The 57671-nt window shown below is 38.2% G+C and carries 51 protein-coding genes (2 of these 51 cut by a window edge); 39 read left to right on the top strand and 12 right to left on the bottom strand.

Annotated features, from left to right (window positions below; translation table 11 throughout):
- From R0J88_RS07625 to R0J88_RS07595, 7 genes are all read left to right on the top strand, one after another.
- On the top strand, positions 1 to 2141 hold the 3' end of the coding sequence (locus R0J88_RS07625; RefSeq protein WP_410899585.1) for an NAD-glutamate dehydrogenase. The gene continues 2701 nt to the left of window position 1, outside the view; 2141 of the gene's 4842 nt are visible here — the last part of the coding sequence; its start codon lies beyond the left edge, outside the window; the stop codon is at positions 2139 to 2141.
- Between the two features lie 120 nt (positions 2142 to 2261).
- Positions 2262 to 3272: a quinone-dependent dihydroorotate dehydrogenase gene (pyrD, locus tag R0J88_RS07620; protein ID WP_410899584.1), complete on the top strand. Its 1011-nt coding sequence runs from the start codon at positions 2262 to 2264 to the stop codon at positions 3270 to 3272.
- A 122-nt stretch (positions 3273 to 3394) separates the two neighbouring features.
- Positions 3395 to 3925, top strand: a complete 531-nt coding sequence (locus tag R0J88_RS07615; RefSeq protein ID WP_271481224.1) for a cell division protein ZapC — start codon at positions 3395 to 3397, stop codon at positions 3923 to 3925.
- A gap of 90 nt (positions 3926 to 4015) precedes the next feature.
- On the top strand, positions 4016 to 6133 hold the full coding sequence (gene rlmKL, locus R0J88_RS07610) for a bifunctional 23S rRNA (guanine(2069)-N(7))-methyltransferase RlmK/23S rRNA (guanine(2445)-N(2))-methyltransferase RlmL (protein ID WP_410899583.1): 2118 nt from the start codon (positions 4016 to 4018) through the stop codon (positions 6131 to 6133).
- The gene (locus R0J88_RS07605; RefSeq protein WP_006792808.1) at positions 6126 to 6365 is read left to right on the top strand and encodes a glutaredoxin family protein; all 240 of its coding nucleotides are present in this window, start codon (positions 6126 to 6128) and stop codon (positions 6363 to 6365) included. The genes rlmKL and R0J88_RS07605 overlap by 8 nt, the downstream gene beginning before the upstream one ends.
- A gap of 15 nt (positions 6366 to 6380) precedes the next feature.
- Positions 6381 to 8294, top strand: a complete 1914-nt coding sequence (locus R0J88_RS07600; protein WP_039037086.1) for an ABC transporter ATP-binding protein — start codon at positions 6381 to 6383, stop codon at positions 8292 to 8294.
- Between the two features lie 11 nt (positions 8295 to 8305).
- Positions 8306 to 10051, top strand: coding sequence for a DUF3466 family protein (locus R0J88_RS07595; RefSeq protein WP_410899582.1), 1746 nt, complete (start codon positions 8306 to 8308; stop codon positions 10049 to 10051).
- Positions 10052 to 10121: 70 nt separating this feature from the next.
- Here R0J88_RS07595 and R0J88_RS07590 read toward each other — a convergent pair whose 3' ends face one another.
- The gene (locus tag R0J88_RS07590) at positions 10122 to 10625 is read right to left on the bottom strand and encodes a DUF2062 domain-containing protein (RefSeq protein ID WP_410899581.1); all 504 of its coding nucleotides are present in this window, start codon (positions 10623 to 10625) and stop codon (positions 10122 to 10124) included.
- Between R0J88_RS07590 and R0J88_RS07585 the strand changes: the two genes are divergently transcribed.
- The 7 genes from R0J88_RS07585 to tcdA are packed head-to-tail and all read left to right on the top strand — an operon-like array spanning position 10605 to position 18065.
- A complete protein-coding gene (locus R0J88_RS07585; protein ID WP_410899580.1) occupies positions 10605 to 12872 on the top strand; it encodes a DNA internalization-related competence protein ComEC/Rec2 in 2268 nt (755 codons plus the stop codon). The genes R0J88_RS07590 and R0J88_RS07585 overlap by 21 nt on opposite strands.
- Before the next feature lie 60 nt (positions 12873 to 12932).
- Positions 12933 to 14672, top strand: a complete 1740-nt coding sequence (gene msbA / locus R0J88_RS07580; RefSeq protein WP_243530607.1) for a lipid A export permease/ATP-binding protein MsbA — start codon at positions 12933 to 12935, stop codon at positions 14670 to 14672.
- A gap of 2 nt (positions 14673 to 14674) precedes the next feature.
- Positions 14675 to 15655, top strand: a complete 981-nt coding sequence (gene lpxK / locus R0J88_RS07575; protein WP_410899579.1) for a tetraacyldisaccharide 4'-kinase — start codon at positions 14675 to 14677, stop codon at positions 15653 to 15655.
- Positions 15645 to 15842, top strand: coding sequence for a Trm112 family protein (locus R0J88_RS07570; RefSeq protein ID WP_006794732.1), 198 nt, complete (start codon positions 15645 to 15647; stop codon positions 15840 to 15842). The genes lpxK and R0J88_RS07570 overlap by 11 nt, the downstream gene beginning before the upstream one ends.
- On the top strand, positions 15830 to 16591 hold the full coding sequence (gene kdsB / locus R0J88_RS07565) for a 3-deoxy-manno-octulosonate cytidylyltransferase (RefSeq protein WP_410899578.1): 762 nt from the start codon (positions 15830 to 15832) through the stop codon (positions 16589 to 16591). The genes R0J88_RS07570 and kdsB overlap by 13 nt, the downstream gene beginning before the upstream one ends.
- A 7-nt stretch (positions 16592 to 16598) precedes the next feature.
- Positions 16599 to 17267 carry a TIGR01621 family pseudouridine synthase gene (locus tag R0J88_RS07560; RefSeq protein ID WP_410899577.1) on the top strand — a complete coding sequence of 223 codons (669 nt, stop codon included), beginning with the start codon at positions 16599 to 16601 and terminating at the stop codon, positions 17265 to 17267.
- The gene (gene tcdA, locus R0J88_RS07555; RefSeq protein WP_410899576.1) at positions 17268 to 18065 is read left to right on the top strand and encodes a tRNA cyclic N6-threonylcarbamoyladenosine(37) synthase TcdA; all 798 of its coding nucleotides are present in this window, start codon (positions 17268 to 17270) and stop codon (positions 18063 to 18065) included.
- A 6-nt stretch (positions 18066 to 18071) separates the two neighbouring features.
- Here the strand turns inward: tcdA and R0J88_RS07550 are convergent, their stop codons facing one another.
- The 3 genes from R0J88_RS07550 to R0J88_RS07540 all read right to left on the bottom strand — a co-directional run bounded on the left by R0J88_RS07550 (position 18072) and on the right by R0J88_RS07540 (position 21145).
- Complete coding sequence (locus R0J88_RS07550; protein ID WP_006794728.1) at positions 18072 to 18488, bottom strand: SufE family protein; 417 nt, start codon at positions 18486 to 18488, stop codon at positions 18072 to 18074.
- A 33-nt stretch (positions 18489 to 18521) separates the two neighbouring features.
- On the bottom strand, positions 18522 to 19748 hold the full coding sequence (locus R0J88_RS07545) for a SufS family cysteine desulfurase (protein ID WP_410899575.1): 1227 nt from the start codon (positions 19746 to 19748) through the stop codon (positions 18522 to 18524).
- Positions 19749 to 19858: 110 nt separating this feature from the next.
- Positions 19859 to 21145: a citrate synthase gene (locus R0J88_RS07540; protein WP_008127363.1), complete on the bottom strand. Its 1287-nt coding sequence runs from the start codon at positions 21143 to 21145 to the stop codon at positions 19859 to 19861.
- A gap of 421 nt (positions 21146 to 21566) precedes the next feature.
- Here R0J88_RS07540 and sdhC point away from each other — a divergent pair, with 421 nt between their 5' ends.
- The 8 genes from sdhC (at position 21567) to sucD (ending at position 31422) form a co-directional block, all read left to right on the top strand.
- Complete coding sequence (gene sdhC, locus R0J88_RS07535) at positions 21567 to 21944, top strand: succinate dehydrogenase, cytochrome b556 subunit (RefSeq protein ID WP_074210168.1); 378 nt, start codon at positions 21567 to 21569, stop codon at positions 21942 to 21944.
- On the top strand, positions 21935 to 22282 hold the full coding sequence (gene sdhD, locus R0J88_RS07530; protein ID WP_006794724.1) for a succinate dehydrogenase, hydrophobic membrane anchor protein: 348 nt from the start codon (positions 21935 to 21937) through the stop codon (positions 22280 to 22282). Before sdhC ends, sdhD begins: the two co-directional genes overlap by 10 nt.
- Positions 22283 to 24055: a succinate dehydrogenase flavoprotein subunit gene (gene sdhA, locus R0J88_RS07525; RefSeq protein ID WP_006794723.1), complete on the top strand. Its 1773-nt coding sequence runs from the start codon at positions 22283 to 22285 to the stop codon at positions 24053 to 24055. It abuts the gene before it with no gap.
- 10 nt (positions 24056 to 24065) lie between these two features.
- Positions 24066 to 24782 carry a succinate dehydrogenase iron-sulfur subunit gene (locus R0J88_RS07520; protein WP_006794722.1) on the top strand — a complete coding sequence of 239 codons (717 nt, stop codon included), beginning with the start codon at positions 24066 to 24068 and terminating at the stop codon, positions 24780 to 24782.
- A 90-nt stretch (positions 24783 to 24872) separates the two neighbouring features.
- Positions 24873 to 27692: a 2-oxoglutarate dehydrogenase E1 component gene (gene sucA / locus R0J88_RS07515; protein WP_010556434.1), complete on the top strand. Its 2820-nt coding sequence runs from the start codon at positions 24873 to 24875 to the stop codon at positions 27690 to 27692.
- A 3-nt stretch (positions 27693 to 27695) separates the two neighbouring features.
- Positions 27696 to 29207 (top strand): 2-oxoglutarate dehydrogenase complex dihydrolipoyllysine-residue succinyltransferase, encoded by a 1512-nt coding sequence (gene odhB, locus R0J88_RS07510; RefSeq protein WP_058428840.1) that lies wholly within the window; start codon positions 27696 to 27698, stop codon positions 29205 to 29207.
- 176 nt (positions 29208 to 29383) lie between these two features.
- A complete protein-coding gene (gene sucC / locus R0J88_RS07505; RefSeq protein WP_006794719.1) occupies positions 29384 to 30550 on the top strand; it encodes an ADP-forming succinate--CoA ligase subunit beta in 1167 nt (388 codons plus the stop codon).
- Positions 30550 to 31422 (top strand): succinate--CoA ligase subunit alpha, encoded by an 873-nt coding sequence (gene sucD / locus R0J88_RS07500; protein WP_008127375.1) that lies wholly within the window; start codon positions 30550 to 30552, stop codon positions 31420 to 31422. Before sucC ends, sucD begins: the two co-directional genes overlap by 1 nt.
- A 62-nt stretch (positions 31423 to 31484) precedes the next feature.
- Here sucD and R0J88_RS07495 read toward each other — a convergent pair whose 3' ends face one another.
- Positions 31485 to 32555, bottom strand: a complete 1071-nt coding sequence (locus R0J88_RS07495; protein WP_410899574.1) for a DUF3083 family protein — start codon at positions 32553 to 32555, stop codon at positions 31485 to 31487.
- 218 nt (positions 32556 to 32773) lie between these two features.
- Between R0J88_RS07495 and glnS the strand changes: the two genes are divergently transcribed.
- On the top strand, positions 32774 to 34432 hold the full coding sequence (gene glnS, locus R0J88_RS07490; protein WP_410899573.1) for a glutamine--tRNA ligase: 1659 nt from the start codon (positions 32774 to 32776) through the stop codon (positions 34430 to 34432).
- Positions 34433 to 34534: 102 nt separating this feature from the next.
- Here glnS and fur read toward each other — a convergent pair whose 3' ends face one another.
- The 5 genes from fur to R0J88_RS07465 all read right to left on the bottom strand — a co-directional run bounded on the left by fur (position 34535) and on the right by R0J88_RS07465 (position 37072).
- Entirely contained in the window at positions 34535 to 34978 is a 444-nt protein-coding gene (gene fur, locus R0J88_RS07485; protein ID WP_006794887.1) for a ferric iron uptake transcriptional regulator, read from the bottom strand.
- A 186-nt stretch (positions 34979 to 35164) separates the two neighbouring features.
- Entirely contained in the window at positions 35165 to 35692 is a 528-nt protein-coding gene (gene fldA, locus R0J88_RS07480) for a flavodoxin FldA (RefSeq protein ID WP_039037073.1), read from the bottom strand.
- 14 nt (positions 35693 to 35706) lie between these two features.
- Positions 35707 to 35985 carry a LexA regulated protein gene (ybfE, locus tag R0J88_RS07475; RefSeq protein WP_002962928.1) on the bottom strand — a complete coding sequence of 93 codons (279 nt, stop codon included), beginning with the start codon at positions 35983 to 35985 and terminating at the stop codon, positions 35707 to 35709.
- A 2-nt stretch (positions 35986 to 35987) separates the two neighbouring features.
- A complete protein-coding gene (locus R0J88_RS07470; RefSeq protein WP_006793041.1) occupies positions 35988 to 36209 on the bottom strand; it encodes a DUF2788 domain-containing protein in 222 nt (73 codons plus the stop codon).
- A 95-nt stretch (positions 36210 to 36304) separates the two neighbouring features.
- Positions 36305 to 37072 (bottom strand): alpha/beta fold hydrolase, encoded by a 768-nt coding sequence (locus tag R0J88_RS07465; protein WP_410899572.1) that lies wholly within the window; start codon positions 37070 to 37072, stop codon positions 36305 to 36307.
- A gap of 244 nt (positions 37073 to 37316) precedes the next feature.
- On the opposite strand from R0J88_RS07465, the gene seqA reads away from it, so the two are divergent.
- The 7 genes from seqA (at position 37317) to R0J88_RS07430 (ending at position 45219) form a co-directional block, all read left to right on the top strand.
- Positions 37317 to 37907, top strand: a complete 591-nt coding sequence (gene seqA / locus R0J88_RS07460) for a replication initiation negative regulator SeqA (RefSeq protein ID WP_410899571.1) — start codon at positions 37317 to 37319, stop codon at positions 37905 to 37907.
- Positions 37908 to 37916: 9 nt separating this feature from the next.
- Positions 37917 to 39554, top strand: a complete 1638-nt coding sequence (gene pgm, locus R0J88_RS07455; protein ID WP_410899570.1) for a phosphoglucomutase (alpha-D-glucose-1,6-bisphosphate-dependent) — start codon at positions 37917 to 37919, stop codon at positions 39552 to 39554.
- Between the two features lie 78 nt (positions 39555 to 39632).
- Positions 39633 to 40685 (top strand): succinylglutamate desuccinylase, encoded by a 1053-nt coding sequence (gene astE / locus R0J88_RS07450; RefSeq protein WP_410899569.1) that lies wholly within the window; start codon positions 39633 to 39635, stop codon positions 40683 to 40685.
- Positions 40686 to 40951: 266 nt separating this feature from the next.
- Positions 40952 to 42166: a thiamine pyrophosphate-dependent dehydrogenase E1 component subunit alpha gene (locus R0J88_RS07445; protein WP_203983581.1), complete on the top strand. Its 1215-nt coding sequence runs from the start codon at positions 40952 to 40954 to the stop codon at positions 42164 to 42166.
- Entirely contained in the window at positions 42166 to 43143 is a 978-nt protein-coding gene (locus tag R0J88_RS07440; protein ID WP_008127400.1) for an alpha-ketoacid dehydrogenase subunit beta, read from the top strand. The genes R0J88_RS07445 and R0J88_RS07440 overlap by 1 nt, the downstream gene beginning before the upstream one ends.
- A gap of 8 nt (positions 43144 to 43151) precedes the next feature.
- Entirely contained in the window at positions 43152 to 44714 is a 1563-nt protein-coding gene (locus R0J88_RS07435) for a dihydrolipoyllysine-residue acetyltransferase (protein ID WP_410899568.1), read from the top strand.
- Positions 44715 to 44853: 139 nt separating this feature from the next.
- The gene (locus tag R0J88_RS07430) at positions 44854 to 45219 is read left to right on the top strand and encodes a DUF805 domain-containing protein (protein ID WP_410899567.1); all 366 of its coding nucleotides are present in this window, start codon (positions 44854 to 44856) and stop codon (positions 45217 to 45219) included.
- A 56-nt stretch (positions 45220 to 45275) separates the two neighbouring features.
- On the opposite strand, the gene R0J88_RS07425 is transcribed toward R0J88_RS07430, so the two are convergent.
- A complete protein-coding gene (locus R0J88_RS07425; protein WP_410899566.1) occupies positions 45276 to 46448 on the bottom strand; it encodes a putative manganese transporter in 1173 nt (390 codons plus the stop codon).
- Positions 46449 to 46569: 121 nt separating this feature from the next.
- Positions 46570 to 48195, bottom strand: a complete 1626-nt coding sequence (locus R0J88_RS07420) for a M28 family peptidase (RefSeq protein ID WP_410899565.1) — start codon at positions 48193 to 48195, stop codon at positions 46570 to 46572.
- A 118-nt stretch (positions 48196 to 48313) separates the two neighbouring features.
- Here R0J88_RS07420 and R0J88_RS07415 point away from each other — a divergent pair, with 118 nt between their 5' ends.
- From R0J88_RS07415 to R0J88_RS07375, 9 genes are all read left to right on the top strand, one after another.
- The gene (locus tag R0J88_RS07415) at positions 48314 to 49126 is read left to right on the top strand and encodes a DUF3025 domain-containing protein (protein ID WP_410899564.1); all 813 of its coding nucleotides are present in this window, start codon (positions 48314 to 48316) and stop codon (positions 49124 to 49126) included.
- On the top strand, positions 49123 to 49911 hold the full coding sequence (locus R0J88_RS07410; protein WP_006793029.1) for an ABC transporter ATP-binding protein: 789 nt from the start codon (positions 49123 to 49125) through the stop codon (positions 49909 to 49911). Before R0J88_RS07415 ends, R0J88_RS07410 begins: the two co-directional genes overlap by 4 nt.
- Positions 49904 to 51112: an ABC transporter permease gene (locus R0J88_RS07405; protein ID WP_410899563.1), complete on the top strand. Its 1209-nt coding sequence runs from the start codon at positions 49904 to 49906 to the stop codon at positions 51110 to 51112. Before R0J88_RS07410 ends, R0J88_RS07405 begins: the two co-directional genes overlap by 8 nt.
- A 142-nt stretch (positions 51113 to 51254) precedes the next feature.
- A complete protein-coding gene (locus tag R0J88_RS07400) occupies positions 51255 to 53264 on the top strand; it encodes an IPT/TIG domain-containing protein (protein ID WP_410899562.1) in 2010 nt (669 codons plus the stop codon).
- A 175-nt stretch (positions 53265 to 53439) separates the two neighbouring features.
- On the top strand, positions 53440 to 53751 hold the full coding sequence (locus tag R0J88_RS07395; RefSeq protein ID WP_410899561.1) for a hypothetical protein: 312 nt from the start codon (positions 53440 to 53442) through the stop codon (positions 53749 to 53751).
- Positions 53752 to 54061: 310 nt separating this feature from the next.
- Positions 54062 to 54685: a hypothetical protein gene (locus tag R0J88_RS07390; RefSeq protein WP_410899560.1), complete on the top strand. Its 624-nt coding sequence runs from the start codon at positions 54062 to 54064 to the stop codon at positions 54683 to 54685.
- Between the two features lie 40 nt (positions 54686 to 54725).
- On the top strand, positions 54726 to 55418 hold the full coding sequence (locus R0J88_RS07385) for a hypothetical protein (protein WP_410899559.1): 693 nt from the start codon (positions 54726 to 54728) through the stop codon (positions 55416 to 55418).
- A gap of 130 nt (positions 55419 to 55548) precedes the next feature.
- Positions 55549 to 56583 (top strand): hypothetical protein, encoded by a 1035-nt coding sequence (locus tag R0J88_RS07380; protein ID WP_410899558.1) that lies wholly within the window; start codon positions 55549 to 55551, stop codon positions 56581 to 56583.
- A gap of 126 nt (positions 56584 to 56709) precedes the next feature.
- On the top strand, positions 56710 to 57671 hold the 5' portion of the coding sequence (locus tag R0J88_RS07375; protein WP_410899557.1) for a hypothetical protein. 1042 nt of this gene lie beyond the right edge of the window; the window shows 962 of its 2004 coding nt (coding positions 1-962); its start codon is at positions 56710 to 56712; its stop codon lies beyond the right edge, outside the window.

Here is a 57671-nt window from a genome sequence, read left to right as displayed (position 1 = left end):
ATGATGCGTATTTAGTAGTGGCTGCTGATAAAGGAACAGCAACGTTTTCTGATATAGCTAACGGTATTGCAAATGAGTACAACTTTTGGCTTGGTGATGCCTTTGCATCGGGTGGTTCTGTAGGTTACGACCATAAAAAAATGGGCATAACCGCTAAAGGTGCATGGGAGTCTGTTAAGCGTCACTTCCGTGAGATGGATATTGACTGTCAAACTACTGATTTTACAGTAGTTGCAATTGGAGATATGGCTGGAGACGTATTTGGTAATGGCATGTTGCTGTCTAAGCACATTCGTTTACAAGTTGCATTTAACCATATGCATATATTTGTAGACCCTAATCCTGATGCCTCAAAATCGTATGTAGAGCGTGAACGTTTATTTAATATGCCTCGTTCTTCGTGGGAAGACTACAACAAAGACCTTATTTCAGCCGGCGGTGGTATTTTCTCTCGTGCTGCAAAATCGATTACCCTTAGCCCAGAAATGAAAAAAATGCTGGGTACAAAAAAAGCAAGCATGACACCTAACGAGTTAATGAAAGCATCATTAATGATGGAGTTTGATTTGCTCTGGAATGGTGGTATTGGTACATACATCAAGCACACAAAAGAGACCGATGCTGACGTTGGCGACCGTGCAAACGACGCGCTACGTATAAATGGTAAAGAACTGGGTGCTAAAGTGCTAGGTGAGGGTGGTAACTTAGGTGCTACGCAACTTGGACGCATAGAATTTGCTGAACAAGGCGGACGCGTAAATACTGACTTTATTGATAACGTTGGCGGCGTTGCTTGTTCAGATAATGAAGTAAACATTAAAATTTTACTTAATGGGTTAGTTGCTGAAGGTGACTTAACGCTTAAACAACGTGATGAACTGCTTTATTCTATGACTGATGAAGTGTCAGAGCTGGTATTGAAAGACTGTTATCGTCAAACACATACAATTTCAATCACGCAATCTCGTGGTACATCGACACTTAAGGAAAAAATTCGCTTTATTCATGCCCTTGAGAAAGATGGCAAATTAGACCGTGCTATAGAGTTTATTCCAAGTGATGAAGAGTTAGCAGAGCGAGCAGCATCAGGCAAAGATCTAACGCGTCCTGAGTTATCAGTATTGGTTTCATACGCTAAAATGGTGTTAAAAGATTCGCTTGTAACGGATGAAATTACAGAAAACCCGTATTATCGCCAATTACTTGTTAAATCATTCCCACGCCCACTTCGTGAGAAATTTAATGATGCCATGAATAATCACCCACTTCGTAAAGAAATTATAGCGACCAAACTTGCTAATAATATTGTTAATGACATGGGCTTAAATTTCATGGTTCGCATGCACGAAGAAACAGGTGCTAGCGAATCTGAAATTGCAATGTGTTACTCAATTGCCAGTGAAATTTTTGAAATGCGTGATACGTGGTCATCAATCAGCGCTTTAGATAATAAAATTCCAGCGGCTGTACAAACAGAAATGCTTTATCAGCTTCGTAGAACTGTTCGCAGAGCAACTCGTTGGTTCTTGCGTCATCGCAATAAATCACAAACGATTGAGCAAGGTATTGAGTACTTCTCACCAACATTTAGTGATTTGAGCGATAACTTGAACACTTATATTGTTGAAAAGGAAAGTGCTCGCATAGATGAAGCTGCAACTAAGTTAACAGATAGTGGAGTACCATTAGATATAGCTAAGCGCATCGTTTCATTATCTAGCTTGTTCTCGGTGATGGACTTAGCAGAAATTGCTAATAATTCGCGTAGAGGCATTGCTATGGTGTCTAATACTTACTTTAAGCTAGGTGCAAGAATGGGCTTACATTGGTTCTTAGATCAAATAACTAACCAACCTGTTGCTAACCATTGGCAAGCGTTGGCCCGTTCATCTTATCGTGAAGAGTTAGATTGGCAGCAACGAACATTGGCTCAGGTTGTTTTAAATAGCTTTGAAGCAGATGAAAAAGACGTTGATTACCAAATTGATGAGTGGATGGATAACCAGGAATTATTACTTACTCGTTGGAAGCAAATGCTGGCTGAATTTAAAACGTCGCAAAGTCATGATTTTGCCAAGTTCTCAGTGGCATTGCGTGAACTAATGCTATTGAGTCACAATTGTGATACACCAGCAAAATAAAATAATTTTGCGCATTATTATTTATTAACTAAGTAATAAGCTAATTATTAAAAATGTTATATAATACCTCAGCCTTGTCTGAGGTATTTTTTTGTCTGTAATTTAAAGAGGAATATATTCATGTTTTACGATTTAGCTCGCCGTTTTATGTTTACCCGTGATGCGGAGTGGGCACATGAATTTGCTCTTAATAATTTAAGCCGCTTTGCTAATACGCCTTTGAGTGCCGCATGGTCGCAATCTGTAGCAAATAAGCCCGTTAACTTTTTAGGTCTTGAATTTAAAAATCCGGTTGGCTTAGCTGCAGGTTTAGATAAAAATGCAGAGTGCATAGATGCATTTAGCCAAATGGGTTTTGGTTTTATAGAGGTGGGTACTGTTACACCTCGCCCGCAAGCAGGTAACGATAAACCCCGTATATTTAGATTGCCAGAATCAAACGCTATTATTAATCGTATGGGCTTTAATAATAAAGGTGTTGATAATTTAATTAGTAATGTAAAAGCAGCAAAGTACAACGGCATATTAGGTATTAATATAGGTAAAAATAAAGATACCCCTAATGAGCAAGGTAAAGACGATTACATACATTGTATGAGAAAAGTTTTTGAGCATGCCTCTTATATTACTGTGAATATTTCTTCACCAAACACACCCGGCCTGAGAGATTTACAATACGGTGCTGCACTTGATGATTTATTGCAAAGTCTTAAAAATGAGCAGCTAGATTTAATTTCAAAACATAATAAGCAAGTTCCGATGCTTGTTAAAATTGCCCCGGATCTTGATCCTATTCAAATCGAACAGGTAAGTGAATCACTGCTAAACAATAAAATTGACGGGGTAATTGCAACTAATACAACACTAGAACGAAGTGATGTGATCGGTCAGCAGTATGCTGAGGAAGCCGGTGGTTTATCAGGACACCCTGTAAGAGCACGTTCTACAGAAGTAGTTAGTGAATTAAAACGATTAACAAAAGGCCAGTTACCTATTATTGGTGTTGGCGGAATTGATGATGCTAATTCAGCTAAAGAGAAGCTTAATGCGGGTGCTAGTTTAGTCCAAGTTTATACAGGTTTTATTTATAAAGGCCCTGAATTGGTAAAATCGATCGTAAACGGCTTATAAGGATCAGTTATCTAAGCTTTTGATCGTTCGATAAATGTTCTAAGCATTTATGTATAAAATGGTCAAAAGCAGTTATACTTTGAACTGATACTGTTTTTAATAAAGCCCACAAGGAGGAGCAAATGTTACAAGCATCAAAGCAATGGCAGTGGATTGCTTGTCCTAATAAAAATCGTTTATTACTTGATTTGAACGATGAAATGCAGCTTTGCACACCTTATAAAATAAGGCAGCTAACAGATTTAGTTATCAAAAACCCTAACTTTAGCTTAGAAGATGCTGCATTTTACGAACAAGTTTATAATTATCTGGACGGGTTTGAAATCTGGTCTGGTGCACAAATATGTCAAATAGCGTTAAATGCTACAGCGGTTAAGTTTCATTTAAAACCTGTGCTAGCAAAAAGCTGGTTTTTTAATGAATATACCGGCAGCCAACCAAGTGTTGAAGCAGTCGTTAAATTAGTTTCTAAGGCGCAAACGGGCGACTTTTTGATTGTTGATCACTGTCATGATGCCTCGGTTTGCTTAAATTTAAGCGAGAATTTTCAATTAGACGAAAATTTATCTCTTGCTCAATTTGAAGCTATCAAAATTCTAAATAATCGCGTTCATCCTATCTTAACTCAGCAACTTAAATTTAAAACTGCCTAAGTAATTTACGCTATTAAGCATGTGTTATGGCGTGTTTGTCCCTCAACCTATGGTATAATCCTGCGCAATTAGCTATTAAGGGTTACTACTTTGCAATTTATCGCACTTACTTCTATTGGAATCGAAAATTTATTGGTTGATGAGTTAACAGAACTTGGTGTTGCTGTGTCTAAGCAAACTGTTGGTTCTGTTCGTTTTGAGGCTGACTCATTACTGGCGCAAAAGGTTTGTTTATCAAGCCGTTTTGCAACGCGTGTGCTTATGCTTATCGAAGAAAAAGAAGGCGTTAATGATAAAGATAGCTTGTATAAATTTGCTCGTTTTCAACCTTGGCAAGAATGGTTTGGCCCAACGCAAACATTTGCTGTAGATTTTAACGGTACTAATGATTCGTTAAAGAATACACAGTTTTCTGGTTTAGTAATTAAAGATGCAATTGTTGACTACTTTAATGATTTGTATGAGCAACGCCCTAATGTTGATAAACAGGATGCCAATGTTCGTGTTGTTGCACGTTTAAATCGCCACGGTGTTTCTCTATACATTGACTACTCAGGACCAAGACTATCTGAACGTGGCTACAGACAGGGACAAGGTAAAGCGCCAATAAAAGAGCATTTAGCGGCTGCAATTATTAAACGCAGCGGATGGCTAGATAACGTTAAACAACCTCTGTTTGACCCTTGTTGTGGTGCGGGTACTATTTTAATAGAAGCCGCAGGTATGGCACGTAATGAAGCGCCAGGTTTGTTTCGTGAAGGTTTTGCTTTTGAACGTTTACCTAGTTTTAGAGTGGCAAAATTTAAAGCTTTAAAAGAAGAACTACTTGCAAATATAACCGACCCGAAACTTTGGCTAATAGGCCACGACTACGATGCTCAGGTATTAAGTAAAGCCATTGATAATGCAAAGCGTGCCGAGCTTGATGACATAATTAAATTTAAGCAAAGCGACGCAACCAAGTTAACCGCAGTAGCTAAATTACCAGGTGTGGTTATTTCAAATTTGCCTTATGGTGAACGTATTGGCTCTATGGCTGAGTTAGTTGATTTACACCGTAATTTAGGTGTTGGCTTTAAAAAGCATTTTAACCATTGGAAACTGGCGTTATTGGGCATGGATGAGAGTTTATTTAAACTTTTAAAGCTTGTTAAATTAAAACGTTATAAATTTAAAAATGGTCCATTAGATGTAGAGCTTAACTTATATCAACTAGATGACAAGCAAGTTAGTTTGACGACTGATGACAAAAAAGCCCTTAATTATGAAGGTTCAATGTCTTTTGCTAACCGTCTTAAAAAAAATAAACAAGGCCTTAAAAATTGGTTAAAGCAAAACAAAGTCGACGCGTATCGCGTTTATGATGCTGATATTCCAGAATACAATGTAGCGGTTGATGTATATAACGACAGCGCTGTAATTTTTGAGTACGCTGCACCGAAAGAAATAGATGAAAAAGTATCTGATAAGCGCCTTCAGGACGTCATTAGCTTAACAGCGCAACAACTAAACATAGCACCTGAAAACATAGCCGTAAAAGTTCGCAAAAAGCAAAAAGGTGAAGAGCAATACACCCCTATGGCTAAGCAAAATAGAACGATGGTTGTTGAAGAGTTTGGTGCTAAATTTAAGGTTAATTTATTTGATTATCTAGACACGGGGTTATTTTTAGATCATCGTTTAGTCCGTCGCTTCATTCAAGAAAATGCCAAGGACAAACGTTTTTTAAATTTATTTGCCTACACAGGAAGTGCATCAGTTCATGCAGCCATTGGTGGGGCAAAGGCTATAACCACAGTTGATTTATCGAAAACCTATTTAAAATGGGGCCAAGATAATTTTGATTTAAATAATATTAGCAACACGCGTTACCGTTTTGAGCAAGCAGATTGCCTTAAATGGCTAGAGCATGCGACTGCGCAATATGATTTAATCTTTCTTGACCCTCCAACATTTTCAAATTCAAAGCGAATGAAAGATGCGTTTGATGTGCAGAGCGATCACATTAAGTTACTTACTTGGGTTAAAAAAATTCTTAGCCCGTCTGGAACATTGATTTTTTCTAACAACAAACGTGGCTTTGTTATGGATGAAGTTGGATTGATTGGTTTAGGTTTAAAAGCCGTTAATATTTCTGAGAAAACACTCTCACCAGACTTTAAGCGTAATAAAAAAATTCATAACAGCTGGTTAATTACCCATGGCTAAGTGGACTTTATACCATACGGAAGGGTGTCATTTATGTGAACAAGCCCACGCATTAATAACACCGTTATTAATGAGCGAGGGCAGTTTATTGTTAACAGACATAATGACTGACAAACAGCTTATTGCGCAATATCAGGTAAGTATTCCTGTTTTAAAAAATGAACATGGCCAACAATTGTTTTGGCCTTTTACTGCAGAACAAGTGCAAATATTTTTAGCACTGGCAGATTAAGAGCATTGTAGAATTATGGATTTAATAAGAATTTCGAAAGCACAGCTTGCCTTTGGTACACATGCGTTACTTAACAACGCAGATGCTGTTATTGAAAGTGGTGAGCGAGTTTGTATTGTGGGGCGTAACGGCGCAGGTAAATCAACGCTGTTAAAAGTATTAGACGGCCAAGTAATATTGGATGATGGTGAAATAAACCAGCTCGGTGGTTTAAAGATCTCTCGTCTTGAACAAGATCCACCTAAAGGGGCCAGCGGTACCGTATTTGATTATGTTGCACAAGGCATGCCAGAAATTGCCAATTTACTTATCGATTATCACCATGTGAGTAATGAACTGCAAACTGAATGTACCGATCAATTATTAAATAAACTTGAGCGCTTATCTAATAAGCTAGAGGCCGCTGATGGCTGGCGCTTCGATAGCCGTATTCAATTAGTATTAACTAAGCTTGAGCTTTCACCTGATGCGAAACTTGAATCGCTTTCAGGTGGATGGTTACGTAAGGTTGCACTGGCACGTGCATTAGTTAGTGAGCCAGACTTGTTGCTATTAGATGAACCAACAAACCACTTAGATATGACAAGTGTAATGTGGTTAGAGCAGTTCTTAAAAGACTTTAAAGGTGGGATTGTATTTATATCTCACGATCGTGCGTTTATTCGTGCAATTGCTACACGTATTTTGGATTTAGACCGCGGCAAACTTATTTCATATCCAGGTGACTACGCCACTTATCTAGAACAAAAAGCGCATGACTTAAAAGTAGAAGAAAGTCAAAATGCACTCTTTGATAAACGATTAGCTGAAGAAGAAGCGTGGATCCGTCAGGGCGTAAAAGCCCGGAGAACTCGTAATGAAGGCCGTGTTCGTGAATTAAAACAATTACGTAATGAGCGCAAGCAACGAGTTGATCAAGTTGGTAAAACAGATTTCAATATTGAAACCGCAGACCGCTCAGGTAAATTAGTTTTTGAAGCTAAGCATTTATCTCATGCTTTTAAAGAGAAAACGATTGTAAGCGATTTTTCTACTTTAGTTATGCGTGGCGACCGTATCGGTTTAGTCGGTCCTAATGGTGTGGGTAAAACAACACTATTAAAACTAATGTTTGGTGACTTAGCACCTGACAGCGGTGAAACTAAGCAGGGTGTTAACCTAGAATTTGCTTATTTTGATCAATACCGTGAAAAGTTAGACGAAGAAGCAACAGTACAAGACAATGTTGCAGAAGGTAAGCAAGAAGTCATGATGGGGGGGCGCTCTCGTCATGTATTAGGTTATTTACAAGACTTTTTGTTTCCACCTGCGCGCGCTAGAACACCCGTTAAGGCCTTATCTGGCGGCGAAAAAAACCGATTATTACTTGCTAAGCTATTTTTAAAACCATCGAATATCCTGGTATTGGATGAGCCAACCAATGATTTAGACATTGAAACACTTGAGCTGTTAGAAGACATTATTAATCAGTATCAAGGTACAGTGATTATTGTAAGCCATGACCGTGAATTTATCGATAATACATGCTCTAGTGTATGGGCATTTGAAGGTAACGGAAAAGTGACAGATATAGTCGGCGGTTATAGTGACTATGAAGCTTATGTAAGTTATTTAGCAGAACAAGAAAAACAAGCTGTTCAACCAGCTGCAAAAAAAGTAGAAAAGCAACCGACCCCTGCTGCAAAGCCAGCCGCTAAAACGAATAAGCTTTCTTACAAATTAAAACTTGAATTAGAGCAGTTGCCTAATAAAATGGAGCAACTTGAAGCTGACGTAGAAGCCCAGCAAAATGTGGTAGGCGATCCTGACTTTTTTAAACAAGACAGTGACATAACAACCAAAGCATTGAACCATTTAGCACAACTTGAGTCTGACCTTGAAGCCGCTTTTGAGCGATGGGAAGAACTTGAAGAATTACAGAATCAGTAGTAAGGACTAAAATGAAATATAAATTACTCGCTGCCAGTATCCTAGCGACATTGAGTACATCAGCTATTAGTGCAACATATCAATTAAGTGAATTAGGCACACTCGATAATGCAAAATTTTCTTACGTTACTGATGCAAGTGAAAGCGGGCACATAATTGGTTTAGCAAATGGATTATATAACTTACCCATAGATACCAGTTATATTGATTTTACTGATAGCTTAATTGAAAGCGCCTACGATAATGAAGTTAGATCTTTTGAATTAAGTGATAAGGTTATAACTTTTACTCTTGATGATATCGAGAATAATGATGCAGCTTTGACTAATCCTGATGCGCATAACTTTATGGTTAGATTTTTATCAGGTTTATCGACTAATTTTGAATATCAAAAACTAAATTCGTTTACCGGTATTAGATTTAACGAAAATGAAGTTGTTGAACAGTCTCTTTTTGATGTTTCTTCAGTAGACTATGATGGTTTAACTCGTTCTACTTTTAACGTTTACAACGCCGTGAGCGAAGACGGAGTCTCAGTTGGTTGGGGGAGTGCACCCTATGACAAAGTTTCTTTCACACCAGAGGATGAAGATGAGGCTGAAACTTGGTTTACTCATGACTTTATCGAACGAGGAATTGTAATAGGTGCTGATGGCACAGAAGTACCTCTTGTTCCTGAGTTCAATGAATACGGGGGTACAAGCCGTGCCAATGATATTGTTAAAACTAATAATGGTTATATTGTTGTAGGTAATGTGTCAACGGATATTAACTTTGAAAGATTAGAAGATATTGATGAAAATTGCGATGGCGAAGATGAACCCGTTTCTTCTTGTATTAATCTATTAAATAGCAATTTTCTTGGCGGAATTTTTAACAAGCGAGCTGTCAAGTGGCAGTTGGATGACTCCCTTAATATTACTTCTGTAGAAGAACTTGGGTTAGCTTTAACTCCAGATGAAGATGAAGTGGAAGAAGACACATTTACCAGTACTGCTTTTGCAGTAAATGCAAATGGTGTTGCAGTAGGCTCATCACATACACGTTATAAAAATAATGATAATACATTTGTTACAATGCCTGTGTACTTCAAAGATGGCGAAGTTGTTACTTATATTGACCAAGAAAATGACTCTAATCAGACAGGGATTTCTTCAGCAATAAATGATGAAAATATTATTGCTGGTTATGTAACTCGAATAGTTGAAAACACTCGGGTAAGAAAATTCTTTTATCATGATATCGCTACTGGTAACACTGTTTACCCTACAAACTTCTTTTTAGCAGCAAACTCGACTGCTAACGATATCAATAATCAAGGTTATATTGTTGGTGAGAGTGAATTAGGTGGATCGGACAGTTCACGAGATAAAGCCGCATTTATTTATAAAATTGGTGAAGATAAAATAACTAACATCAATGACTTTTTACCATGTTATGAATCAGATGGTGAAACTGATTACCCATACACAGTTGTTGAAGCTAATGTTATTAATGAGAATAACGAAGTGTTTGGTGTAGCCACCAAAACAGTAGAAAAGCGTGACACACTTGGTGGTGTAGTGACCGATATTAACGGTAATATTGAATTTGAAACCGTCGCTGTTGCAGTTAAATTAACTCCTCTGGATAATGGTGAAATTGAAGATTGCGCACCGCCAGAGGCCGAATTTTTTGAAAGAAGTTCAGCCAGTACCTCTTGGTTAGCGTTATTTTTACTACCATTAATTGGTATTCGACGCGTATTTCGTTTTTAATTATTTTTGAATAAAAAACCCAGCTTTCTAGCTGGGTTTTTTTTCGTCTATACTATTCAAAGAATCGTCATTATTTGCGTGCAGCTCTTGCCTTTATAACAGAGCGGCGCCATAAAATATCAATTCCAAAATAGCCTATAATTGATGCTATAGAGGCGCATACAAGTGAGCCTACTAAGAATGCAGGGCCAATGGTTTCGATACTCTGCTCAAACCAAGCCCAGTTAAGCTCAAAAGCAAAGTGTTGTTCTGGTTGATTTAAAACAAGAGTGCCAACGAGGTAAGACCCATAAAAAATAGGTGGCATGGTTAAAGGATTAGTAAGCCAAACAAGTGTTGCTGAGATAGGTAAGTTAACTCTAAATAAAATAGCAGTCGCTGCGGCTAAAACCATTTGAAAGGGAACAGGGATGAAAGCAAAAAATAAACCAACCGCAAAGGCCCCTCGAGCAGAACGTCTGTTTAAGTGCCAAAGATTTGCATCTTGCAAAAGCTTACCAAAAATTTTTAACGATTTGTGATGTCTTATTTTATTCGGATCGGGTAAAAATCTTTGGATAGTTTTCTTAGCCATTTAAAGCAACCATTTACATCAGTGTGGATCAGTCTTGGTTTTGTAATTGGCTGTATTTCAACCGTGTTTTATTACGAAACTCTCGAATTTATTATTATTACAGTGTCCATTGTAATAATAGGCGCTTATTTTAAGCCGTTTTTGTCTTTATTGTTAGGCTTTATTTGTGGAATTTGTATCGTTATAGCGCATTATCATATTTTTTATAACTTTGAGCACATAATTAATGATGAAAAGTACGCATATCCAGTCGAAGTTGTAATACAAGAAGTCATCTCAAACAAAGCTCCCCAATATGTCAAAGCAAAATTAGTGCGTATTAATGGAAAATACTATTCTAATTTGAGTGCACCTAGCGCGATGTTAAGCGTTAATTTAGATCAGCCATTACGTGCTAATGATCGTTTTGTGGCAAGTGTTAATTTAAAAAAATTTAGAAGTAATAAGAACTTTAATGTATTTGATAACGAACTGTATGCATTTAAGCAGCGAATTTTCTTTAAAGGCAAAGTTCTTAATAAAGAATTAAAAATCAAAAACACTTCAGAACAAAATAGTGTTCAAAGTTATAAAAGCTTCATTAAAAATACATACGAAAATACAACACTAAATTGGCTTTACTATGCTTTATTAACAGGAGATAAGACGTTAATGACACCGAGTGATAAGCAGCTGATGCAATCACTGGGTTTAAGCCATTTACTTGCTATTTCAGGCTTACACATTGGGTTGGTGTTCGGGTTTGGTTTCTTCATTACAAAGTGGGTATTTATTCACGTTAAATTGTTTAATAATCAAACGATGAATTTTTCAATTGCTTACAGTGTGATTGGCTTTGTATCAGCGTTTGTTTATGTCTATTTAAGTAATTTTTTGGTTTCAGCGACTCGTGCACTAATAATGCTTGGCTGTTATTTACTTCTATATTATTTTCAAAGGCAGCCAATGAGATGGCGCAGTATTTTGTTTGCGCTTGTTATTGTACTCGTTGTTAATCCGTTCAATACCCTTAATCCTGGATTATATTTTTCATTTTTTGCAGTCGTGGTTATTTTTTTAGTTATTAAAAATATACCTCCCTCTACCAATTCATTTCTAAAGGTACTTTTTGCATTAATTACTATTCAGGCTGCACTATTTATTGGTTTACTGCCTCTGTCTTTTTACTTTTTTAATGGCGTGAGTGTTGCTGGCTTAGTCATAAACTTAGTCGCAATTCCATTTCTTTCATTTATTTTAATGCCTTGTTTAATTTTATTAACGGCTATAAGTTCCGTATTTGATATTAGTATGGTGATTATTTTTATCGATAGCGGTCTAGCTTTTATTTTTACCTGTTTAAATAAATTACCAGCAGGTTTTGGTTGGCTAAACATAGGAATTATTGGTCTAAGTGTCATTATTTATGCTTATCTTACTCTTTTAATTTTTTATTTTTCGCCATATAGGCGGCTCGCTTTTTTACCTTTAGCCATGCTCTATATTGATTATTTACTTGCTGATAAGCCTACATGGAAATTACATGTATTCGATGTTGGGCACGGTCTTATGGCTCTTACTGAAAAAGATGATAAAGGGTTTATTTATGATTTTGGACCTAGTTACTTTAATCGTTTTAGCCGTGCTAAAAGTATTTTGTTACCTTTTATTGATATAAATAATATTGCAGTGACTCATTCTGTAGTTAGTCACCTTGATAATGACCATTCCGGTGGTTTATCTCATTTTATCAGCGCAGGTTTAAAGTTTTCATTTAATGAATTTCACCCTAATGGACCCTCAAAGGGGTGTATTCCAAACGAAGTAAACATGGCTGGGCTAATAATTAAAAGCTTCCCATCCCCCTTGCATGGTAATGAAAACGATGAGTCTTGTGTAATAAAGGTTTCAGATAAAGAGCACAGCGTTCTATTTACAGGCGATATTTCAAAAAATAGAGAGTCGCAACTGATAAACTCTAGCGATAGTTTAAAAAGTACAGTGTTACTTAGCCCTCATCACGGTAGTAGTACGTCATCAAGTAAGAAATTTATTACTGCAGTTATGCCACAGATTGTTATTCACTCAAGTGCTTACAAAGGGCAGTGGCAATTTCCTAAAACTGAGGTTGTTGAGCGTTATAGAAACATTAATGCCTTGCAGTATGTTACTGGGCAACACGGGCAAATTACGGTGCAGTTTTACGAAGAGACTGTGACTGTTATTACAGCACGAGACTATCAAAGCTACTGGTTTATAAAAGATTGACGTTTTGTTTTAGTTCTAGCAAGGATACAATAGGGTCTGTAATTGAATAAAGAGAGTATTATGGATCAAAGTACTACACAAATTTACAAGCGTTTAATTTCTTACGTAGGTGCTTACAAAAGCGTGGCAATAGTTGCAATTGTTGGCATGATTGGCTATTCCGGTATGGATGCTTTATTTATTCAATTAATGAAGCCTTTTATTGATGAAGGTTTAAATCAACGAAATAACGAAGTATTAAAATACGCCCCTTTTGTAGTAATAGCTTTGGTTATTGGTCGTGGTATTTTTAATTTTATGTCATCTTATTGCCTAAGCTATGTAGGCTCGCAAGTTGTTCGTTCACTCCGTCAGGAATTATTTGAACATATATTACATCTACCTGTTTCATTTCACGATAAAAACTCAACAGGTGACCTAATTTCTAAAATCACGTTTGATACAGAACAAGTTCAACAAGCAATAACCAAAGCATTACTGATTGTAGTACGAGAAGGGGCATTTGTTGTGTTTCTGCTTGGTGTAATGTTCTATACAAGCTGGCAATTATCTCTGATATTTTTAGTTATTATTCCTTTAGTTGCGCTGATCGTTGCAATAGTATCTAAGCGTTTTCGTCATATTTCTAAAAATATACAATCAGCTATGGGGCAAGTAACAAGAAGCTCAGAGCAAATGCTCAGTGGCCATAAAGTGATTCATGGTTTTGGCGGTCAAGAGAGAGAAATTAATCAATTTTCTAAAATTAACAATCATAACCGACAACAACGTATAAAAATGGATGCTACAAAGGCATTAAGTGTTTCAGTTATTCAAATACTTGCAGCGAGTGCTATGGCCGTTATTTTGTGGGTGGTATCAATGCCCTCAATGATAGACAGCATTAGCTCAGGCGACTTTGTTGTGCTTATTTCATCGATGATGATGTTACTACGTCCGCTAAAACAGTTAGCTAACGTTAATAGTGATATGCAGCGCGGTATTTCTGCAGCGCAAAGTATATTTTTAATACTTGACGAAAATATAGAAAAAGATACAGGCACAGTATCTGTAACAAAAGCCAAAGGTTTAATTGAGGTCAAAAATGTGACTTTCAAATATCCCACAAAAGATGAACCTGTATTAAATAACTTAACGCTTACAATTCAAGCCGGCGAAAGTATTGCGTTAGTTGGGCGTTCGGGTTCAGGTAAATCAACAATTTCTAATTTATTACCACGTTACTATGATTTAGACTTACCAAGTCAAATACTGTTAGATGGTATTCCTTTAAATGATTATAAGCTTACAGATCTTCGACGCCAATTTGCGCTAGTATCGCAACAGGTTGTGCTGTTTAACGACACTATAGCTAACAATATATGTTATGGAATTCAGCGAGATATTACAGATGCTGAGTTATTACAGGTAGCTAAGCAGGCCCACGTGTGGGAGTTTGTAAAAGACTTACCTGAAAAGCTAAATACGATGGTAGGTGAAAACGGAGTGATGCTCTCTGGTGGTCAACGTCAACGCATTGCTATAGCCAGAGCTATTTTAAAAGATGCCCCTATTTTAATATTAGATGAGGCAACATCCGCATTAGATACAGAGTCCGAAAAACTGATTCAACATGCGCTTGATGACTTAATGAAAGATAAAACATCAATTGTCATTGCACATCGATTATCTACAATTGAAAATAGCGATAAAATTTACGTTATCGATAATGGCCGTGTTATTGAAAGTGGCGATCACACCAGCTTACTTTCAAACGATGGAACTTATTCAGCGTTGTGTAAAATGCAGTTTGGCGAGTAACCGTGAATAAAATCGAAAAAAGCTGGTATGAACCAGTTGGACTTATTACATTACTTTTTTTGCCATTGTCAGCTTTATTTTGGCTAATTTCGATTACCAGAAAGCAGATGTATCGTTTTGGAATATTTAAGCAATTTAAAAGCGACATACCTATTATTGTTGTTGGTAACATTAGTGTGGGTGGAAATGGTAAAACACCATTTGTATTATGGCTTTATGACTTTTTAACAAAACAAGGGTTGTCAGTTGGAATCATTAGCCGAGGTTATGGTGGTAAGGCGAGTAATTATCCTTTAATTGTTAAAGATAATACGCCAGCTGCTGAGGCGGGTGATGAGCCTAAACTTCTGTTTCATCGTCTAAAATGCCCAATTGCGATAGGGCCAAACCGACAACGCAATATTGAGTTACTAGCCCGTGATTATAATTTAGATATCATTATCTCTGACGATGGTATGCAGCATTACAAAATGGCACGCACTATTGAATGCTGTATCGTCGATAGTGAACGCCAATTTGGAAATGGGTTGCTAATGCCTGCAGGGCCATTACGAGAAACACCTGCACGTTTGAAGTCGGTTGATTTGATTGTTGAAAACGGAGGGCAGAATAGTAATAACTACACATTAGAGCCCGCAGCGCTCAGGTCAGTAAAAAGTTCTTTTCCTATTAGTGAATCGATTAAAAATGGCCATGCAGTAAGCGCAATAGGTAATCCTAAGCGTTTTGAAAATACCTTAAAAAAACAGGGGATAACTTTATTATCTTCAAATCACTTTAGGGATCATCATCTATACACAGCCGAAGATTTTACCCGATTTGGTAACGATAATATTCTAATGACCGAAAAAGACGCCGTAAAATGCAGCGAGTTTGCCAAAGATAATTGGTATTATTTACCAGTAAATGCAAAGCCAACACAGGCTGTAATAAATAAATTAACTTTAATATTAAAAGAAAAAGGGATCCTAAATGGCCTTTGATACTAAATTACTCGACATAATTGCATGCCCTGTATGTAAAGGAAAATTACGTTTTGATAAAGACAACAGTGAACTAATTAGTACTGCTGCAAAACTCGCATACCCTGTTAAAGATGATATTCCGGTATTACTTGAAAATGAAGCAAGAGAGTTATCGTTAGAAGAGGTTGAAAAGTGGAATTCGTAGTCGTTATACCTGCGCGCTATGCTTCAACAAGATTACCAGGAAAACCGCTAGCAGATATTTGTGGTAAACCTATGATTCAACATGTTTATGAGAAAGCGTGTTTATCAGGTGCAAGCCAAGTGATAATTGCAACCGATCATCAAAAAGTATTTGATGAGGTTAGTAAGTTTACTAATGATGTTGTGATGACGCGTGAAGATCACCAGTCAGGCACCGAGCGCTTAGCGGAGGTAGTTGCTTTATTAAATTTAGATAGCAATACCATAGTTGTAAATGTTCAAGGTGATGAACCATTACTAGCTCCCGATAACGTTTTACAAGTAGCTAAGTTGTTAAATGAATCATCAGCACCCATGGCTACATTAAGCGTTGCCATTGAAGATAAAGACGACATATTTAATCCTAATGCAGTCAAGGTTGTTAGCGATATAAATAAAAACGCGTTGTATTTTTCGCGTGCAAGTATTCCGTTTGATCGACATGCGATGTTAGAAGAAAAAAGAGATTTAGAGCTTTCATCATTTCAACGCCACGTGGGTATTTACGCTTACAGAGCAGGGTTTATTAATCAATATATTGCACTTAGTGTTTCACCTTTGGAGTTATTAGAGTCATTAGAGCAGCTGCGTGTTTTATATCACGGTTATAGTATTAAAATAGAGCAGGCAAAAGTAGCTCCGCATGCAGGTGTTGATACCGCTGAAGATTTAGCAAAAGTAATTGCGTTTTTACAAAATAAAAACGCGTGACCTTTGAATGAACTTAATATTAAACGTGGTATGTGAGCATTCTGATTTTTATGTTGTCGAAAAACCATCACAACTCAGCTTTCATTCAGAAGATGGACCTGGCTTTGTTGTGCTAGCTGAGCGACAATTTAATGAGAAACTTTACGCAGTTCATAGATTAGATAAAGTAACTTCGGGTCTAATTATTTTAGCAAGAAATAAAAGCGCTGCAGCAACGTTTACGGAGCTTTTTGCACAACATTCTATTGATAAGTTTTATCTTGCTATTACAGACTCTAAACCTAAAAAAAAGCAAGGTTGGGTTAAAGGAGACATGGCCAAGTCGCGCCGTGGTACCTATAAGCTTTTGGCATCTAATTTAAATCCTGCAATTACCCGTTTTTATTCAATTAGTTTTAAAGCGGGTTTTAGAGCGTTTATTTTAAAACCTTTTTCGGGTAAAACACATCAGCTAAGAGTTGCCTTAAAAAGCATAGGATCCCCAATATTGGGTGATATTGCTTACTCTGGTACGGCTTCAGATAGAACGTATTTGCATGCTTATGCATTGAGCTTTACTTGGAAAGGTGAGAACTTACAATTTACGCTTTTACCTAGTAACGGTGATGCGTTTTTAACCTTGTTACAACATGATAATTTTCAAGCATGGCGTTCGCCATGGGAACTGGACTGGTAAATGAGTGAAAAAATAACTGACATCCGCTTTGGTGGCATTAAACGTTTATATGGTCATCAGCAATTTGATTGGCTTCAAGAGGCTCACTTTTGTGTTGTTGGCATTGGTGGAGTGGGGAGTTGGGCAGCTGAGGCGCTTGCGCGCACCGGTTTAGGTAGAATAACGCTCATAGATCTTGATGATATTTGTGCGACCAATGTAAACCGTCAAATCCATGCCTTATCTGGAACTATTGGTCATGCTAAAGTCGACGCAATGAAAGCGCGTTGTGAACTTATAAATCCAGAATGCAACATTGATGTCATTGATGACTTTATAACACTTGAAAATATTAAAGAGCACATTCACGGCTTTGACTATGTTATCGATTGCATTGATGCGGTCAAAGAAAAAGCAGCACTCATTGCCCATTGCAAGCGAAATAAAATGCCTATTATTACCACTGGTGGTGCTGGTGGTCAAACCGACCCCAGTCAAATTACATTCGGTGATGTAGCTAAAACAACGCAAGATCCTTTACTTGCAAAGGTGCGCTACCTATTACGTAAACAGTATAACTTTAGTAATAACCCTAAACGAAAATTTAATGTTGATTGCGTTTACTCAACAGAGCAATTAGTTTATCCAGGGAGTGATGGTAGTGTTTGCCATGCAAAGCAAAGTGCAGATGGCAGCATGAATATGGATTGCAATAACGGTTTTGGCTCTGTAACGATGATTACAGGAAGTTTCGGCTTTTTTGTAGCAGCCAAAGCTATTCGCAAATACCTAGATAAAAAGCAGCGTTTGCAGGTTTAGCACTACTTAGCTTATTTTTTGCTGTGCCATGGTTTGGATTCTATCAACCATGGCTTTAATTCCGTTACCACGTGATGTACTTAAGTGGCTAATAAGACCTAGCTTATCAAACTCCTCATACGCATCTATTTTCACTACTTGCTCTGGTGTCAGTCCGTTATATAAAGATAAAATAATTGCTAGCAAACCTTTTACGATACGTGTATCTGAATCACCAATGACTACTAACGTATTTTCTTTTAAATCAAATTCAACAAACATCCATACCTTGCTTTCACAGCCGGGAACTAGTGAAGCTTCTGTTTTTAAAGCATCAGGTAAAGCGGGTAAAGTTTTGCCTAAAAGCATTATTTCACGATACTTTTGCTGCCAAGAAGACGCTTTTTCAATTGACTCAGTGGTTTTTTTAAACGTATTTGTCATGAGTTATCCTAATAAAATATATAAAAGCGACGTTTAATCTAATAAGGCGATACATTCTTTGAGTGAGTTGATGAATATGTCAACATCTTCATAGGTATTGTAAAAACAAAAGCTGGCTCTTAAGGTGCCATTTATTCCTAAATGAGTCATAAGCGGTTGCGTACAATGGTGGCCTGCTCTGACTGCAACGCCATAACCGTCAAGTAATGTTGCCAAATCGTAAGGATGCTCATCTTTAAAATTAAAACTTAGCGTGCCAATATTGTCAGATAGATTGCTATAAATTGTAATACCTTGAATGGTTACCAGTTTTTCAGCCGCATAATTAAATAGTTTTTGCTCATACTTTTGTAATTGTTCGTTTTGTAAGGCGTTTAAATAATCCAAAGCCGCAGAAAAACCTAATACGCCAGAAATATTAGGAGTACCTGTTTCAAATTTTGCAGGTGCAGGACGATAAGTACTATGTGTAAGGTACACCTTATCTATCATTTCCCCGCCAGTTTGATACACATCTAAAGAATTAAGTTCTTGATATTTGCCATAAAGTACACCTAAACCTGTGGGGCCAAGCATCTTGTGGCTTGAGCACACGTAAAAATCACATTTTAAGTTATGTAAATCAGGCTTTAAGTGCATTGCGCCTTGAGCGCCGTCTATCAAAACGAGTGAATTAACTTTTTTTGCAGCAGTAATAAGGGGCTTTAAATTTGTGATATTACCAAGCATGTTAGATGCTTGTGTAATTGCAAACAAACTAGGTTTAGACTGCTTAATAAAATCACAGCATTGTTTAATATTTAATGTTCCATCATCATTAACGGGTAGTGCTAATAATTTTGCGCCTGTTTGCTCACTAAGTACTTGCCAAGGAACAATGTTAGCATGATGTTCTAATACTGAGATAATAATAGTATCGTTTTGGTTAAATCGGCTTCGTAAGCCATTACTTACTAAATTTATTGCCTCTGTAGCACCCTTAGTCCAAACAATTTCTTTACTTGATACATTAAAATACTTGGCTGTTTTGTCACGAGCTTGCTCGTATAAGCTTGTGGCACGCTCGCTCAATGTGTGACGGCCGCGATGTACATTTGCATTTTGGCTAGTATAAAATTCGTTTATAGCGTCTATGACTGATTGGGGTTTTTGAGTGGTTGCTGCAGAGTCTAAATAAACAAGTGGGTTAGCATTTATCTGCTGCTTTAAAGTAGGAAAGTCATTTCTAATTTTATTAATATCAAATTCTAAAGCAGGCATAGCTCTTCAACATGGTCATTTTGAGGCGCAAATTGTAATGGGTTTATAATAATTCTCAAGTATTGAACACAAAAAAGGCCGCAAAAGCGGCCTTTTATAGCTAAATAATATTAGCGCTTGTCGGCAGATACATAGTCACGGGCAGTGTAACCAGTATACATTTGACGAGGACGGCTGATCTTATGACCAGGTTGAGAAAGCATTTCATCCCAGTGAGTGATCCAACCAACAGTACGTGCCATTGCAAAAATTACAGTGAACATGCTTGTTGGAATACCAATTGCTTTTAAGATAATACCTGAGTAGAAATCTACGTTAGGGTAAAGTTTCTTCTCAACAAAGTATGGGTCTTCTAGGGCAATTTGCTCAAGCTTCATTGCAATATCAAGAAGAGGATCTTGAATGTTAAGCTCTTCTAATACTTCGTGACACGTTTGACGCATTACTGTTGCACGTGGGTCGAAGTTTTTGTAAACACGGTGTCCAAAGCCCATTAGACGGAACGGGTCTGACTTGTCTTTTGCTTTAGCTACGTATTCATCGATACGATCAACTGAGCCAATTTCTTCTAACATGTTTAAACATGCTTCGTTAGCACCGCCGTGAGCAGGGCCCCATAAAGAAGCAATACCGGCTGAAATACATGCATATGGGTTCGCACCTGAAGAACCCGCAAGACGAACTGTAGATGTAGAAGCATTTTGTTCGTGGTCTGCGTGAAGCATGAATATTTTGTCCATTGCTTTAGCAGTAATCGGGTTTACTTTGTACTCTTCAGCTGGAACAGAAAACATCATGTGTAAGAAGTTTTCTGCATAGCTAAGGTCATTTCGTGGGTATACAAAAGGCTGGCCAATGTTTGTTTTGTATGCCATTGCAGCAATTGTGGGTAATTTAGCAACTAATCTAATAGCACTTGTTTTGCGTTGTTCAGCATCAGTAATATCTAAATCTTCATGATAAAAAGAAGATAGAGCACCCACAACACCACAAAGCATTGCCATTGGATGTGCATCAAAGCGGAAACCTTGGAAGAAATTAGCAATTTTTTGATCTAGCATTGTGCTGCGAGTAATTTTCTCTGCGAATGCATCATATTGCTCTTTAGATGGTAACTCACCGTTAAGAAGTAAGTAGCAAAGTTCAATATAGTCTGATTCTTCAGCAAGTTGCTCAATTGGGTAACCGCGGTGAAGTAAAACACCTTTACCACCATCAATGTAGGTGATTGCAGATTCACAAGAACCAGTCGACATGAAACCTGGGTCATAGGTAAAGTGGCCATGTGAACCTAACGTACGTACGTCGATTACATCTTGGCCAGCAGTGCCTTGATAAATTGGAAGTTCGATTGGATCAAGTCCATCAATATGAACTGTGGCTTTTTTATCTGCCATCGCTATGTATCTCCTATTAAGATATCTATTCTGATTTTTAGATTTTTAAAGTTCTGAAATCTGTTTTAAGCACATCTACGCATTTTAACGTGAAAGAGGGGGTTAAAGTCAATTTTTATAAACATTATGCACATTTGTATAATAAATATTCTGTATCATATATGTATTATACTATTGGCTAATTCGCAAACATCTCTAAATAAACAAGAATTGTAAAAAGCCTTATGGGTATATATACTAACGGAGGTTTTAAAACCGTATTGTATTTGGGTAAAGATATTTTTACATTCAAAAAATTTACATTAATGTGAACTTTTAATGTTTTAATTCGTTTATCTTGATAGTTCCACCAGAAACATTTGGTGGGTTTTTAGAAAAGCAAGTAGATGAGCTCCAATGTGAGCAAGATGGGCAAGTAACTGTGAAAAAGCAAAGACCTGTAAATCTAGATCTAACAACTATATCTATGCCGGCAACGGCTAAAGCATCAATTTTTCACCGCGTCACCGGTGTTGCATTATTTTTTGCTTTAACGTTTGTCATTTGGGCTTGGTCTGAGTCTCTCTCGTCAGCTGAAAGTTTTGAATTCGTCAAGGGTCTGTTTAACGGATTCATTGCCAAATTTATAGCTTGGGGCACTATTTCAGTACTAGGCTATCACCTTATTGGTGGTATCCGTCACATGGTAATGGATATGGGACACTGGGAAGAACTTGAATCAGGTAACCTAAGCGCTAAAATTGCAATGGCTCTTGGCGTTGTATTCGCTGTATTAGCGGGAGTGTGGATATGGTCTTAAATCAAGCAACTCTTAAACGTGATGGTGTACAAGATTACGTATCTTTACGTACCACGGCATTAATAATTAGCGCATATGCTATTTTTATTATCGGCTATTTTTTAGCGACGCCGGAAGTCACTTTCGAAGCCTGGACAGGCCTCTTCTCTAACCTAGCTATGAAAGGGTTTACGCTAGTAACCCTAGTATGCATTATGGTTCATACCCGCATTGGCCTTTGGCAGGTTTTAACAGACTATGTTAAAAACTCAAAGTTACGCGCATTTTTAGGGTTTGTTCTAAACCTAATGGCCGTTGCTTACGTAGCTATTGGTCTAATTGTATTATGGGGTGTTTAAGTGAAATATTCTGTTCGTGAATTTGACGCCGTAGTAATCGGTGCAGGTGGTGCAGGTATGCGCGCTGCCTTGGCTATTACTGAATCTGGCAAAACGTGTGCACTAATATCGAAAGTATTCCCAACGCGTTCACATACCGTATCCGCTCAAGGTGGTATTACAGTAGCGCTTGGTAATTCACACGAAGATAACTGGGAATGGCATATGTACGATACCGTTAAAGGTTCCGATTTTATCGGTGACCAAGACGCTATCGAGTATATGTGTCAAACTGGGCCAGAAGCAATTACTGAATTAGAAAACATGGGTTTACCATTTTCACGTTTTGAAAATGGCCGTGTATACCAGCGTCCTTTTGGTGGCCAATCAAAGAACTTTGGTGGCGAACAAGCAGCACGTACTGCAGCAGCAGCTGACCGTACTGGCCATGCTTTATTACATCTTCTTTATCAACAAAACGTTAAAAATAAAACAAATGTATTCTCTGAGTGGTATGCACTTGATTTAGTTAAAAATGATAACGGCGATGTTGTTGGTTGTACTGCAATTGAGATTGAAACAGGTGAAATCACTTACTTCAAATCAAAGGCGGTTGTACTAGCTACTGGTGGTGCTGGTCGTATATACGCTTCAACCACAAATGCTCACATTAACACTGGTGACGGTGTTGGTATGGCTACACGTGCTGGTATTTCTATGCAAGACATGGAAATGTGGCAGTTCCACCCGACAGGTATTGCAGGAGCAGGTACACTTGTAACTGAAGGTTGTCGTGGTGAAGGTGGTTATCTTTTAAATAAAGATGGCGAGCGTTTCATGGAACGTTATGCACCTAACGCAAAAGACTTAGCTTCTCGAGATGTTGTTGCACGTTCCATGATGACAGAAATTCGTGAAGGCCGTGGTTGTGATGGTCCTTGGGGTCCTCATATCAAGCTTAAGCTTGACCACTTAGGTGAAGAGACACTTAACCTACGCCTTCCTGGTGTTTGTGACCTTGCAAAAACATTTGCTCACGTAGACCCAGCTAAAGAACCAATTCCAGTTATACCAACATGTCATTATATGATGGGTGGTGTACCTACTAACGTGAATGGTCAAGTGCTTCAAATCAACGCTCAAGGCGATGAAAAAGTAGTTGAAGGTTTATTTGCTGTAGGCGAAATTGCATGTGTATCTGTGCACGGTGCAAACCGTCTTGGTGGTAACTCATTACTTGATTTAGTAGTGTTTGGTCGTGCTGCAGGTAATTTCTTAGGTACATACCTCAGAGATGTTGAAGTATCAAAAGCTGCCTCTGAATCAGACTTAGAAGCGTCTCTTGCACGTTATAATCGTTGGGAAAACTCAACAGCTGGTCAAGGTGAAGATCCTGTTCAAATTAAGAAAGATCTTCAACAATGTATGCAGCTTAACTTCTCGGTATTCCGTGAAGGTGATTCAATGGCGACTGGTCTTCAAGAACTTAAAGAAATTCGCGAGCGTTTACAACATGCTCGTCTTGACGATAAATCGTCAGACTTCAACACGCAGCGTATCGAATGTCTTGAACTTGATAACTTAATGGAAACAGCTTACTCAACAGCAGTAGCTGCAAACTTCCGAACAGAAAGCCGTGGTGCACACTCTCGTTTTGACTTCCCAGATCGTGATGACACGAACTGGTTATGTCACTCAGTATACAATCCTGTTACGGATGAAATGAGTAAGCGTGACGTAAACTACGCGCCTAAGACGCGTGAAGCATTTCCACCTAAAGCACGTACATACTAGGAGCGAGACGATGGCACAAGTACAATTTTCAGTTTATCGTTACAATCCAGATGTTGACAACGCACCGCGTATGCAAGATTACACCTTGCAAATTGACGATGGTCACGACATGATGGTTCTGGATGCACTTTTATTATTAAAAGAGCAAGATCCTTCACTTTCATTCCGTCGTTCATGCCGTGAAGGCGTGTGTGGTTCTGACGGTGTTAACATGAATGGTAAGAATGGTTTAGCATGTATTACTCCTTTATCTACGTTACAAAATAACGGTAAAGGTACAATAGTAGTTCGTCCTCTTCCAGGATTACCTGTGGTACGTGACCTTGTTATTGACATGAGTCAGTTCTACACTCAATACGAAAAAGTTAAACCTTATCTAATTAATGACACGCCTGCTGCAGGTGAACGTCTTCAGTCTATTGAAGAACGTGATAAATTAGACGGCTTATATGAGTGTATTTTATGTGCATGTTGTTCAACATCGTGTCCTTCGTTCTGGTGGAATCCAGACAAGTTCATTGGTCCAGCAGGCCTTCTTCATGCTTACCGTTTCTTAGCTGATAGCCGAGATACAGCAACAGAAGAGCGTTTAGCAGACCTAGACGATGCGTTCAGTGTGTTCCGTTGTCACAGTATCATGAACTGTGTTAGCGTTTGTCCTAAAGGTCTTAATCCGACCAAAGCGATTGGGCAAATCAAATCTATGTTATTAAACCGTTCAGTTTAACTACATAGAAACGTAAGATGGCTAGTTCTCATTACTAGCCATCTTGTTATTATAACTATTAATTTCTGCGCTAAAGAAAAGGGCTTATAAATGCACGAAGGTGTGATGAAGGCATGGTTAGAATCTTCACATTTAAACGGCGGTAACGTTGCTTATGTAGAAGAGCTTTATGAAGCGTATTTAGATGATGCGACTTCTGTGCCAGATGAATGGCGAGAAGTGTTCGAACAATTACCAAAAGTTAATGGTGTGGATGTTGAAGTTAAGCATTCAGAAGTTCGTGCACAGTTTGCACAGCTTGCAAAAAACAAGCATAGAGAAGTAGTGGTAGCAGAGGGTAGCGGCGGTGACCTTAAACAGGTTAAAGTTCTGCAACTTATTAATGCTTTCCGTTTTCGTGGACACCAAAATGCAAACCTAGATCCATTAGGTATTTGGGAACGAGAGCGTGTTCGAGATTTAGAGCTAGATTACCACGACTTGTCAGAAGCTGATTTTGAGCGAGAGTTTAATGTAGGGTCTTTTGCAGTTGGTTCAGACTCTATGCCTTTAGGTGAATTATACCAAGCACTTAAAACTACATATTGTGGTTCTATCGGTGCAGAGTATATGCACATCACATCTACAGAAGAAAAGCGTTGGTTACAACAACGTTTAGAATCTGTTCAATCTAGGCCTAAATTCGAAAAAGAAGAAAAGCTACGTATCCTCAAGGGGTTAACTGCAGCTGATGGTCTTGAAAAATATTTGGGTGCTAAGTTCCCTGGTGCAAAACGGTTCTCACTAGAAGGTGGGGATGCATTAGTACCTATGCTTAAAGAGCTAATTCACCGAGCTGGTGAAAGTGGCCAACAAGAAGCCGTAATTGGTATGGCTCACCGCGGACGCTTGAACGTTTTAGTGAACGTTTTAGGTAAAAATCCATCAGAGCTTTTTGATGAATTCGCTGGCAAGCATAAAGATACATTAAGTTCTGGTGATGTTAAGTACCACATGGGTTATTCATCGGACTTTGCCACTAAGGGCGGCAACGTTCATATGGCACTTGCTTTTAATCCTTCTCACCTTGAGATAGTAAACCCTGTAGTTATGGGTTCTGTACGCGCTCGTTTAGATCGTTTAGGTGATACAACGGGAATAAAAGCATTACCGATCACAATTCATGGTGATTCTGCTGTAACAGGTCAAGGTGTAGTACAAGAAACGTTTAACTTGTCTCAAACTAATGCGTTTAGTTGTGGTGGCAGTATTCGAATTGTTGTTAATAACCAAGTTGGTTTTACTACCTCTAAACAAGACGATGTTCGTTCTACAGATTACTGTACTGATATCGCCAAAATGGTTCAGTCACCAATTTTCCACGTTAACTCTGATGATCCTGAAGCGGTTGCATTTGTTACACAAATAGCACTTGATTTTAGAAACAAATTTAAGCGTGACGTAGTTATTGACTTAGTTTGTTATCGTCGACATGGCCACAATGAAGCTGATGAGCCAAATGCTACTCAGCCTTTGATGTACCAAAAAATCAAAAAACACCCAGTTCCGCGCCTTATTTATGCAGATCAACTAATCGCTGAAGGTTCTTTTTCAGAACAAGAAATTAAAGCACTTGCCGATGAATACCGTAATGGGTTAGATGACGGTAATTGCGTTGTATCTGAAATTCAACCAGAAACCTCTCATTCTTCAGATTGGGCTAAATACGTGGGCCACGATTGGGATGTTGATTACGATGCAAGTGTTTCGGTTGAAAAGCTCAAAGAACTTGGCGAAAAGGTAGCGAGCTACCCTGAAGAATATAAAGCTCAGTCGCGCGTTAAAAAGATTTACGATGATCGTAAGTTAATGGCCACTGGTGAAAAACCGCTTGATTGGGGAATGGCAGAAACACTTGCTTATGCAACTATCGCAACCGAAGGCACTGACATTAGAATGACAGGTCAAGATTCTGGTCGCGGTACCTTCTTCCATAGACATGCCGTTGTTCACAGTCAAAAAGATGGTGCGACTTATCTTCCTTTACAACACTTAAGTGAAGATCAAGGCGCTTTCCAAGTTTTCGACTCTGTACTGTCTGAAGAAGCAGTAGTTGCATTTGAGTATGGTTATGCGACTGCCGAACCAACTTCTCTTGTACTTTGGGAAGCTCAGTTTGGTGACTTTGCAAATGGTGCGCAAGTTGTATTTGACCAATTTTTGAGTTCAGGTGAGCAAAAGTGGGGTCGCTTATGTGGTCTTACTATTTTGTTACCACACGGTTATGAAGGCCAAGGTCCAGAGCATAGCTCTGCACGTTTAGAGCGTTTTTTACAGCTTTGTGCTGATCACAACATGCAAGTTTGTGTTCCGTCTACACCTGCGCAAGTATATGCAATGTTACGACGTCAGTCAGTAAGACCTTTACGTCGTCCATTGATTGTTATGACGCCTAAATCGTTACTACGTCATCCTCTTGCAGTTTCATCACTTGAAGAACTTTCAAACGGTGTATTCCATAATATGATCGACGAAGTTGATGATATTAAACCTGAGAACGTTGAACGCGTTGTTTTCTGTAGTGGTAAAGTTTATTACGAGTTACTACAAGAGCGTCGTAAGCTGGAACAAAATAATATTGCCATCGTTCGTGTAGAGCAATTATACCCGTTCCCACATGACGAAATGAAAACTATTATGGAACGTTACCAACACGTTACTGATTTTGTATGGTGTCAAGAAGAGCCACAAAACCAAGGTGCATGGTACTGTTCTCAACACCATTTTGTTGACGCAATTCCACAAGGTGCTAAGTTGAAATACGCTGGGCGTAAAGCATCTGCATCACCAGCGTGTGGTTACATGTCAGTACATACTAAAGAACAACAAGCGCTCGTTGCTGACGCGCTTACTATAGAAAATAAAGGATAAGCGATGAGCACAGAAATTAAAGTTCCTGTTCTTCCTGAGTCGGTTGCAGATGCTACCGTTGCTACATGGCATGTAAGTGTTGGCGACAAGGTAACTCGTGATCAGAACTTAGTAGATATTGAGACAGACAAAGTAGTGTTAGAAGTAGTTGCACAACATGACGGTGTAATTACAGAAATCTCTCAAGAAGAGGGTGCTACCGTACTTGGTGACCAAGTTATGGGTTTACTTGGCGATGCTGATGCAGCGCCTTCAAGCGAAAGCACATCTTCAAGTGAAGCAGAAAAATCAGAAGACGCGCCATCGGCGCCATCAGCACCAGCATCAGAAGGTAAAGAAGTGGACATCAAAGTACCTGTACTCCCAGAATCAGTTGCAGACGCAACAATTGCCACATGGCATGTTCAACCAGGAGACGCAGTAACGCGCGATCAAAACCTGGTAGATATCGAAACAGATAAAGTTGTTCTTGAAGTAGTAGCTCAAGAAGACGGTATCATGGGCGACATCATTAACGCTGAAGGCGATACTGTTCTTGGTGAGCAAGTAATCGGTTCAGTAAAAGCAGGTGGTGCACCTGCAGCTCCTGCTGCTAAAGAAGAGGCGGCTCCTGCTGCAGATTCAACTGATAGCTCAGATGTATTAACTCCATCTGTTCGTCGTTTAATTGCTGAAAAAGGACTAGATGCTTCTAAAATCAAAGGAACTGGCAAAAATGGTCGTGTAACTAAAGAAGACGTTGATACGTTCTTGAAAGCACCGGCACCATCAGCGAAGAAAGCAGAAGCTGCTGCTCCAGTTGCGCCAATGGGTGATCGTACTCAAAAGCGTGTTCCTATGACACGTTTACGTAAAACGATTGCTAACCGTCTTCTAGAAGCTAAAAACTCTACTGCAATGTTAACTACGTTTAACGAAGTTAACATGAAGCCAATCATGGACCTTCGCAAGCAGTACCAAGAAGTATTCGAAAAACGTCACGGTATTCGCTTAGGCTTTATGTCTTTCTACGTGAAGGCAGTTACTGAAGCACTTAAACGTTTCCCTGATGTAAATGCGTCAATTGATGGGGACGACATTGTCTACCACAATTACTTTGATATCAGCATTGCTGTTTCTACACCTCGTGGTCTAGTAACACCAGTTCTTAAAGACTGTGATAAGTTATCAGTTGCTGAAATTGAAAAAGGCATTCGTGAATTAGCACTTAAAGGCCGTGACGGAAAGCTAACGCTTGACGACATGACAGGTGGTAACTTCACTATTACAAATGGTGGTGTATTCGGTTCATTACTATCTACACCTATCATTAACTTGCCACAGTCTTCAATTTTGGGAATGCACAAAATTCAAGACCGTCCAATGGCAGTAAATGGTAAAGTTGAAATTCTTCCTATGATGTATTTGGCACTTTCTTACGATCACCGCCAAATAGATGGTAAAGAATCTGTTGGTTTCTTAGTAACTATTAAAGAGTTACTTGAAGATCCAACTCGCTTATTACTGGATGTTTAATCAAGTAGTATGAAATATAAGCTGTGAACCACAATTCACAGCTTTTTTTTTGCGCCTTTGGTCGTACTGGGGTTTTCATGTTAAGCCTTGGCAACTATACTAGGTGCGCAATTTGGGATAGTTGTTTATTGAATAAATATTCAGCTCTTTTAGTATAAAAAATTGGATAAAGCATCATGAATTTGCATGAGTATCAGGCAAAACAACTTTTTGCCGAATATGGTTTACCAGTTTCTCAAGGTTTCGCTTGCGATACACCTGAAGAAGCTGCAGCAGCTGCTGAAAAAATCGGCGGTGATATGTGGGTTGTTAAAACTCAGGTTCACGCAGGTGGACGTGGTAAAGCTGGCGGTGTAAAGCTAGTTAAAACTATCGATGAAGTTAAAGCGTTTGCAGCTAACTGGTTAGGTAAAAACCTAGTTACTTACCAAACAGACGAAAATGGTCAGCCAGTTGCTAAAATTTTAGTAGAAAGCTGTACAGATATCGCCAACGAATTGTACTTAGGTGCAGTAGTTGATCGTGCTTCTCGCAAAGTTGTTTTCATGGCGTCTACTGAAGGCGGTGTTGAAATTGAAACTGTTGCTGAAGAAACACCAGAACTTATCCACAAAGCTGAGATCGATCCACTAGTAGGTCCTCAAGCTTACCAAGCACGTGAACTTGGTTTCAAATTGGGTCTTAACCCAACACAAATGAAACAGTTCGTTAAGATCTTCATGGGTCTTGGTAAAATGTTTAACGATTTCGATTTCGCATTACTTGAAATCAACCCGTTAGTAATCACAGACGAAGGTAACCTTCACTGTCTTGACGGCAAAATCGGTATCGATGGTAATGCACTTTACCGTCAACCAAAAATCCGTGAGTTCCACGATCCATCTCAAGAAGATGCGCGTGAAGCACATGCAGCAAGCTTTGAGCTTAACTACGTAGCACTAGATGGCAACGTAGGTTGTATGGTTAACGGTGCAGGCCTAGCAATGGGTACTATGGACATCGTAAACCTACACGGTGGCAAGCCAGCTAACTTCCTAGATGTTGGTGGCGGCGCGACTAAAGAACGTGTTTCTGAAGCATTCAAAATCATCCTTTCTGACGACAATGTTAAAGCTGTTTTAGTTAACATCTTTGGCGGTATCGTACGTTGTGACATGATTGCTGAAGGTATCATTGGCGCAGTTAAAGAAGTTGGCGTAAACGTACCTGTAGTTGTACGTTTAGAAGGTACTAATGCTGAATTAGGTCGTGAAGTTCTTAAGAGCTCTGACTTAGACATCATCGCTGCTGAATCATTAACAGACGCTGCTGAAAAAGTTGTTGCTGCTGCGGAGGGCAAATAATGTCTGTATTAATCAATAAAGATACAAAAGTTATCTGTCAGGGTTTCACTGGTGGCCAAGGTACTTTCCACTCAGAGCAAGCGCTTGAGTACGGTACACAAATGGTTGGTGGTGTTAGCCCAGGTAAAGGCGGTCAAACGCACCTTGGTCTTCCTGTATTCAACACAGTACGTGATGCAGTACAAGAAACTGGCGCAACTGCTTCAGTTATCTACGTACCAGCACCTTTCTGTAAAGATGCAATCTTAGAAGCAATCGATGCTGGCATCGAGCTAATTGTTTGTATCACTGAAGGTATCCCTACACTTGATATGGTTGACGTTAAAGTTAAACTAGATCAAACAGGTACTCGTATGATCGGTCCTAACTGTCCAGGTGTTATCACTCCTGGTGAGACTAAGATTGGTATCATGCCTGGTCACATCCACAAGCCTGGTAAAGTAGGTATTGTTTCTCGCTCTGGTACTTTAACGTACGAAGCGGTTAAGCAAACTACAGATGCTGGTTTTGGTCAGTCTACGTGTGTTGGTATTGGTGGTGATCCAATCCCAGGTACTAACTTTATCGACGTTTTAGAAATGTTCGAAAAAGATCCACAAACTGAAGCAATCGTAATGATTGGTGAAATTGGTGGTACTGCAGAAGAAGAAGCTGCAGAGTACATCAAAGCTAACGTAACTAAACCTGTTGTATCTTACATTGCTGGTGTTACTGCACCAGAAGGTAAGCGTATGGGTCACGCTGGCGCAATCATCGCAGGCGGTAAAGGTACTGCAGATGAGAAATTTGCTGCATTAGAAGCTGCTGGCGTACAAACTGTACGTTCACTTGCTGATATCGGCAAAGCGCTTAAAGAGAAAACAGGCTGGTAATCAGTTTAGTTAATCTTTGAAAAGGCTCGCATTTCGCGAGCCTTTTTGTTTTGAGCAGTTAATTAAAACGGGTAACTGATATGTTGAAAAAACCTGACGGTTAGATCTTGTCTTTCTTTACTTATATCTAGCTCATCACAAAGTTGAAAAATCGTTTTTTCAACCTGATTCATAAATTTGCCATAACCAATTTCTTGCTTGTTATGATTGGCAGCTGCAATAACAAAATGAATTGTTTCAACTAATCTTTGTTCATCGTAAAAGCACTTTAGCTGTGTTTTATCTGAGTCTATGTCAAAGCTCAGCTTTTGAAGCTCTTCGTTTCCTTCGTTAATATCCACTTTACTATTTCTAACAATAGGTTTGGCACCATTAGCTATTAATGCCCCATGTGTTAGCTTATTAAGCTCGCAGCACCGTTTGAAGCTATCTAAAAAGTAATTATAAAATTGATCATAATCGCCATTATTAATTAAAGTTTGAAATTGAGTTTTAATAGCCCTTGATACAGGAATAGAAAATGTCGTGTATGTCATCTCTGCATGTTCTTTAGGTATTTCACATTGGCGATTTTGATATCTTGGGTACAAACTTCTTAATTTGTAGCCGTAGGTTTCTTTGTTTCCTTTATTTTTAGCAAATAAGTCGTAAGTTAAATGTTGATGATCACGCACTTTAAATTGGGGTTGATCAATAAATAATTGTTCTTGCATTACCGTTAATACTTTTTGGACTTTTTTGTGAAATACAGCGGAGTTAGCTCGTATATCTTCGCCCGTAGCTAAAAAGAGTAAGCGTACCTTTTTACTTTGCGTGTCTGTTGAATAATAGAGTTTATGCGCTTCGTGATAACGTGGGTTATAAAATATGAGCATTTGCTTATTAGTTTCTAACTGATAAGACTCATCATGGAATCTCACAACAGGAAGTTTGTCGTTTGCTAAAATATGCACATTATGGAGCTCATATTCATCGCATGCTGCAAATAATTGACGTGCTATTCTTTCGTAACAACAGTTTATTGAGTTAAAGCTTGAGTAAAAACTATCGTTAGGGGTAATTTCTGCAAGTAAGTAATGATTAGCACGTGCATTACTAGGTATATAAACACGGTGCTGGTTAAGTGTAGCCATCTCTTAATCCTTATAAAGTACGGTATTGACGCACTATAAAGCGCTTCTATGAATTAAATATTGCGCTAAAACAAACTTTATTCGTTAAAAACAGATTAGATGAATTAAAGTTAATCAATAAGTAAGATAAAGCGTAATCTATTGCTGTATGTTAGTGACTGTTTTTGTAATAATGCATTAGTTTTGTAATTAAGTAATATTTAGAGGATCGTACTCCTATGGCGGAAATTGAGAATCGCCCAAGTAACTTTATTAGAACCCGAATTGATGAAGACTTAGCAAGTAAAAAGCATGCAGCAACGCACACACGATTTCCACCTGAGCCCAATGGTTTTTTACACATAGGCCATGCAAAATCAATTTGTTTAAACTTCGGTATTGCAAAAGATTATAACGGTTTATGTAACTTACGATTTGACGACACAAACCCAGAAAAAGAAGACATTAACTACGTTAATTCTATAAAAGAAGACGTTCAATGGTTAGGGTTTAACTGGGATGGTGATATAAAGTATTCTTCTAATTATTTTGATATTTTATACGACTATGCTGTTGAGCTTATAAACAAAGGGTTAGCTTATGTTTGTTTTTTAACAGCAGACCAAGCACGTGAATACCGCGGAACTTTAACGGAGCCAGGTAAAAATAGCCCATACAGAGATACATCTCCTGAAGAAAACTTAGCATTATTTGAAAAAATGCGTGCGGGTGGTTTCAAAGAAGGCGAATGTGTTCTTCGTGCAAAAATTGATATGGCAAGCTCGTTTATGGTGCTTCGCGATCCAATTATTTATCGTGTTCGTTTTGCTCATCACCATCAAACTGCCGATAAATGGTGTATTTACCCAATGTACGATTTCACGCATTGTATTTCTGATGCAATCGAGGGTATTACGCACTCACTATGTACATTAGAGTTCCAAGATAATCGCCGTTTATACGACTGGGTACTTGATAACATCAGCATTGAATGTCATCCACAGCAAATTGAGTTTTCTCGCTTAAACCTCGAATACACAATTATGTCTAAACGTAAGTTAAATGACCTTGTTGTAAATAACTACGTTGAAGGTTGGGATGATCCACGTATGCCTACGATTGCAGGTTTACGTCGCCGTGGTTATACACCGGCTTCAATTCGTGAATTTTGTTTACGAATAGGGGTTACAAAGCAAGAGAATATGGTTGAAATGGGTATGCTAGAAGCGTGTATTCGTGATGACTTAAATGAAAATGCTCCTCGCGCGATGGCTGTACTCGATCCGGTTAAAGTGATCATCGAAAACTACGATGCAGATACCATAGAAACGTTATCGGTGGCTAATCATCCTAATAAGGAAGAAATGGGTCGCCGCGATGTGCCATTTACGCGTGAAATATTCATTGAACGAGAAGACTTTAAAGAGCAAGCAAATAATAAGTTTAAACGTTTAGTGCTCGATAAAGAGGTTCGTTTACGTGGCGCTTATGTTATTAAAGCTAATCGTGTAGAAAAAGACGAAAACGGTGAAATAACCACTATTTATTGTACTTATGATAATGAAACACTAGGCAAAAACCCAAGTGATGGTCGTAAAGTTAAAGGCGTTATTCATTGGGTATCAGCTTCAGAGTCTATTTCAGCTGAAGTTCGTTTGTACGATCGTTTATTTAATGTGCCAAACCCAGCTGCAGCTGATGAGTTTGAAACAACATTAAACCCAGAATCATTAGTTGTTTTATCTAATGCTAAACTTGAGCCTTCGCTTGCTAATTCACAAGCAGAGCAGGGGTTCCAGTTTGAACGTACCGGTTACTTTTCAAGAGATTCTAAGTCAGAAAATGTTGTGTTTAACCAAACAGTAGGTCTTCGTGACTCATGGTCTAAAACACAATAAGCTTATTTTTACTGCGCCCGCTCACTTGTGGGTGTAGTAATACTTTAAATAATAGGCACAAAAAAACCTGCAAATAGCAGGTTTTTTTATAGCTAGGATATACTAACTATTTGCATCACTAAACGCTTTACATGCAGCTTTATCATCACACTCTCCGTAAAGATATAAAGAGTGGTTTGTTAAAGTAATACCGTTTTCTTGAGCTATTTCAAGCTGACGACGTTCAATCATCTCATCTTCAAACTCAACAACTTTTCCACACTTTAAACATACTAAGTGATCGTGGTGAGTACTGCCCGATAATTCAAATACCGACTTCCCGCCTTCAAAGTGATGACGGCTTACAATGCCTGCATCATCAAATTGGTTGAGTACGCGATATACAGTTGCAAGGCCAATTTCTTCACCTAAATCCAAAAGAATTTTGTAAACATCTTCAGCACTGATGTGTTGGTTATCTGGAGACTGTAAAATCTCTAAAATTTTAATACGCGGTAAAGTCACTTTTAAACCGGCTTTTTTAAGTTCCAAGTTATGATCAGTCATTAAATCTGTCTCAATTTTATTTGGTTATACTAGACATCTTGCAAAGATGCTCACGATACATAAGCAACAAATAGGATAACGTGCCTAGGCCTCAAGTGCAAAGAAGAAATGATTTATATTGCAGTAAATAAAGAAAACGCTAACTGTTTGATAACTATTTAAACAGTTAGCGGTATATCGGATGGATTAGTCAGCAAGCTCGCTTAAACACATTTCATCAAATACTTGAGCAGACCATGCTTTTACGCGTTGCTCTGTGAGTTCTGGTTGACGATCTTCATCAATACCTAAACCGACAAAGTGATTGTCGTCTGCCATACCTTTTGAGGCTTCGAAATCGTAGCCTTCAGTAGGCCAGTGACCTACAACAATAGCGCCACGTTCAGTAACAATATCGTTGATCATGCCCATAGCGTCTAAGAAGTATTCAGCATAATCTTCTTGATCACCACAACCGAAAATAGCAACAAGTTTGCCTTCAAAGTCCACTTCTTCAAGCTCTGGGAAAAAATCATCCCAATCGCATTGTGCTTCGCCGTAGTACCACGTTGGAATACCAAATAAGATTAAATCAAAATCTGCAATCTCTTCTTTAGAGCTTTTTGCAATATCATGCACAGCCACAAGCTTTTTACCCAATTCTTTTTGGATCATTTTTGCTACGTGTTCTGTGTTACCTGTGTCACTTCCGAAAAAAATGCCTACACTTGCCATGGATTTATAACCTTTTATGTATCAATAGCCAATCTTTCTTGTAAAATCGTTTCAATCAGCGCACTGCGGCTAATATTTTGTGCATCTGCCATATCACTTAACGCTTGATACAACTGCGATGAAACTTTAAATTCAACACGTTTTAAACCACGTGCTTTGTCTCTTTTTATTTGATTACGTTTATTAACCTTTAACTGCATATCCCGCGAAAGAGGATTGGTCTTAGGTCGGCCTGGACGCTTTTCGTATTCAAATAAATCGAGTGTTGTTCTATCTGTTTCTGACTTCGCCATGCCTAACCTACACCTGCGCCTTGCCAAAATACTTGAATAAGTCCTTTAGCAATAAAGCCTGAACAGCCTAAAAAGAGTACAGTCCATACTATATAGCGACCAAACTTAGGTACATTACCACTTTTAAGTACGTCTTTAATTGCCAAGCCGATGAATATCAAAATACCGGCTAAGCCAAAATACAACCCTAGGGTATCAAATTCGTTAATTAACTGACTGACCATCAACGTATAACCTTTAAATTAAACGGCGCGTACTATAGCACAAAAATATTCATATATTTAGTACGTGCAATCAAAAACAAGCGATTAAAATTACTTTAATTTTGAATTAAAAAGTCACTTATTGCTTTATTTACAGCCATAGGTTTTTGCGCATGTAACCAATGACCAGCACCGTGAATGATTTTTGCTTTCGTATTCTTGAAACGCGTGACAATTGCAGTGCGGTACTCGGGTAAAATATAATCTGAATCGTTACCTTTGATAAAAAGAGTATCGCACAAACAAGAATTGTTTTCATTAACGTTTGAGAGTATATTTGAATATTTCTTATCAAGAATAGGTAAGTTGAATCGCCACGTTAATTTTCCTGCTTCATTTTTAGCTAGGCTTTTTAATAAAAACTGACGAACGCCAAGTTCGTCAATATAAGGCTGCATTAAATCATCAGCATGCTTTCTGTCTTCTATATGCTCAGATGCAACTGCGTTAAGCGCCTGCAATATCTTAGTATGCCGCGGTGGGTAGGTAACGGGTGCTATATCAAGCACAATTAATTTTTCAATTAACTCGGGTTGAGTTAATGCAAGCTCCATAGCAACCTTGCCACCCATAGAATGACCAATTATATGTGCTTTTTTTATATTCAAGTGTCGAAGTAACTCAACAATGTCTTTTGCCATAGCAGGATAACTCATCTCATCACTGTGAGGGGAGAGGCCATGGTTTCGCAAATCTACATTGGTAACTGTAAAATGCTCACTTAACGGCTTAGCAATTACGTTCAGGTTTTCTAATGAACCAAATAGTCCATGTATTAAAATAACATCAGGACCTTGTCCCAGTTGCTTATAATTTAGCTGCATACGTTGCTCCTAAAAATTTCGCCTTAGTTTGCCGAGCAATACTTAAAAAAGCAAAAAATACTGTCTAATTAACCATTTTATTAAATGATATTCGAAAATTAGAGAAATTGATTGACTAAAAATTTACCTAACTAGTTATAGATTTTCGAAATGTCTGCGAGTGCTTGTTGTAACTCGCATTTATTATTGGATTGGGTATAATCAGGCGTGAGAAAAAAATGTGACCCGTAATGACAGGAAGACCATGAAACAAATCGACATAGACGACGAGTTATATCAATACATTGCCAGCAACACGCAAAGTATTGGTGAAAGTGCATCCACAATTTTGCGTCGTTTATTAAACATGAGCGGCGAAAAACAATTAACCGCTGACGTAGAAATAACACAAAATCAACAAACAACAACTACATCTGCGCCATCTACTGCGCCAGAATCAAAGCAAGCTGTAGCAGAGGCTGAAGTTCCAAAAACTGTCACACCAGTGAAGCAAAAAAATGCTAACGTTTTTAATGTATTAAATAAAGAAGAACTAGCAATGCAAAAAGGCGTGGTGGGTCGCTTCTTATTTATTTTAAGTGCTTTTTATCGCACTCATAAATCTGATTTTTCTGCTGTGTTGGATATTAAAGGCCGTGACCGTGTTTATTTCGCAACGAGCAAAGAAGATTTAGTAAATAGTGGAAGTAGCATGAACCCTAAAAATATCACCGACAGTGAATATTGGGTAATGACTAACTCTAATACAACACGTAAAAAAATGATGCTTCATGAAGTAGCTCTTTGCCTAGGTTACAGTGCAGAGCAAGCTGAAAAAATTCGCGATTACCTGTAAGGAAATATAATGGCTATTCACTCAGGCGCAGGCAAAACTGCTCCACAATCAGCACTTGTTAATGTTCCTAAATTAGTTTCGGCTTATTATTTAAATGAGCCAGACTTAGAGCAAAACCCAGATCATGGCGTTGCCTTTGGTACATCTGGACACCGCGGCTGCTCTTATGATGTAAAATTTAATGAATCCCATATTTTAGCAATTACACAAGCCATTTGTGATTACCGTAAACAAAACGATATTTTTGGGCCATTATTTTTAGGTAAAGATACTCATGCGCTTAGTGAAGCTGCCTTTAACTCTGCAATTGAAGTGCTTGTCGCTAACGAAGTACAAGTAATTACTCAGCAAGATGGCGACTTTACTCCAACTCCTGTTATTAGCCATGCAATTGTTTGTCACAATAAACGCAATCCTAATGAGCTTGCAGATGGCATTGTTGTTACGCCTTCACATAACCCTCCTGAAGATGGCGGCTTTAAATATAACCCACCTAACGGCGGGCCTGCTGATACAGACGTAACTAACTGGATTGAAGACAGGGCTAACAAGTTATTACTTGAAGATTTAGTAGAGGTTGAGCTTTTCCCATTCGCTAAAGCTTCTCGCTCAGGGTTTATCCGCTACGAAGATTTAATGACTCCATATATTAACGATTTAGAGAATATCGTTAACTTAAAAGCCATTAGTGATGCGGGCGTTAAAATAGGCATTGATCCATTAGGTGGTTCAGGTATAAATTTTTGGCCAGTCATTGCGCAAAAATATAATTTAGATCTAACCGTAGTAAACGACAGCGTTGATCCGCGTTTTGCATTTATGCCACTTGATAAAGATGGCAAGATACGTATGGATTGTTCATCGCCTTACTCGATGGCTAATTTAATTAAATTAAAAGACGATTTTGATATAGCGATTGGTAACGACCCTGATTACGACCGTCACGGCATTGTTACACCTGATGGCCTAATGAATCCGAATCATTTTTTAGCTGTTGCTATTGATTACCTATTAAACCACCGCGAGTGGAATAGCAGCGTAGAGATTGGTAAAACGCTTGTTTCGAGTTCGATGATTGATCGTGTTGTTGCGCGTAATGAGCGAAAGGTAAAAGAAGTACCGGTAGGCTTTAAATGGTTTGTTGAAGGCCTAAACAAAGGTAATCTTGCTTTTGGTGGTGAAGAAAGTGCAGGTGCTGCGTTTTTACGTTTTGATGGCAGCGTATGGTGTACTGACAAAGACGGCTTTATTATGGGTTTACTTGCAGCTGAAATACTAGCAGTAACGGGCAAAACACCATCAGCGCTTTATAAAGAGCTAGAACAAGAATTTGGATCGCCACTTTATAAGCGTCTAGATGCGCCAGCAAGTAGTGCACAAAAATCGCGTTTAAAAGCTTTAAGTGCTGACGACGTAAAAGCCGAAACGTTAGCTGGAGAGCCGATTTTACAAAAATTAACTCATGCTCCTGGTAACAATGCAGCGATTGGCGGCTTAAAAGTTGTTACAGAAAATGGCTGGTTTGCTGCTCGCCCATCAGGTACTGAAGATATTTATAAAATATACTTAGAATCATTTAAAGGCGAAGCACATTTAGCTCTTTTAGAAAAAGAAGCTAAACAATTAGTTGATTCAGTTATTAGCTAAACCTGCTTAAACTATTTAAAAACGGCTGAATTATTCAGCCGTTTTTTTGTATCTCTCACACTATAAAGGGCTTTTATTATGTCAGCCACACCCGATTATTTAAATTTATTGCAATCAACCGGTGATTTTCTAAACATTAGCCGAGATAATGAATGGCACTTAGCATCGAGCCAGTTTACGCTCAACAATGGAACCCAAGTTAATGTACACGATACTGGGGTTATTGAGTTTCAGCCAGCGGTTACTACCTCAAAAGATATTGTGTTATCAAGTGCCGTACATGGCAACGAAACAGCGCCTATAGAAATTTGTGATGAGCTAATAAAGCAAATTATTTCGCAAAGCCTTGAGCTTAATCAGCGAGTCCTTTTTATATACGGTAACCCTAAATCAATTAATATTGGTTTGCGCTTTGTAGAAGAAAATCTTAATCGTTTATTTAATGGACACCACACTATTGATGGTGTTGAAATGAATGACGAGCGCGTTCGAGCGGCAAAACTTGAACGCTACGTCACTGACTTTTTTGCCAGAGGCGAAAAGGGCAGTGAGCGCAGTCATTACGATTTGCACACGGCCATTCGTGGTTCAAAAAATGAAAAATTTGCCGTGTATCCATTTTTGCACGGTAAACCATGGAAAAAATCACAGCTACAGTTTTTACTAAGTTGTGGTGTAAATACTGTATTAATGATGAAGTCGCCAGCGACAACATTTAGTTATTACTCATCCTTTGTTCATGGTGCAGATTCGTTTACAGTTGAGCTTGGGCAAGTAAAACCATTTGGCCAAAACGATATGACACGTTTTGAAAAAACAAAACAAACGTTAACTGCATTAATTAGTCAAAAAGAAGTTGAATACCCACAATTTAATGCAAGCGACTTTGAGCTGTTCGCTGTTCACCGTACAATTAATCGTACTCAAGAGGATTTTAGTTTTCCATTTTCTGATGATGCAGAGAACTTTACTGGCTTTGCAAAAGGAGAACTGCTCGCAACCGATGGTAATACTCCTTATTATGCGGACGTTGAAGGAGAAGCAATCATATTCCCAAATGCAAAAGTAGCCTTAGGGCAACGTGCATTACTCACCGTTGTTCCAATGGCAATAGACAGTAACTTTGTATAATTCAACTCATTAGACCTCTTTGCACTGCAAGTTAACTAACTGATTACTAATAATTTAAGTAGCTGTATTGTTAACTTGCCACTTATTTAACCAATATTTACTTTTGTTTCGTCACAGATTTGTTGAATAACACTTTACGTTAACGTAAAGTGTTGGCAGCTTTAATTAAATATAGTGCAGATATTGCAAAGTTTATTCAGCAATGATCACCCATAATAATAATGTAAAAGGGGCACTATGTTACTGACAACAACAGAAGGTAGGTTATGAGTAATCCAAATAACGTATCGCTGAATATTAACCATGCTTTAGAATTTATTGACGGCAATGCGCTTAATATTCCAACCCTTAGTATTTTAACTGAGGATGGCGACATTCACCCAAGTGCGACAGCACCCGCTATTTCAAAACATACCGCAATTAAACTTTATGAGACTATGCGTTTTATACGTTTATTAGATGAACGTATGCAAGGTGCTCAGCGCCAAGGCCGAGTAAGCTTTTACATGCAATGTTTAGGTGAAGAAGCTGCCGTTACGGCATCCGCTGCTGCGCTTGACCAAGAAGACATGATAATGGCGCAATATCGTGAGCAAGCTGCACTGCATTACCGTGGTTTTACGCTAGACCAATTTATGAACCAAATGTTTTCAAATGAATTAGATTTAGGCAAAGGTCGTCAAATGCCAATTCATTATGGTTCGAACGAATTAAACTATATGACTATTTCTTCTCCTCTTGGCACACAAATACCACAAGCTACAGGGTATGCATATGGACAAAAAGTAAAGCATATAGATGCGAAAACAGGCGAGCTTGCAAGCATTATTGATAACGTTACTATTTGTTACTTTGGCGAAGGCGCTGCATCTGAAGGTGACTTTCATGCAGGATTAAACATGGCTGCAGTGCATAAAGCACCCGTGATATTTTTTGCACGTAACAACGGCTATGCGATTTCGACCCCGGCAGATGAGCAATTTAAAGGTGATGGTATTGCTTCACGTGGTGTGGGTTATGGCATTAAAACAATTAGGGTCGATGGCACAGACGCACTTGCTGTGTTTGCGGCAACGCAAAAAGCACGTGAAATTGCCTCAACACAAGGCGAACCTGTTTTAATTGAATCAATAGCTTACCGCTTAGGCGCTCACTCTACGTCTGATGACCCAAGTGGTTACCGTTCAAAAGACGAAGAGGCTAATTACAAAACATGCCCAATAGAAAAATTTAAAAAGTGGCTAGTAAAACAGCAATGGCTCAACGAAGAAGACGATTTAAAAGCAAAAGAGTCTATACGTGAAGATATATTAGCGGCATTAAAGCGTGCAGAAGTAGTGCAAAAGCCTGCTTTAGAAGAATTAGTATCAGATGTTTACGATACGCCAATCCCTTCACTTGTTCGTCAATACAATGAACTAAAAGAACATATACAAAAGCACCCAGATGCTTACCCAGTTACTGCAGGGAGAATTAAGTAATGGCTAAAATGAACATGCTACATGCAATTAATTCTGCTCTAGATATAACCATGAATGAACACCCGCAAGCGTGTATATTTGGCGAAGATGTTGGGTATTTTGGTGGTGTATTTAGAGCGACCTCAGGTTTACAAGAAAAATACGGAAAACACCGTGTATTTAATACGCCTTTAACTGAGCAAGGTATTTTAGGTTTTGCAAATGGTTTAGCGGCATTTGGTGCACCCGCGTTAGCTGAAATTCAATTTGCAGATTATATATTCCCGGCCTTTGACCAAATAGTAAATGAATCAGCAAAATTCAGATACCGTAGTGGTAATGAGTTTAATGTAGGTAACCTAACTGTACGTACACCATATGGTGGTGGTATTGCTGGTGGTTTATATCATTCGCAATCACCAGAAGCTTACTTTGCACATACGCCAGGTTTAAAAATAGTGGTGCCACGTAATCCATATCAAGCTAAAGGCTTACTGCGTGCAAGTATTAAAGATGACAATCCTGTTATATTTTTTGAGCCCAAACGTTTGTACCGCGCATCGACGGGTGAAGTACCTGAAGAAGATTACTCAATAGAGTTAGGTAAAGCTGAAGTCGTGCAAGAAGGCAGTGACATTACAGTACTTGCCTGGGGCGCTCAAATGGAAATTATTGAAGATGCTGCAAAACAAGCAAGCGAGCAAGGCATACATTGTGAGGTTATAGATTTACGTAGTATTTTGCCGTGGGATATAGACACAATTGCTAAATCAGTCACTAAAACTGGCCGTTTAGTGATAAGCCATGAAGCACCTATTACAAATGGATTTGGTGCAGAAATTGCTGCCTCAATTCAACAAGCGTGTTTCCTCCATTTAGAGTCACCTATTTTACGTGTGTGTGGTTTAGATACACCTTACCCACTGGCGCTTGAGAAAGAGTACGTGCCTGATGCGCTCAAAGTATTAGCTGCAATTAAACAATCAATGGATTTTTAGGGGTTCCCATGGCTAAAGATTTTATATTACCCGATATTGGTGAAGGCATTGTTGAGTGCGAAGTGGTTGAATGGCTAGTAAAAGAAGGTGATAGCGTTTGTGAAGATCAACCCATCTGTGATGTGATGACCGACAAAGCCCTAGTACAAATACCTGCTGTGCACGATGGAGTAATTACAAAGCTCTACCATCAAAAAGGCGAAATAGCTAAAGTGCATGCACCCTTGTTTGCAATGGATGTAGCAGGCGAAGCGGCTGACGTTGAAACGCAAGAGCATAACAGTGCACCCCAAAACAACAATACAGGTGAACAATTAGAAGATTTTATTTTACCAGATATTGGCGAAGGGATTGTTGAATGCGAAATAGTCGACTGGTTAGTAGCCGAAGGCGATGAAATTGAAGAAGATCAAGCTGTTTGTGATGTAATGACTGATAAAGCCCTTGTGCAAATACCGGCAAAGTACACCGGTACCGTACAAAAGCTGTATTATCAGAAAGGCGAAATAGCTAAAGTACATAGCCCACTGTTTCAAATGACTATTGCTGGAAGTGCACCTAAGCAAAACATAGATGTAAACCAAGCCGTAGTAAAAGCACAGACCAATGCAGCAGAGCAGGCAGCACCAGTAAAAGTTAACCAAACAGTAAAAGTGGTTAACACAAAAGCCGTTGCATCACCGGCTGTTAGACGAAAAGCACGCGAGCTTGATGTTGATTTAACACAAGTGCCAGGTAGTGGTAAAAATGGACGTATCTATAAGCAAGATATAGAAGAGTTTATTAAAGGTGAAGTACCTAACAGTATTGATACATCACCGCTTAATAGCAATGTAGCCAACACACAAAGTAAAACGCAGAGCTCTGGCGTGCGTGTAGAGCCAATTAAAGGCATAAAAGCGGCGATGGCAAAACAAATGGTTGCTTCTGTTTCAACCATTCCACATTTTACATTTTGTGATGAAATAGATTTAACAGACCTCATTGCCCTAAGAGCTTCAATGAAAGAGCAATACAAAGCACAAGGCGTTAAGCTCACTATGATGCCTTTCTTTGTTAAAGCACTGTCGCTTGCGATGAAAGAATTCCCGGTTCTTAATTCTAAAGTAAATGAAGATTGCTCTGAGCTTACTTATTTTGACGATCATAATATTGGTATAGCAGTCGATTCTAAAATTGGCTTATTGGTGCCTAATATTAAGTCGTGCCAAAGTAAAAATATTGTTGATGTGGCTAATGAACTTACCCGGCTTACTGAGTCAGCTCGCGAAGGGCGAGTACCACCTGAAGACTTAAAAGGCGGTACAATTAGCATTTCAAACATAGGTGCAATTGGCGGCACAATTGCCACACCAATTATTAATAAACCTGAAGTTGCTATTGTAGCGCTAGGTAAGTTGCAGCAGTTACCGCGCTTTGATAAAAACGGGCATGTTGTAAGTAAGGCCATTATGCAAGTTAGTTGGTCTGGTGACCACCGTGTTATTGATGGCGGAACAATTGCTCGCTTTAATAACTTATGGAAATCGTACTTAGAAAACCCATCGGCAATGATGATGGCAATGAGCTAAAAATTAAACTTATAAAAAACCAGCAATTTGCTGGTTTTTTGTTTTAAAGCAAACCGTTTTTAATTAAGATACAAATGTTACTAATAAGTAATTTAAAGACCCCGTTAGGGAATATAAAAAATAACACTAAGGAAATATTATGGAACATTATATGAACGCACTGCGTAGCTACGCAGATTTTTCAGGACGTAATCGCCGCAAAGCTTATTGGATGTTTGTGCTAATTAACTGTATTTTTTCGTTTTTAACAGGTCTTGTAGATGGTATTACAAACACGATGTTTGTAAGCACAATATATAGCTTAGCGCTATTAATACCTAGTTTAAGCGCCGGCGCACGCCGTTTACACGATACAGGCCGCTCAGGCTGGTGGCAGCTTCTGGGGTTAGTGCCAATTATTGGTTGGATTGTTTTAATTGTGTTCCTTGCACAAGATTCACACGAGGGCGAGAACGATTATGGCCCTAATCCAAAAGAGTTAGCAGCAGAGCCTGCTGCTGTATAAAGTAAAGTTTTAACCTAAAAAGCTCAGTGTTCGCTGAGCTTTTTTATGCCTAAAATTTAATACGAAATAAAATACAACCCATAGCCAACCCCCAGAGCAGGAAGTGCGGTATATAAAGTAGCTATTATTGCGGCTTTGGGGGCTAACGCAATTGCAGGGAATAACGCATCTCCGTCGTTTGAAATTGCATTGGCTGTTAAAGCGCTAAATGGAATAATCCCCTGTATATAAAGCGTGGTGACTATTATTTGCGGTCCACAACCGGGTAAAAAACCAATGATCACAGCAATCAGCGGTGCTAAATAAGCGTAGTGGGCAAACCATGTTTTTAAATCAAGTCCGGCTACATTCACGAGTATTTCAAATAACATAAACGACGCCACTACCCATGCAGTCACAAAGTGTGTGTCTTGGAGCACTTTAATTACTTTAGAGGGTGGATTGCATTCATCCTCTTCACTGGTAATTTGTTTATATGTTTCGCCTTTAGACGAGTAAGCCCATACCGTTACGATAAATAGAGCCATGCCCGCACCAAATAAATGTATTCCAGTGCTTGTGTGCCTTCCAAATTGGTTAAAGTCCACGTTAAATGCGATTAAAAACGCGATGATTAAACTTGGAAAAATCGCCAACATCCAAACAGGTTTACTGACTCTAATAATGCGGGTAGGCAATATTTTAACTTGGCGGGTTTGTTCTTTTAATGAAGGGCGTAAAAAGTCGTGTTTATGAACTGTATTTACAAAAGCACCACATATAGTTCCAACAACTAATCCTATAGCCATTATTACAGCGCCCTCAGTAGGGCGTGTAGCTAAAAGTAAAAATGCAGCATCGCCCATTGTTGCTGTTAGTACGGCAACAATAGCACCAAAGCTTGCTTGGCCTTTGGTAAATTGTGTAACCACTATTATAGCGCCCCCGCAGCCGGGTAAGGCACCTAGTAAAGCCGCAAAAAAGACCTCTAAAGCCGGTGACTTGGCACTTAGATAACTAAGCTCCAACTGAGGTAAACGCTCAATAGCGTAGTAATAAATCAGTAACGTAGCAGCAACAAATACACTGACTTGAAAAAAAGCGTCGCTTAGTGCGGTAATTGCAATATCACGAAGTGATGGCACAGCAAAGCATACCAACAAAAAAAGAGGGAGTAATAAGCGTTTATTTTGGCTAACAAAGCGTTTTGAAGCGGGCGTAATTAGTCCTATTTGTGTAATTGAGTTCATACAGTGTTACCAAATTAATAAACAGGGTAACACTGTATAATTTTAGTAAATGATAATCAATATCATTTAATTGTATTTAAATCGATTACTCACATTGAGTTTTTCGATATTAAAAACTAGGCTATTTGCGTTGAAATTCTGAATTTGAATTCCAAGTAGGCCATTGCTCTTGCTCAGAAATATCAAAACCTACTTTATAAAATAATTGTAAGTCTTGAACTGCGCCCGATAAATCCCACTCATCGCGGTAACGGTCACAAGGCTGGTGGTAACAACCGCGTAATACTAAGCTCATTCGCTTGCGATAATTGGCTGTTTCTTCATCCGCTGCTTGAGTACCACCACCAGCGTACATTGCAGGTATGCCCATATTGGCAAACGCAAAATGATCAGAACGGTAATAACCACCCGACGATGGTTTAGGATCGCCTGATAAAGTTCTACCTTGATCTTTTGCTGCATTAGCTAAAAACTCATCCATTTGAGATTTACCAATGCCTACCACACTCATATCTTTTACTTTGCCTAATAAATTTAAGCTATCCATATTGATATTAGCAACCGTCTTGTTAGCTGCAATAACAGGGTTTGCGGCGTAATACTTAGAGCCAAGTAACCCTTGCTCTTCAGCGGTTACTGCTAAAAATGTCATTGAGCGGCTAGGGTGCTTTGGCAATTTAGTAAATGCTTCTGCAACTTCTATTAAGCCTGCAGTACCCGTTGCGTTATCGTGAGCACCGTTATAAATTTGGTCACCTTTGCGGCTTGTATCTGTGCCTAAGTGATCCCAATGCGCTGAATACACTACATGTTCGTCTGGCGATTCGCTGCCCGGTAAGGTCGCAATAAAGTTGTAAGACACTGACGTTTTAATTGTATTAGTCACATTAACAGAGGCGGTCAAATCACCCATATCAACATGATAAGCACCTTTTGCGGCATTTTCTTTAACGGTATCGAAATCTAAACCAGCTTTACTGAAAAGCTCTTTAGCCACATCACTAGTAACCCAGCCTTCTACAGCAACACGGTCCATATTGTTGTTTTCTTTTTGAAAACCAAATTGCTCACCACTCCACGAATTTTCAACAACCGACCAAGGATACGAAGCGGGCGCTGTTTCGTGAATAATAATAGCGCCTGCAGCACCTTGGCGACTTGCCTCTTCATATTTGTAGGTCCAACGACCGTAATAAGTCATTGCGTCGCCAGTAAATAAAGCAGGATCTTTAGTTGCAAAACCAGGATCGTTCACAAACATGACCACGGTTTTACCTTTCACGTCAATTCCTTCGTAGTCGTTCCAGTTATACTCTGGTGCATTAACGCCATAGCCTACAAATACAAGCTCAGAATTTTCAATGCCTTCTTTTTCACTAATGCGGCTACTGCCCATAACCATGTCTTTTTTGTATTGGTAATCTTTGCCACCAATTGATAAAACCATGTTTGAATCAGCTTCTAGTGATACAAGGGGGACTTCTTGTAAAAAGCTATCGCCATTGCCAGGCTCAAAACCCAATGCTTGAAATTGAGTTGTTAAATAATCTAATGTTAGTTTTTCGCCAGGTGACGAAGGCGCTCGGCCACCAAATTCGTCAGATGCCAATACTTTTATGTGTTTTGCTAACTCATCGGCTTTAATACTGTTATAGCCATTAGTTACATCTGAAGGAGTAATGCTTGTTGCTGCACAGCCAGCTAAAACAGCGCTGGCAAGAAGTGTGAGAGATAAATTGCGTTTCATATTAACTCGATTATTGTTTTAAGATTAAATAAGTATATTAACTTCTATTAAGTAGGGCTAGCTTTTGCGGTAAACTGTTACAAAATTAAAGGCCTATACAAGTTAGAAATTTATAATAATGAAGCGTTTTACTCCTCCTGAACAATGGCAACCCAATTGCCTAAAAACGGGTGCATTTAATCATCTAAACAGCTTGTTTAAACTTAATGAGCAAACTCAATGGCCTTCACCAAAATGGTTTACTCCTTATTTAAATGCAACGAACGAGAATAATTTACCGATACAGTTTGTTGACGATGCACAAATAGACTTTGCTGAGCGCTATTACGAACAAGTAATTTTTGAAACGGGTGAAGTACCCACACGGACAGAAAATTGGCACGATCTATTCGGTGGTTTTATTTGGTGCTTATTTCCTAAAACAAAATCACTTATAAATCATCGGCATGTTCAGGACATTGCCGAATATGGTTTAACTAAGCGCACCAAACACAGAAACGCACTCACACTATTTGATGAATGTGGTGTTGTACTTGCCATTAGTGACAGTAAATGGCAAACCTGGCTGCGTGATCATCAATGGCACAAAGCATTTGCAGAGCACCGCCATGAGTGGGGAGAGTCAATTCAGGCTTTTATGTTTGGTCATGCCAATTACGAAATGTTGACTCGCCCCTATATAGGGCTAACAGGAAAAGCATTATTCATAAATGTGCCCGACGAAATATTTTGTAAAGATTTAGCAATGCAATACCAGTACCTTGATCAAGTACTTTATGAGAAGATTAAAATAGAACATTGCTTAGCCGATAACTCACACCTTTCGCCTTTACCATTATTAGGTGTGCCTGGCTGGCATGAAGATAATAAAAACGACACATTTTACAATAATACGGATTACTTTAGACCCAAACGAAGGACATGCGCATGATAGAAGTTGCCGGGCTTAAAAAACGTTTTAAGCTGACGAAAGACCATAAAAAAAATAAAGTAGACGATATCGACCCGCGTGAAGATAAAGACTACTTTCATTCAGTACGAGATGTCAGTTTTCGCTGCGCTGAAGGCGAAGTATTAGGGTTGTTAGGCCCAAATGGCGCAGGTAAAACAACCACCTTAAGAATGATCTCAACAGCCTTAAAGCCTGATGAAGGCTCTATTACAATTGATGGCAACGATATTGTTAAAAAACCTCTTTTAGGGCGAAAGTCTATTGGGTTTTTATCAGGCTCTACTGGCTTGTATGGTCGTCTGACCGTTAAAGAAAACATAGAGTACTTTGCAAAACTTCACGGGATGAAAAAAAGCGATATAGCATCACGTTGTGATGAGCTTTTTACATTACTCGATATGCATAAATTTATAGATAAACGCGCTGAAAATTTATCAACTGGTATGAAGCAAAAAGCAAATATAGCCCGTGCAGTTGTACATCGCCCAAAAGTAGTTGTGCTCGATGAGCCTACAACAGGCCTTGATATCATGACCACACAAACAGTGATCGAATTTATCAAAGGTTTAAAAGCACAAGGCACACCGGTTATTTTTTCTACCCATCATTTAGATGAAGTCGCATTGTTATGTGACCGTGTAGCGGTAATTAACGAAGGCATAAGCTGCTTTGATGGCACAGTTGAAGAGTTTAAACAAGCCGGAAACAGTGAAGAGTTAAACCAAGCGTTTATGAACATATTAACGGAGAAGCATAATGTTTGAAGTATATAAAAAGGAATTAAAAGAGCTCCTTCGCGACAAAAAAACGCTTATGTTTGTTGTGGCGCTGCCAGTACTTATTTTCCCAATAATTTTTGCCGTTATGGCTTTTATTAGTTCGCAAGCGGCACTTGAAGCTGACCAAAAAGTTAATACTTACGTAATTATTAATGGTGAATACGCACCAGAATTTACCAACAAAGTGTTTTACCACAAAAGCTTTGAACTTTATAAGGGCAGTAAAACCTTTAATACAATAGAAGAGCTCAAAGCAGGTGTTACTGCCGGCGATATAGATATGGGTATTTATTTGCCAAGTAACGCAGAAGATACACTCGACAGTGGTGAACAAAGCAAATGGGAAGTGGTATTTAACGACGCAAAATCAATAAATTTTTTATTTGATCGGGTCAAAGAACTAGCTCAAGAATACAGCGACGTATTGCAAGCCAAAAAATTAAAAATCTTTGGGATAGAAGAGTCTACGCACAAAGCTATCCTTACCCCTATTGAAGTTGTTAAAGTAGATACGGCCGATAAACGTGAAAACTTAGGTGAAAAAATAGGTGGCTTTTTACCATATTTACTTATTCCATTGGTGTTAATGGGCGCTACATATCCTGCAATTGACTTAGGGGCCGGTGAAAAAGAGCGCGGCACACTAGAAACACTCTTACTTACACCCATAACACGCACAGAGCTGGTATTAGGTAAATTTATAACATTACTGACCACCTCTATTGCATCAACCACTATTACGGTTGTGAGTATGGGGTGTTGGGTTGCTGTTGCACTGGCGTTCGCAGACTTAGATTTTATTAAAACGGCATTTAGTACTTTGGCGGTTACCGATTTGCTGATGATTTTTGTATTATTACTGCCATTGGCTGCCATATTTTCTTCTTTAGCGTTAGCTATATCTATTTATGCGCGTACGTTTAAAGAAGCACAAAACTACATGGCTCCTTTAAGTATGGGGGTGTTTTTCCCTATTATTATTTCAATAATGCCAAATATGGAATTGACTGCTAAAACCGCGTTTATTCCGGTAACCAACGTTGCATTAGCCATTAAAGACATAATTAAAGGCACTGTAGATTACACGTTTGTAGGGCTCATATTTTTAGCAACAGCTCTTATTGCAGGTGCGTTACTAGCATTTTGCGTTAAATGGTTTAACCGAGAAGATGTACTATTTAGATAGTGTGCTACTCATCTATAAAAAAGCATCACTTAAGTGATGCTTTTTTGTTTCTCATATTATTTTGCCATTGTAGTTTGTATTAAGTCTTTAAATAGTTTAAGTTTGTTGGCTGAATTATGGAATACAAAACAAGGATGGATTCTTGAAAATACCCCTCATTTATTTTTCACTATTGAGCGTAAGCAGCGCTTTTAGTTTGCTAAATTATGCAATTCCCGCTCAAGCAAAAACAATTCAATCGCCACCACCTGTAGGCACGTGGCAAAATAAAGACGAAGACGCTGACGGTGTGCCTGATCAGCAGGACGATTATCCGTTTGATGCAAACTTAGTTAAAGCGAAGTATTATCAAGAAACGGAGTTAAACGACAATTTAGCCAAAGCAGAGAACCTGACTTCAGAGATCCCATACTTTGTTTCAGGTGTAGTGCAGCATACAGCTGATTTAGATTTATTTAAATTTACAACAAATAAAGCAGAACGTGTGTCTGTTGTACTTAATACTACAAACACAATTTTCAGACCAAACATATTTATCCTCAATTCAGATGGTTCGTCGGTAGAAAAAATAAAATCAAACTTTACTGCTATTGGAAATATTGGAGCCGCTGCTAATTTTACGCTTCCTGCTGCAGATACTTATTACTTAGCTATTACTGATGTTGATGCGCGAGGGAATACTGATTTTACATATAAAGCAAAACTCTTTTTTGATGTAGATATAGATTACATAGATGATGGTGTAGAGTCTGCTTTTGGCCTAATTGTTGACGATATAGACTCAGATAGAGATAGAATATTTGACGGTACAGAATTTTATGTTTATTTAGATGGTAATACATATTCACACGATGTTGACTTGGATGGTCTTCCTAATTGGTTGGATGACGATAGTGATGCAGACGGAATACCAGATAAAATAGAAGGCATTTCAGATCAAGATCAAGATGGTTTGGGTAACTTTGTAGATCTTGACTCAGATGGCAATGGCAATGTCGATAAAAATGAAGTTAATGATACTCTTACTTCTTTTCCCGCAGATACTGACGGTGACAGAGTACCAAATTACGCCGATGTTGATGACGATAACGACGGGTTACTTGATGAAAATGACGCTGAACCATTAAAAATAGTCGACTCAACTTTCCCTGGCGAAGCTGATTATAAAGATATAAGTACTGTAGATTATATTTTTAAGGGCGATTCGTATAATGGGCTTTTTGTAGAGAATGGGACGCACAAAGTAAAGGGTAGAGGACTTGAAACCGAGGGCATACTCGTATTTAAACGAACTAATAATTTATCACCTATCAATAAAAAAGTATCATCATTGCTAGATGTTCCCTTTGTGCTGCCTGAGCATACCCAAGCTATGTATTTTTTTGCTAAGGGAAAACGTTCCAACTCAATTAATGTGATTAAATCAAACCGTAACCTTCCATTAATATTAAAACCAGAACTTGATTACTATTCGGTGGGTGACACCGTAAGCCTATCGGGTCAACATTTTTCTAATGATACGCTTGTTTTTATTGATAATATAAAAACTAAGCCTTCAATTATAAATAACGAAAAATTGACCTTTGTTGTTCCTGACGGCGTCAGATCTCAAGCTAAATTAACAGCCAAAACAACTTATGGTACAAGTAATACAGTCACAGTTAAAATTGGTGATGAAGTACTTTTAGATTACAGCCAATTGAACATACCCAATAAGGTATTAGCACCATTATTAGTTACTTCTTTAAAAACACCGACCAACCAAGAAGAGTATGTTGGCGATGATTTAAACGTTAACTATATTTTTGGTGGTGTTAGTGATGTTGTTATGGCTCTTTATATTGATGAAAATGGTCACCCTCATGAATTTATTAATACAGTTGTTTTTCAAGCAGAAAAAAGTATTGTGATTACGCCAATTCATATAGCTGCTTCTACAGTTTGGTATGGTGGTGCTTTAGGTAATAACATAGAACAGGGAAGGTGGAAGGAGGCCTTTAAAACAATCAGTTCAAACGAAGACGTTAAAATATTTGCCAACTTTATTGAAGCAAATTTAAGTAACCCTCGTTATATTGATGATAATTCAGCCAAGTACCGCTCACTTTTAAATAAAGCAATAGCGAGTTCAAAAGACTCAATATCAAACTGATAAGCAGCATCAATAAGTTATTTATTTTCAAACAGTAAAAACCAAAACTTAGTTAAGGATAATTATGAAACTCTATAAATTTTTACCATTTTTTTTATTTTTTTCTTACTCTGCTAGTGCGGTACCCGATAAAGAATTTTTTGTTTAAAAGTGTTATGACAATGCTATAAAAATTGTGAACAAGGATTTTGACTCATACATAAAAGACTTTCATCCAAATGCTGAGGCAAAAGGAAATGCTAAAAAGTACTTAAATAAAATGTTTTTAAAAAAAGCAGCAAAGTATAATGAGTCTATTAAAACAGCAGGTTATGAACCTGAAGAATTCATAATTATAAATGAAAAAGAAAATAACTTTTTGTTTAATATAGAAAAAAAAGTACAGGTTAAAATTGGCTTTTTAAATATAGAAACTGGCAGTTCACATTTTCTCTGTGACTATGGCTTAGATAAAGAAACTAATCAGTGGTATAAAACTAGTCTTTAATCAGTTTCTTATATTAAGCACATAGCTTAATGTACAAGAACAATTTAATTGTGCAATTTTTGTTCTTCTAGAAAAATAACACTAAAAAATACAACATGCTGGAGCTTAATAAAGTACTTAATTTAAACACTTAAATTTATTGTTGGAAATAAAGCCACGCTTAATTTTCATGGTGAATTAGTGGCGGATCATGGAGTAAGTTATGAAGCAAGAACTGTTGGCCCTGTAGAGTTTGAATACTCATTGTAAATTGATTAACTAAATAGTTTTTATTGCAGCGCAATACGCTAGAAGAAGGAACCTTTAAAACGTGAAAGACTCACTCTCGCACTCTATTTATAACAATGTAAAAAACATGCCTGTTTTTGCGCATAATGATAATTATAAATTAAAAAACACGGGGCGATGGCCACAAAAAACGACTAAACAGTGGCTGATGTTTTTTGTAATAAATACACTTGTTGCTATTGGCTTTGGCCTATTTGGCATAGACTTTGTGCCAAACAAGTATCCCACTTATTCATCCCCACAAGTTATTCAAGCAATCGTTTTAAATTTATTACTCATAAACACAATCCGCTTTGTTATATGGGTTAATAACAGTATTAAATGTGCCAAAGATTTAACCGTAGATAAACACACAGGCTGTGTAGAACCCATTGAATCAACTAAGCCGGTTAAAGTAACGGTAAAAGCATTTCCGACTAAAAGTACTGAGTTTAAAATTATTACCGGTGCGGTAGTTGAATACCAGAACAATCAAAAACAATACTTTAACCGCTTATCGATATTACAGCTTCCTGAATTTGTAGATTGGTTAAATGAACAGCATGGTGTAAATATTGATTTCAAAACTTCATTAATTACAAAATTCCCACTGTATTTTTTATTGTTAATCATTTTTTGCTTGATGATTTTGTTATTTTTTATCTAACCCTATCACAAGGGATTTCTGATTTTATAAAAGAGGCTTTATGGACTTTTTGTGTAATAAATTTAGGCGATTTACTAACTCATATAGCGCGGATGAACGCCTTGAGAAAGATAGTAAGGCCGATTTAACAACGTACCCTTTATTAAAAAACTTCACTAAAAAGCAACTCTACCTACACAGTGTAGTAGCTTACATTGTTGGGTTTTTATTAACCTGTTTTTTTATAAGTGAAGGTAGGGTGTTTGATACTTATATTAGGCCTGAATATGTTGTACTTTATTTTACCGGCTTTTACTTTGCTGTTTTAATCGCGTTTCTGTTTTTTAAACGCGGCAACAAACAATCAATTACCCTCTATCATGACTATTTTGAATTAAAAGGTGCTGGCAGTGTAAATAAAAAATTTTACTATCGTGATATTGAAGAAATAACCGCGGGCAAGTTTGATTATACTATAGTTAAGCGTATTCGCGGAACGGTTAGACGCCATGAAAATATTAAACTCCCATTTTTTACTCATGCTACATTTTTATTTACTAATAAAGACACGCTGACAATTAATCGAATAAACCTTTTTATGCTGCCTGAAATAATAGAAGTAATGGTCAAAAGAACAGCTGTTGAAGTATCTTATGTGTTCCCACCTCTTATAAAGGCTATTGCAATTATGTTTGTAGCGCTGTTTTTAACAGTACTTACAAGCATAATAATTATGCAAACATACTTAGCTTAATAAGCGTTAATTGTTACTTTAACTTAGTTTGATTAGCCGTTGGTATTTAGGTCAAAAACCTTAAACTCAATAAGGAAGGCTAAGCCTTTCTTATTTATCATGAAAAGTCATTTGTCGTATTGGTGTATTAATGAGTTATAAATTACAAAAACAAAGCAAAGAGCAGCTAATATTTACAGATAATGGCGGTGTCTCTGGTGTTATATTTCACCTTTTTTTGATGTGCTTAGGCGCATGGCTAATTTATATTAGTGTTATAGGTATATATGAAACAGGTGAGTTAGTTTGGTCCAGTATTATAATTCTATTGGGTTTGGTGCTGTGCACGCCGGTATTAAAAGTCAATAAAGTAATACTAAGCGCTAAAAATAAAGATATTGTCAGTACACGCTCTTGGCTTGGCTTTGTTACTAAAAAAAAGCATATTATTAATTCACAGTTATCCCTTGTTGAAGTAAGTGGCTTTACAACCGGTGAGTTTGAAAAATTCTTTGATCCAGAAAAACCGGTACTAGAGCATTTTTCAATGAAGTTTTTTAGTTATCCAGAGCTCAAAATGAACATTTCGACACTTTCAGATATTTTAAAATCAGTTGCTTTTTTAGAGGCGCATTTTGATACTGATTTGGCGTTGGTTGCTGGTAATCGTAGGCATAAATTAAGTATTGATGGATTAAAAACTAAAAGCACAGAGTCAGCTGATATTCCTAATGACCGTTACTTTAAACAAAGTAACGGTGGTGAGTTAATAATAACTGCCAGACCCGTTACATCACCGCAATTTTGCTCGCTCTTAATGCTAATTTGGTTGTTTACATTATTTACTATTTGGTTTTTATTTAATCATGCAGACCTTGTAGGAGCTCAATATTTACCAGCCGCTCTACAGTCAGTTTTATCAGTAATACTCATTGTGCTTGGGGGGTATTTAAGTTCATTAGTTATTGGCCGTAAGCGGTTTAGCGTAAGCAATGGCGATTTAATAGTTAAAGCTACTGGGGTCAAAAACAAAGTTATAAAGCTAGACGATGTGTGGGGCGCTGCCAAAGTCGCGCGAAGGACTTACCTGCTAACTAAATCTGGCGCGATTTGTTTAGGTTACAACTTACCAAGAAAATACAGCATCGCCATACATGATTGGTTTGCAAAATCTATCAATAAATAGGTGCGTATACAGCTGTGTAAATTTGAATGCCTGTCATTAATTGGGTACGATGATCTTATTAACTAAAAAAAATAAATTTTAGGCAAATAATTATTACTTAACGGACTAACCAGCAAGGATGGACTCTTGAAAATACCCCTTATCTACTTCTCACTATTGAGCGTAAGCAGCGCTTTAAGCTTGCTAAGTTATACCACCCCGGTCAAAGCAAAAGCAATCCAATCGTCACCACATGTAGGCACGTGGCAAAATAAAGATGAAGATAGCGATGGTGTATCAGATATTTATGATGCTGCCCCTTTTTCTCCTGCAATAGGTCAGTGGAATACTTATATAGATGTTGAACCAAATAACTCGCATATAAGAGCAAATAATGCAAAGAACTTATTACCTTTCCTGGCTAAAGGGGTGATCAGTCAAAAGGAAGATAAAGATACATTTCGTTTTAAAGTTGAAAAACCAACGGTTATAAGTGTAGTTATTCATGCGAAAGACACAGAGTTTAGCCCAAGAGCGTTTATTTTAGGTAAAGATAATGCTTCATTACAGGCTTATACTGATATTTCACCGACGTTTGGCCAGTTAAGGTTTATAGCCTCATATCAAATTCGTGAACCTGGAACTTATCACTTATCATTATCCGATGAACATTATCGTGTAAAGCAATCTTATACTTACGATGTTAGTGTATTCGAGGATTTGAATGTTAATGGTATAGCTGATTTTACTGAAGTTGCTCTGGGTATGAGTAACCTTAATCTTAGTGACAAAGATAATGATGGTACAAACGATGCGGCAGAGTATTATGTTTATAAGTATGACCGTGTTTTTGGCCACGATATTGATCAGGACGGTATCCCAAATTGGGAAGATACTGACTCAGATGGGGATGGTATTTTAGATGAACGTGAAGGGATAAAAGATAATGATTCAGACGGTTTGCCGTCACCTTTTGATTTAGATTCAGATAATGATGGCATTCTTGACGAGATCTTCTCTACCAAAGGTAGATTAAAAGACAGTGATTTTGACGGTGAGCCAGATTACAGAGATATTGATGATGACGGTGATTTAGTCATAGATTCACA

This window comes from Pseudoalteromonas sp. SIMBA_162, from assembly GCF_046535955.1.
GTDB lineage: Bacteria > Pseudomonadota > Gammaproteobacteria > Enterobacterales > Alteromonadaceae > Pseudoalteromonas > Pseudoalteromonas marina.
Note: the sequence above shows the minus strand (reverse complement) of the source record. Positions and strands in the feature narration are given on the sequence as shown.

What these genes read in the sequence shown, in the direction of transcription:
- R0J88_RS07590 (WP_410899581.1), bottom strand. Translation starts at nt 10,625, where the DNA reads ATGGCTAAGAAAACTATCCAAAGATTTTTACCCGATCCGAATAAAATA.
- R0J88_RS07425 (WP_410899566.1), bottom strand. Translation starts at nt 46,448, where the DNA reads ATGAACTCAATTACACAAATAGGACTAATTACGCCCGCTTCAAAACGC.
- glnS (WP_410899573.1), top strand. Translation starts at nt 32,774, where the DNA reads ATGGCGGAAATTGAGAATCGCCCAAGTAACTTTATTAGAACCCGAATT.
- msbA (WP_243530607.1), top strand. Translation starts at nt 12,933, where the DNA reads ATGGATCAAAGTACTACACAAATTTACAAGCGTTTAATTTCTTACGTA.
- R0J88_RS07540 (WP_008127363.1), bottom strand. Translation starts at nt 21,145, where the DNA reads ATGGCAGATAAAAAAGCCACAGTTCATATTGATGGACTTGATCCAATC.
- fldA (WP_039037073.1), bottom strand. Translation starts at nt 35,692, where the DNA reads ATGGCAAGTGTAGGCATTTTTTTCGGAAGTGACACAGGTAACACAGAA.
- R0J88_RS07470 (WP_006793041.1), bottom strand. Translation starts at nt 36,209, where the DNA reads ATGGTCAGTCAGTTAATTAACGAATTTGATACCCTAGGGTTGTATTTT.
- R0J88_RS07465 (WP_410899572.1), bottom strand. Translation starts at nt 37,072, where the DNA reads ATGCAGCTAAATTATAAGCAACTGGGACAAGGTCCTGATGTTATTTTA.
- R0J88_RS07415 (WP_410899564.1), top strand. Translation starts at nt 48,314, where the DNA reads ATGAAGCGTTTTACTCCTCCTGAACAATGGCAACCCAATTGCCTAAAA.
- R0J88_RS07405 (WP_410899563.1), top strand. Translation starts at nt 49,904, where the DNA reads ATGTTTGAAGTATATAAAAAGGAATTAAAAGAGCTCCTTCGCGACAAA.
- R0J88_RS07520 (WP_006794722.1), top strand. Translation starts at nt 24,066, where the DNA reads ATGGCACAAGTACAATTTTCAGTTTATCGTTACAATCCAGATGTTGAC.
- ybfE (WP_002962928.1), bottom strand. Translation starts at nt 35,985, where the DNA reads ATGGCGAAGTCAGAAACAGATAGAACAACACTCGATTTATTTGAATAC.
- R0J88_RS07420 (WP_410899565.1), bottom strand. Translation starts at nt 48,195, where the DNA reads ATGAAACGCAATTTATCTCTCACACTTCTTGCCAGCGCTGTTTTAGCT.
- odhB (WP_058428840.1), top strand. Translation starts at nt 27,696, where the DNA reads ATGAGCACAGAAATTAAAGTTCCTGTTCTTCCTGAGTCGGTTGCAGAT.
- R0J88_RS07595 (WP_410899582.1), top strand. Translation starts at nt 8,306, where the DNA reads ATGAAATATAAATTACTCGCTGCCAGTATCCTAGCGACATTGAGTACA.
- tcdA (WP_410899576.1), top strand. Translation starts at nt 17,268, where the DNA reads ATGAGTGAAAAAATAACTGACATCCGCTTTGGTGGCATTAAACGTTTA.
- R0J88_RS07545 (WP_410899575.1), bottom strand. Translation starts at nt 19,748, where the DNA reads ATGCCTGCTTTAGAATTTGATATTAATAAAATTAGAAATGACTTTCCT.
- R0J88_RS07435 (WP_410899568.1), top strand. Translation starts at nt 43,152, where the DNA reads ATGGCTAAAGATTTTATATTACCCGATATTGGTGAAGGCATTGTTGAG.
- pgm (WP_410899570.1), top strand. Translation starts at nt 37,917, where the DNA reads ATGGCTATTCACTCAGGCGCAGGCAAAACTGCTCCACAATCAGCACTT.
- sdhD (WP_006794724.1), top strand. Translation starts at nt 21,935, where the DNA reads ATGGTCTTAAATCAAGCAACTCTTAAACGTGATGGTGTACAAGATTAC.
- R0J88_RS07445 (WP_203983581.1), top strand. Translation starts at nt 40,952, where the DNA reads ATGAGTAATCCAAATAACGTATCGCTGAATATTAACCATGCTTTAGAA.
- R0J88_RS07380 (WP_410899558.1), top strand. Translation starts at nt 55,549, where the DNA reads ATGAGTTATAAATTACAAAAACAAAGCAAAGAGCAGCTAATATTTACA.
- R0J88_RS07560 (WP_410899577.1), top strand. Translation starts at nt 16,599, where the DNA reads ATGAACTTAATATTAAACGTGGTATGTGAGCATTCTGATTTTTATGTT.
- R0J88_RS07605 (WP_006792808.1), top strand. Translation starts at nt 6,126, where the DNA reads ATGGCTAAGTGGACTTTATACCATACGGAAGGGTGTCATTTATGTGAA.
- R0J88_RS07600 (WP_039037086.1), top strand. Translation starts at nt 6,381, where the DNA reads ATGGATTTAATAAGAATTTCGAAAGCACAGCTTGCCTTTGGTACACAT.
- R0J88_RS07615 (WP_271481224.1), top strand. Translation starts at nt 3,395, where the DNA reads ATGTTACAAGCATCAAAGCAATGGCAGTGGATTGCTTGTCCTAATAAA.
- pyrD (WP_410899584.1), top strand. Translation starts at nt 2,262, where the DNA reads ATGTTTTACGATTTAGCTCGCCGTTTTATGTTTACCCGTGATGCGGAG.
- R0J88_RS07430 (WP_410899567.1), top strand. Translation starts at nt 44,854, where the DNA reads ATGGAACATTATATGAACGCACTGCGTAGCTACGCAGATTTTTCAGGA.
- R0J88_RS07550 (WP_006794728.1), bottom strand. Translation starts at nt 18,488, where the DNA reads ATGACAAATACGTTTAAAAAAACCACTGAGTCAATTGAAAAAGCGTCT.
- R0J88_RS07570 (WP_006794732.1), top strand. Translation starts at nt 15,645, where the DNA reads ATGGCCTTTGATACTAAATTACTCGACATAATTGCATGCCCTGTATGT.
- sucA (WP_010556434.1), top strand. Translation starts at nt 24,873, where the DNA reads ATGCACGAAGGTGTGATGAAGGCATGGTTAGAATCTTCACATTTAAAC.
- sucC (WP_006794719.1), top strand. Translation starts at nt 29,384, where the DNA reads ATGAATTTGCATGAGTATCAGGCAAAACAACTTTTTGCCGAATATGGT.
- R0J88_RS07385 (WP_410899559.1), top strand. Translation starts at nt 54,726, where the DNA reads ATGGACTTTTTGTGTAATAAATTTAGGCGATTTACTAACTCATATAGC.
- seqA (WP_410899571.1), top strand. Translation starts at nt 37,317, where the DNA reads ATGAAACAAATCGACATAGACGACGAGTTATATCAATACATTGCCAGC.
- R0J88_RS07410 (WP_006793029.1), top strand. Translation starts at nt 49,123, where the DNA reads ATGATAGAAGTTGCCGGGCTTAAAAAACGTTTTAAGCTGACGAAAGAC.
- fur (WP_006794887.1), bottom strand. Translation starts at nt 34,978, where the DNA reads ATGACTGATCATAACTTGGAACTTAAAAAAGCCGGTTTAAAAGTGACT.
- R0J88_RS07440 (WP_008127400.1), top strand. Translation starts at nt 42,166, where the DNA reads ATGGCTAAAATGAACATGCTACATGCAATTAATTCTGCTCTAGATATA.
- sucD (WP_008127375.1), top strand. Translation starts at nt 30,550, where the DNA reads ATGTCTGTATTAATCAATAAAGATACAAAAGTTATCTGTCAGGGTTTC.
- astE (WP_410899569.1), top strand. Translation starts at nt 39,633, where the DNA reads ATGTCAGCCACACCCGATTATTTAAATTTATTGCAATCAACCGGTGAT.
- R0J88_RS07495 (WP_410899574.1), bottom strand. Translation starts at nt 32,555, where the DNA reads ATGGCTACACTTAACCAGCACCGTGTTTATATACCTAGTAATGCACGT.